We start from the raw sequence: 56310 nt of genomic DNA, 5'->3' as shown, positions 1-56310 counted from the left end.
TCCTCGACCTATGGCCTCCCCTCGCATTACCCCAGGTAGGCAGCCGCTAGCCAGTGGTGGTGTTAGCCATCTGCCATCCCGTTGCACTAAAAGGTTGGCGCTGCTGCCACAGCAGAGGCCGCCGGCACTGCTCAACAGCAGGGCATCGTGATATCCGGCTTGGTTTGCTTCCCTTTTGGCAAGGGCCATTTCCCCGTAGGCAAAGGTTTTGCAATGGCGCAATGAACTATCTGCCCAACGTTGCACGCGAGTGCTCACCATGGTGCTCTGTAGTTGAAAACTTGGTTCATGGGCATGCAATGTGGCCCAAAAACGCCCCGTTGCATCGTTCTCTGCTAAGCCCAAACCCCTGCCGCCGCCATCGCCTTGGCTCCAATTGAGCCGTAGGGCCCCAGCAACGATGCCGCTGCGCCTGATTGCTTCCGCAAGCCAGTTTGTGAGCCAGGCCCGATCAGGTGGTTGGGGTAGGCCGATTGTTTGGGCACCCCTGCGCCAACGCTCTAAATGTTGATCTAATAGTTGGGCTGTGCCTGCCTGAATCAGCAGCGTTTCAAATACTCCCTCAGCCAGCCGCAGGCCCCGATCACTCAGGCAGATGCCCAGGTTTTGGGGATCGCCCCATTGATTGTTTATCCAGGCGATGGCTTGCACTAGCTGAGGGCCGCCAGCAGTGGCTGTATTTTCCAACCCAGTTCAGCAGCCTCCTGCTCCGGATTGGAATCGGCCACGATGCCGCAACCGCCATGGATTCTTAAGCGTTTATCACGCAACATCACGCTACGGATTAATAGGTTGCTATCAAAACTGCCATCAACGTTAAACCGAAAAAAACTGCCGCAGTAGGGGCCCCTGGCTACCGGTTCCAATTGATTTAGGTGGCTGCAGGCACTGATTTTGGGTGCGCCAGTTATCGAACCACCTGGCCAGCAGGCCCGCAATAGGGCCACTGGGTTTTGATCAGGCCGCAGCTTGCCGCTCACCACCGAGGTGAGGTGATGCACCTGGGCATAGCTCTCCAAGCCCACCAGTTGCGGCACCTCAATGCTGCCCGTTGTGCATACCCGGCCGAGGTCGTTGCGCAACAGATCAACGATCATCACATTTTCGGCTCGGTCTTTAGGGCTGCTAACTAATTCAGCTGCTGCCGCTGCATCCAAATCGGGATCTTGGTGGCGGGGCCTGGTGCCTTTAATCGGCCTGGTTTCCACATTGCCAGCTGCATCACAACTGAGAAAACGTTCCGGTGAGGCACTTAATACCGCCTCAGCGTTGCTGGCCACCATCACCCCGCCAAAGGGGGCGGGACATCGGCGGCGTAAGCGTTGATATAGCTGGAGGGCACCGCTTTTAACGGTGAGGTTGTGCTCAGCGCAGGCGGTGAGATTTGCTTGAAATAAATCACCGGCACCGATCCAGGCCTGCACGGTTGCCACTTGACGCTCAAATTCGCTGATGGTTGTATGCCAATGCCATTGATCAATGGCAACCCCCATTTGAGCAACGGCAGCCTCCGATAGGTCAGGGCCGGAGCGAATTAAAGCCTCAAGGGCCTGGCGTTGGGGCCCTTCACCGCTTAGCCAGAGCTGTTGGTGTTGCAGATCAAGTTGCACCACAACGCCATAACAGCCGGCCCAAAGGGTTGCCATATCTGGCTTTTGCCAGTGGCGGCCAGGTTCCATCCAAGCGCCGGCTTCATAGGCAAGCCAGCCCAACCAGATGCCGTTTCGGTTTTGTTGGATTTCCTCAAGGGCTTCAAAGGGATCGGCACTGCCGGGCTGGCCTGGTAAACCACAACAGCGCAATTGCCTTTGCGGTGCCGCCGCCAACAGCGCCCGTTGGCCCAATTGGCTGCCATCACCATCAAGCCACACCAGGCCCTCCTCGCCAAAATGGCGGGCCATGGCGGTTGCAAGGCAACTGGGATCCCACCAGGGAAGTTGTGTCATCGACTTGCAAGATCGGGCCTGCCCGCATCCCTTAGGGCAGCATCGCGAATCCGGCAGCTGTCACACACACCACAGGGTTTAACGCCGCCGGCATAACAACTCCAGGTATCAGCGATAGGCACCTGAAGCCTTAGGGCTTCCGCCACGATTTCGGTTTTGCTCCATTGCACTAGGGGTGCCCAAAGTTGGGCGCCATGGCCCTCAAGGCCACTTTTACTGGCTAGATCAGCCAATTTTTGGAAGGCCGTTAGGTATTCGGGCCGACAATCGGGGTAGCCGGAATAGTCCACCGCATTCACGCCCAGCACCAGCCGCTCGGCGCCGCGGGCCTCGGCCAGGCTTAGGGCCATGGCAATAAACACCGTGTTTCTACCTGGCACATAGGTATTTGGAATAACGCCTGGCAGCACTCCAGCGCTGGGAATTGTTTGCTGTAGATCGGTTAGGGATGAGCCACCCCAGGCCGCCAGGTTTACGTTGATGGTGTGGTGCTCACTGAAGTTGAAATGGCGAGCTAACAGGGCTGCTGCTGCTAATTCCCGTTGATGGCGCTGGCCGTAGTTAAAAGACAAACCAATCAATCGATAGCCCGCTTCTATGGCAATGGCCGCTGCGGTGGCGGAATCAAGCCCCCCGGAAAGAAGGGCAACGGCAGTTGGTGGTGCAGGGTGCATGGGGGGGCCAGGATGGGTTGAGTTTAATCGAATAGCTGTGCGCAGTATTTCAGGGCTGATTTGTTCAGCGATTTTTTGTTCAGCAGTTGCTATGCCGGCAGGGGCAATTCCATTACTTGATCTGAAGCCCTATCCCGAAGCCGTGGCCGGTGAAAAGCGTTGGGTGATCCAGTTGAACCCCCTTTTAAAACCCCCTACTAACCCAAGTATTTCAAATAATCCAAGCGATTGGCGGGTGCAGTTGCTGGTGGGTAAGGAATTGGAACTGGATTGCAACCTGCATCGTTTTACCGGCAGGTTGCGTTCAGAAGTGCTGCCAGGTTTTGGCTACACCGTGTATCGCGCTGAACAATTGGGAGCGATGTTATCTACAAAAAAAGCCTGCCCCAGCCAAGGGCTTAGCAAGCAATTTGTACCCCTAGGAGGCAATCCATTCGTGTTGCCATTCAATGCAAGTGTGCCGATTGTGATTTATGCACCTGATGGTTTCCAGGTGCGTTATCGCCTCTGGAAAGCGGAAACAAACAGCCAGCCAGCCCAAATCCGTTAACGCACCCCTAGCCATTTGTGGGTTTGCAAGCTGAGGCGCCAGGCGGGATGGGCCATCACATAATTGATTGCGATGCTGCTGCCGGCTTTGCTATCAGCCCCCGGCTGCAGCATTAAAACCGGCTTGTTTTTGCCCCTGTTGGCTGCCGCAGCCATGGCTACTGCAAATTCAAGGTCTGCCGCTTCATGCACCACTACTTTCAATTCATTGCAGGCAGTTAGTAATGCTTGGCTTGGCGGGCGGTGGCGTTTTGGTGATAAACAAATCCAATCAAAGCAGCCGCTTAATTGATCCACACCGCTGGTTTCTAGATGAATGGGCAGTCCCACGGGTTTGAGGGAAGTGCATAAACAATCGAGGTTGTGATGCAGTGGTTCGCCACCGGTGATCACCACAAAGGCGGCGCCGGCTTGGGCGGCGCTCTGCGCCTCGGCCGCCAGGTGTTCTGCCGGGCGTTGGGGGTGCGCCTCGCTGGGCCAGGAGTGTTTGGTGTCGCACCAGCTGCAGGCCACGTTGCAACCAGCTAAACGGATGAAAAATGCACTGCGGCCCCCATGAATTCCCTCCCCCTGGAGGGAATGGAAGGTTTCCACCACTGGCAGCAGGCCAGGATTTGCAATCACTGGTGCTGGCTGATCGCTTCGCGGGGGCTTTGCGGTAGCCGCTCCCTGGCCGCTTCGATCAAACCGCGAAATAAGGGATGGGGTTTACCTGGCCGAGATAGGAATTCGGGATGATATTGACAAGCTAAAAAGAAGGGATGATTTTTTAATTCAATTAATTCCACCAGGCGACCATCGGGGGACATGCCGCTTATTTCATAGCCGGATTCCAAAAATAAACTGCGGTAGGCATTATTAAATTCATAGCGATGGCGATGGCGTTCATATACAACTTCCTCTCCATAAAGTTTGTGGCCCTTGCTGCCTGCCACCAGGCGGCAGGGATAAACCCCAAGCCGCATCGTGCCACCTAAATCCACCACATCTTGCTGCTCTGGCAATAGGTGAATTACTGGATGTGTGCTAGCCGGTTCCAATTCAGCACTGGTGGCATCCACTAAACCAGCGCTGTTGCGGGCCCATTCAATCACTGCCGTTTGCATGCCAAGGCATAGGCCAAGGAATGGCACCCGCTGTTCCCGCGCCCAACGAATAGAAGCGATCTTGCCATCAACGCCACGGTTGCCAAAACCGCCTGGCACCACCACTGCATCCATGCCGCGCAACAACTTTTCAGCCCCCTCTTGCTCAAGGCGTTCGGCATTAATCCAATTCAAATCAAGGCCGCAATCCGCATCTAAACAGGCGTGGCGCAGGGCTTCTACCACCGATAAATAAGCATCATTTAATTGCACGTATTTGCCCACAAGTGCCACCTTCACCGCAGGGCCTGGGTTGCGTAATTTACGCACTAATTCCTCCCAGTTAGCCATGTCACTTTCATGGTCTTGGAGGTTTAAAACTTCCAATACTTGGCGGCATAGACCCTCCTTCTCCAGGGCGATTGGCACCGCATAAATGCTATCCGCATCAAGGGATTGCACCACCGCTTTAGTTGACACACCACAAAAGCCACCGATTTTAGTTTTAAGTTCATTATTGATAGGCCGATCGCTGCGGCAAACCAACACATCCGGTTGGATGCCGATTGAGCGCAGTTCCTTAACAGAGTGCTGGGTGGGCTTTGTTTTTAATTCTCCAGAAACACCTATATAGGGCATTAAAGTAACATGAACATAGGCAAGATCGTGGCGGCCAACCTCACTGCGAAATTCACGTATTGCTTCTAAAAATGGTAGGGATTCAATGTCACCCACCGTGCCGCCAATTTCAGTGATCACCACATCGGCATTGCTATTTGCCGCCACTCGATGGATGCGTTCGCGGATCTCACCGGTGATATGCGGGATGACCTGAACGGTGCCGCCGTTATAATCACCCCGGCGTTCTTTATTGATTACAGCTTGATATATGGAGCCTGTGGTAACACTATTTAAACGCGACATTGCTGTGTCGGTGAAGCGTTCGTAGTGGCCTAAATCAAGATCTGTTTCAGCTCCATCTTCAGTAACAAATACCTCTCCGTGTTGATAGGGGCTCATCGTGCCCGGATCCACGTTTAGGTAGGGATCTAATTTGAGGATTGAAACGCTATAACCACGGCTTTTGAGCAGCCTGCCCAGGCTGGCTGCCACAATTCCTTTACCAATACTCGACACCACGCCGCCGGTTACAAATACAAATTTGGCCATAAAACCGGCGGTAACGTACGAATAAGTAAATCAGCCCTCGAGGATGCTGCGCAACATCCAGGCTGTTTTTTCGTGAATTTGGAGACGGGCATTGAGCAGATCGGCGGTGGGGCCGTCTTCCGCTGCTTCCGCCAGGGGTAAGAGGCCCCGGGCGGTGCGGGCTACCGCCTCATGGCCCTTCACCAATTCAGTAACCATCGCCAGGGCCTCGGGGGCCTGCTGGGTTTCTTCAATGCTGGAAAGCTCCGCGTAGCGGCGGCCGCCCATGGGTGCCAGATGGCCTAAGGCGCGGATTCGTTCAGCGATTTCATCAAGGGCAGTCCAGAGTTCGGTGTATTGCTCCATGAACATGGCGTGCAGCGAGCTGAACATTGGGCCGGTTACGTTCCAATGGAAGCCATGGGTTTTTAGGTAGAGCACATAGCTGTCGGCCAGCAGACGCCCAAGGCCTTCGGCGATTTCCTGGCGTTGGTTGGCGGGGATACCGATATCGATGGGGGGCGCTAGGTGGGCCATGGCTTTAGGCGGATGCACTTGCAATATTCATCATGAATCAAGCCAGGTCTTCTAGGTAGTCTTTTACCTTGAGGCGCGCCTCGGGCAGGCGCAGCTTATGCAGGGCAATCGTTTCGATTTGACGCACCCGTTCCCGCGATAGCTGCAGATTTTTGCCGATTTCAGCCAGGGTTTGGGGTGAATCGTTATCCAAGCCAAACCGCAAACGGATCACCCGCGCTTCCTTGCCGCTCAATTGATCTAGCAGTGCCTCCAGATCGTCGTGCAATTTTTCACGGCTTAGCAGCTGCTCTGGCGTGGGCATTGGATCCTCCAGCAGCTCCCCCAATTGCGTTTCTTGGCTGCCGCCCACGCGGCTATCGAGGGAAACGGCATGGGGCAGCTTCTGTAGCGTTTCGCGGATCACAGCCTCAGGCAGATTTAGCTCAAGGCTGAGATCCTTAAGGCTGGCGCTGCGGCCATGGCGCGCGGCGATCAGTTGTTGGGCTTTTTTGATCCGATTTAATTTTTCGGTGATGTGCACCGGCAAGCGAATCGTGCGGCTTTGGGTGGCAATCGCCCTGGTAATTCCCTGGCGAATCCACCAATACACATAGGTGCTAAAGCGAAAACCCCGGCTGGGATCAAATTTCTCCACCCCCCGCTCTAAACCCAGAGTTCCCTCCTGCACTAAATCCAGCAGTTCCATGCCGCGGTTTTGATATTTTTTGGCAACGGCTACCACCAAGCGCAAATTGGCTTGGATCATCCGTTCCTTTGCCCTGCGGCCGCGGTGGAGTTGCTGTTGCAATTCGCTGCTGCTGATGCCTAGCTGTTCCGCCCAGGCTTGATTGCCTTCCTGTAAGGCCTGGCGCAGGGCGGCCAGATTTAGCTGGCAGGCCTGCGCCCATTGCCCTTGGGAGGGTTGATGGCCCAGGCGTGACGCCTCCCTTTGGCGTTGTTCATCCAAATGATCAAGCCGGGCTAGGCGGGGGTTGCCACTGGCCAGCTGCTGGCGTTGGCGCAGCAGTAGTTCACGCCTTTGCACCAGTCGGGCCAGGGTGAGTTCCTCCTCCTGGCTAAGTAGATCCACCCGGCCAATGTCTTGCAGGTAGAGGCGCACCAAATCAGCCGTGGAACGGCGCGATCTGCTGTGTTGACGCTCTCGCTCTAGCAACCCTTCAACCATCGCCACTTTCAGCCTGAACAAATTCGGCGGCAGCGAAAAACTTTGCGTTAGTTATCTTCCGGTTCTACCCAGGTGCTGGCCACGTTCAATTCCGCTAATTGGGCCGTGCTGGCTGCACCTGGGGCGCCGGTGAGCAGGCAACGGGCCTGTTGGGTTTTTGGAAATGCAATCGTGTCGCGGATTGATTCTTCACCCGCCAACAGCATCACCATGCGGTCTACCCCAAAGGCGATGCCGCCATGGGGTGGTGCACCCAGCTCCAAGGCTTCAAGCAAAAAGCCAAATTGCTTTTCCGCTTCCTCAGGCTCGAGGCCAATGGTGTGGAGCACCTGCCTTTGCAATTCAGCTTTATGGATGCGCAGAGAGCCGCCACCCAATTCGAGGCCATTGAGCACTAGGTCGTAGGCCTGGGCCCTGGCGGTGGCCAGATCGTGGGCGTCCTCAGGGTTTGGCGCACAGAAGGGGTGATGGAGCGCCTCAAGCCGATTTTCTTCGCTGTTGCGCTCAAACATCGGGAAATCAACCACCCAAAGGAAATTCCAGGCCCCCTCGGGTATGAGCCCCAACTCCTTTGCCAGGTATTGGCGCACCCGATCCAGGGCTTTATTCACCGTTGCCGTGTCGCCGGCACCAAACAGCAAGAGGGTGCCAGGGGTGGCGCCAGTGCGCTTGAGCAGCTCCGCTTTGGCAGTTTCTGTGAGGTTGTCTTTGATCGCGCCGATCGTGTCGATTTCACCCCCTTCCCTAACGCGAATAAAGGCAAGGCCTCCGGCCCCTGCTTTTTGCGCCTCTGAAAACACATCACCACCGGGTTTGATCCGCACATTGCTCACCGCCTCATTGCCACCAGCAACGGCAATGCATTTCACGCTGCCCCCTGCAGCCACAGCACCGCTAAATACCTTGAAGCCCATGGTTGCCACCAGATCACTCACATTCACCAGCTCCATGCCGTAGCGGGTGTCGGGGCGGTCGCAGCCGTAGCGCTCCATCGCTTCATGCCAGGTGAGCCTCGGCAGTGGCAATGGCAAGGTCACCCCCTTCACCACCTGCCAAATCGCAGCGATCAAGCGTTCATTCAAATCAAGAATTTGCTCTTGACCCAGGAAGCTCATCTCCAGATCCAACTGGGTGAATTCCGGTTGACGGTCGGCCCTGAGATCTTCATCCCGAAAACAGCGGGCCACTTGGTAGTAGCGCTCGAGGCCACCCACCATCAGCAGTTGTTTAAACAGTTGCGGTGATTGGGGTAAAGCAAACCATTCCCCACCACATACCCGTGATGGCACTAGGTAATCGCGGGCACCCTCAGGGGTGGAACGGGTTAGCACCGGTGTTTCCACCTCGATAAAACCCTCAGCTTCCAGGAATTGACGGGCGGTTTGGATTGTTTTATGGCGCAGGGTGAGGTTGCGCCGCATCCTTTCGCGGCGCAGATCCAGGTAGCGATAACGCAGCCGTAGTTCCTCGCGGGTATTTTCTTCATCGTGCACCGACACTGGAAATGGCAGGGGCCGGCTGGGGGCGTTGAGCACCGTGAGCTGTTGGGCAAGCACTTCCACTGCCCCGGTAGCCAGCCGTTCATTCAAGGAAGCAGCTGGCCGAGCCCGCACGCAGCCCTCCACCTGCAATACGGTTTCAGAGCGCAGATGCTCTGCCACCGCAAATGCTTCTGGACCCAGATCGGGATCCACGGTGATCTGCACGGTGCCGCTGCGGTCGCGCAGGTCGATAAAGATCACCCCGCCATGGTCGCGGCGGCGATCAACCCAGCCGCAGAGCAGCACCTTGGTGTTGATGGCGTTGGTGCGCAGGTCGCCGCAGGAGTGGCTGCGCATGGCGGTTGTTCAGCGAATCGGATGATCCCATGCAGGCGGTTCAGCTGCGGCGATAGAAGGGGCGTTTCACCACCTGGGCCGGTTCCTGGCGGCCGCGGATATCAACGCTTAATTCAGTGCCCAGCTTGGCTAAGGCCGTTGGCACATAGGCCAGAGCTATCGGTAGCTCCAGGCTTGGTGCCCAGCTGCCGCTTGTGATTTCCCCCACCACCTCAGAGTTGTGCAGCACTGGATAGCCGTGGCGGGCGATGGCCCTGCCATTTAGTTGCAGCCCCACCAAGCGTTGCGCAACGCCTTGATTGGTTTGTTGCTCCAAAACTTCCCTACCGATGAAATCAATCGGCATCTCCAAATGCACCAACCAGCCAAGGCTGGCTTCAAGGGGGCTTGTGGTGCTGTTCATGTCACTGCCATAGAGATGCATGGCTGCCTCTAGGCGCAGGCTGTCGCGGGCACCAAGGCCGCAGGGGGTAACGCCAGCCTCCAGCAATTGTTGCCAGAGGGCTTGGCCCGCTGGGGCGCTCAGCAGCAGCTCAAAGCCATCCTCCCCGGTGTAGCCAGTGCGGCCTGCAAATACCGCTGAACCATTGATCTGCAATTGGCGATGGCCAAATCTGGGCAGCCCTGAGAGATCTTCACCCGAGAGCTGCTCCAGCCTTTCGGCGGCCTCAGGGCCCTGCAGGGCCAGCAAAATGCCACCAGCTTTGTGGTTGCTGATTTCGATGCCAGCAGCCAGCAGATGCTGCTCAAGCCAGGCCGTATCAGCATCGGCGCAGGCGGCATTAATTACGGCATAGAGCTGATCAACACCAGCCACCACACCGTTGTCGTAGATGATCAGGTCGTCGATGATGCCGCCCGCTTCATTTAGGAGAACGGTGTAGGCGGCTTCCCCAGGGCCAATCCGCTGCAGATCAGAGGGCACGAGCCCTTGCAATTTGTCTTTAGCGCCGGGCCCTTCGAGTTTTAAAAACCCCATGTGGGAGATATCAAACATGCCGCAGCTTTGGCGTACGGCCTTGTGTTCGGCGATTACCCCGCCAAATTGCACGGCCATCTCCCAGCCGGCAAAGGGCACCATTCGGCCGCCAGCAGCGCAACACAACTCATGGAGGGGGGTGCGATGCATCGGCTGGATTTAGTTGCATGGATTCTGCTGCCCTGGCCCCTGCAATTGCTGCGCTTTGATTCGCATTTCCGCAGGAAACCTGCAATTAAGTGCCCAAACTTTGCTACTGGATGCATCCTCCCTAGGTTGAACCGCCTAAATAGATGCCATGGCTGGCCGCAGCAGCTGCCGCAGTTGTAAACATTGCCAACCAGCTGGTGGGTTGTCTTGGTGTGCCCTGCGGCAGGTGCCGTTGCACCCTGAACTCACCGCCGACCTCAGCTGCCACCACTGGACTGCAAAAGCGCCGGAACTACCGCTTTTGCACCCAACCCACCGGGTGGGTGTTATCCCAAACGACAGCCACCAGCTGCCATTAGTTGAAATTAATTAGTAATTTCCGAGGCTTAATAACAAGCTGCGTACAACTTTTGCCGCTAGCACGCTGCTCACGCCACTGGGATCAAGCATCGGTGCCAGTTCCACCACGTCGGCGGCAACAAGGTTGTGCTGGCTTAGCTCAGTTATGAGCTCGGCAAAATGGTTCCACATAAATCCCCCCGGTTCAGGGGTACCGGTGCCGGGCAGCACCGCTGGATCAAACCAATCCAAATCCACGGTGAGGTAGATCGGCTTGCCCCTGAGGGGCTGCAGGGTTTGCACCAGCTGCTCGATTGCCACCAGTCGGCCCGTTGCACGCAGCTCGCTGAACTCCTCGCGGGTGCCACTGCGGATGGCGATCTGGAGCAATTGCTGGCTGGGCAGCACCTCCAGGCAGCGGCGCATGGCGCAGGCGTGGCTGTGCTTGGCGCCAAGCCATTCGTGGCGCAGGTCGGCATGGGCATCAAGCTGCACCAGCACCAGATCGGGGTGCTGCGCCGCCACCGCCGCCACGGCGCCAGAACTGATCGAATGTTCGCCGCCCAGCATTAGTGGTTTAAGCCCTAGGGCAAGCACCGCCTCCGTGGCCCGTTGCACCGCCATCACCACCGGCTCCGGTGCGCCGAAGGGGATATCCAGCGCGCCGAGATCGGCAAAGGCGAGATCCTCTAGATCCAGATCGAGCTGGGGGCAATAGCTTTCCAGGCCGCTGCTCACTTCGCGGATCGCCGCAGGCCCAAAGCGGGTGCCAGGGCGAAAGGAGGTGGTGCCGTCGTAGGGCACGCCAAATAGGCCCACGCGGCAGCCGGCTGGATCCCGCTGGCTGCCCATGTAGATAGCGCCATCGGTTTCAAATAATTCGTGGCTGAAGCTCGCGCTCATTGGTTTAAGGCCCTTTCCATGAAGGCTGGGATGGCATCAAAGGCGCCCCGCTGCCAGCGGGGGCTCCAGATTTCACAGCCGGCGGCAATGGCAGCAGCGCGATCGGCTTGAACTTGGCGGTAGCGGGCCCCATCGGTGGCGGCAAAGGTCCAACTCCACCAGCCACTTGGATACATCGGCACCCAGCCATACATGGGATCGGCATAACCAAATACCTCCCGCAGCAGTTTCACTGTGTCGATGTGCACCTGGCGGAAGGCTTCCGGTGATTCGCTTTGGGTGGCAAACACACCGCCTGGTTTGAGGATGCGGCGGCAATTTTCAAAAAAGGCGCGGTTGAAAAGGCCTTCGGCTGGGCCCGCTGGATCGGAACCATCAACGATCACCACGTTGTAGCTGGCATCAGCTGCAGCAGCGGCCCAGGCGATGCCATCACCAACGCTGAGCTGGAAGCGGGGATCTGTCCAACAACCTCCGCCAAGGCTGGGCAGGTGCTGCTTACTCCAATCCACCACCAAGCCATCGATTTCCACCATGTGCAGCTCCTGAACGCTTCCATGGCGCAGGCATTCCCTAGCGGTACCGCCATCACCGCCACCGATCACCAGCACCCGATCAATCGCTTCGGCGCCGCATAGGGCTGGATGCACAAGGGATTCGTGGTAGTGGCGTTCTTGACCTTCCGCTGTCATCCAGCAGCCATCAAGCAAGAGGCCCTTGCCATAGCGTTTGCTTTCAATGATCGACACCCGTTGAAAGGCGGATTGCTCCTCTGCCACCACCGTGCCCTCGAGGCCGTAGCGCACGCCATCAAATATTTCATCAATCCAGCCGGGTTCGGGCATGGGGGGATTGCATTGGTTACTAATACAGCTAAACCTTTGGCCAGGGCACTTGTCAGGTGAGCTATGGCACCAAGCCGCAGGGAACTATTGGAAAAGGCGGCCTTTTTAGGGGCGGCCTTGGGGTTTGGCCAGTGCTGGCCTGGGTTAGCCCAGGCGGCGGTTGTTGATGGTGACCTACGCGCTCAGCTTGAGGTGTGCAAACCAAGCTTGAAACCGCTGCAGCAATTAATTGCCGGCAACCAGCGATTTATGAAGGCTTGGGCGGCAGCGGGGGAAGCAGAGAGCCCAGATTTAAGGATGCAGGCCCTGCAGCTGGCCTATGGCGATGGCGGTTGCGAAATAAAACCCCAGGCATTAGCAAAAGGCCAAAGGCCATGGGCGGCGGTGCTCACCTGCGCCGATTCAAGGGTGCCGTTGGAATGGTTATTTAATACAGGTGATGGTGAATTATTCGGTGTGCGCAGCGCCGGTAATACCGCCTTTAATGAAGGTGTTGCTTCCTTGGAATATGCGGTGGCAAATCTGGATGTGCCATTGATTATGGTGCTGGGCCATAGCGGTTGTGGTGCCGTAACTGCCGCCATGGCAGATGCAATGCTAACGCCATTATTAGAGGATTTAGTTACACCGATACGGGCTTCATTTGTGCCCGGTAATAACCTCACTGAAGCGATAAAAAGCAACGCTTGTTATTCGGCAGCCCAGCTACCGAAACGCAGCGAATTGCTGCGCAAGGCGCAAACAAGTGGCAAGCTGAAAATCCAACCAGCTTACTTTGATATTGAATCAGGGCAAGTTAGTTTGCTTTTGGTATGAGTTTTGAAAATCATCCTGCAACACATAGGCAATGCCATCTGCTTTGAGTTTTGAATCTTTGTTTAGGATTTTAACTTGGTATTTCCAGCCTTGGGGAAGCTTTAAGCGATCGCCTAGGGAGTCTAGGTTGTTGATATTAAGGGAGGGATCTACGATCTGAGCATAGCTTTGCATCCGAAACACCTCTCCCGTTGGCGAGCTTAATTCATATACTTTTTTACCTTTTAAATAACCAAAAACAGTATTGCGCATAACGCTGTGGGCCTGGTATGGCTTTTGGAGGTTAATAATATCAACTAGGTTCAAGCTAATTGTTGCCCGCTCTCGCATTTGCAGGCCATTAAATTCCACTACCCTGCCGGATTCAGTTGTTTTTTCTGCCTTGATGAAATCCATTGTCCAATAGCGTGGACCATTTAATTTCACCATGAATGCATTGTATTTTTTGGCGATTTCTGTTGCATTTTGACGTGCCCATAGATCGGCGGGGCAATCATTAAGGCCAGCGGTATTAAAAACTGGAATTTGAAAATTTAGGCCGCGGCGAAAGATTGGAACAATTTCACAATATCTTGAATCCCGCAGGTTTTGGGCTGGCTTAAGAAATTGGGTTTGTTTAACGCTTGGTATTATTTGGCCAAGCAGCAGGGGCAACAGGACGGCAAGCACGCGGAATTACATCATCAAGCCCTAACATTAATTGATGCTCTACAAGATGCGGGCATGGAACTCGATCGCTTACGGCTCAGCCCGGATCTGGTGATTCCAGCGGCTGAACTCAGCTGGCGCTTTTCCAGGTCTTCGGGGCCCGGTGGCCAAAATGTAAATAAAATTGATTCCAGGGTGCAATTGAGCTTTGATCTTGCCCGTAGTGAAGCAATGCCAAGGCATTTAAAAGCAAGGGCAATGCAGCGCTTGGCCGTTGATTTGCTAGATGGGGTTGTGGTTATAACTGCTTCTGAATATCGCTCCCAATTGCGTAACCGTGAGGCAGCCATAGGGCGATTAGTTGAATTATTGCGGGCAGCAATTGCACCACCTCCACCACCAAGGCGTGCCACTCGCCCCAGCCGTGCTGCAGTGGAAAGGCGCCTGCGGGCAAAAAAGCAACGCAGTTTGATTAAAGATCAACGCTCTGCTTTGATTTGAGCTTTTGCCTGTTGCCATAGTTTTTCTAGTTCAGTGATTGAGCAGCCTTCAAGTTCACCAGCAAGGGCTGCTTCCACCCGGGAGAAACGATCAAGGAAGCGATGGTTAGTGCCACTTAAGCCAGCAGTTGGATCTAATTCACACCAGCGGGCCAGATTGATCAATGTGAAAAATACATCACCCAATTCCTCCTGGGCGTGGGCGCGATTGCCACTGGCAACAGCTTCTTTTAGCTCATCTAGTTCCTCTTCTACCTTTGCCCACACGCCATCGAGATCGGGCCATTCAAATCCGGCCGCGGCTGCTTTTTTAGAAATCAACATCGCAGCGGCCATCGCTGGCTGGCCGCGCACTTTGCGTTGTAGTTGAGCGCTTAAACCGCCATTGGTTTCACCGCGGGCTGCCCGTTCCTCTGCCTTGATTTCTTCCCAGCTGCGGGTCGGCCCCTCTGGGTTAAACACATGGGGATGGCGGCGCTGCATCTTGGCGCTGATGGTTTCAATCACCTGCCCTAAATCAAAGGCACCCCGCTCCTTAGCGATTTGGGCATGGAGCACCACCTGCAGCAATAGATCACCCAATTCATCCATCAAGGCGTTGTTATCACCGTGTTCGATCGCATCTGCCAGTTCATGGGCTTCCTCCAGGGCATAGGGCGCTAGGGAAGCATGGGTTTGTTTTAGATCCCAAGGGCAACCGCTTTCTGGATCCCGCAATTTCGCCACTACAGCAATTAATTCATCTAGGGCCATTTGTTTGGTTAGTTGGTGGAATTACCGGCGCCAGGGCAATGGATCACCATCTTGGATCAGGTGCAGCCAGGCACTTGCTTCTAGCCCCCCTAGGGCAGCAATGCACAGGCCCCGTTTAAGAAGCCAGCACTGTTGCAGTTTGATCGCTAAATGTTGTGGGGCTGGGGCACCTAAGGGCTGCAGCAACCAGCAGGCCAAAGCGATCATGCTGGCCAGGTAAAACAGCCGGCAGGCACTACCAAGAATTGGCGTGTGGGACAACCAACCTCGATGGCGCACCAGTTTTCTGTAGGGCGTCCATAGCCATGCCAGCGGTCCCCAACGGCGGCTTGGCCTGGAATTTGTATCAAGATCTGGCGATAACCAGAGGCCACCAAACCAAAAGGCAAAAGAACCCACTAAAAAACCAGCTAAACCCAGCCACAGCAAGCAGATCAAGCCATAGGGCAGGGCGAGATAATTGGTGAATTGATCGTGGCGGCGGCCTGTAGCCACATATCAAGGGGCACTTACCTCAGTGTTACGGGTCCCACGGTTTGGCACAATGGTTGGATCGCCCGGTTAGCTCAGCGGTAGAGCGCCTGCCTTACAAGCAGGATGTCGCTGGTTCGAAACCGGCACCGGGCATAAGTAGAAACATTGTTAGAAACTTGCTTCTACAGCTTCTAATCCCAATGAATTTATTGTGAGTAGCTGGCTAACTCGTCCACATGGGCAAGTAGTTCAGTGCAGAGTTGGTTCCAGGCAGTGCGATTGAGGTGTTCTAGCTCCGGGTCTTCGTCGTATCGCCACACCACAGCAAAGAGGGTGAAGCGGCTGAGTCCTAGGAATGGCTCAACAGCGGCATCCTGGTCGCGAAGCATCAAAAACAACAACCTGAGGTTGTGACTGAAAGGTGGTTGCTCAGGCGAGAGCACCAGGAGCCAGGCCTTCAAAGCTTTTTCTATTGCTTGTTGCAGATGAAAACCCCAGGTTGATTCTTCAAAAAGTGATGAATCTGCCATGGCCATTGCGGTACGCAGATCGCGGTGTGCAATGCGCAGAAAGCCGGTTGAGGTTTCAGCCGGGGCCATGCAGTGGCTCCGCCGGATCCAGCCGTCGCCCATAGCGGAAGGCCTCGGCGATCACATTGATCCCGCCATGACGACGATGCTCCACTTCGCTTGCGGAGTAAAGCAGTAGCTCGATCGGCAGGCGGTGATGGGCCAATTTCCAACCCAAGGCATCCGTTTCGTTTAAACGCGAATGGTTGGCCAACCAGGCATCCGGCACTGTTATCAGCAGATCTAGATCGGAATCGGGGCGGGCAGTGCCGCAGGCGCGGGAACCAAACAGGCGCACTTCAGCGCCGGGTATGGCTGCCTGGATCTCGGCCGCAATGGTGCGCAGCAGTGGCTCATCCACTCGGTAGTGATAGCTGTAATGGCGGGCTGAGGTGCTCATTAAAGTTAGGTTGGATTGCGCAAATGTTGAACTAGTTGTAGTTAGTTAGATTAAAGTTATCATATTCCGCGGCACCGGGCATTAATTAAAACATTGTGTCGATTGCCCTAGCAACGATAATGATAAAAATTGCGCTCATGCACAGGGTGTGAAATAAATGGGCCACCTTGAGGCGAGAACCCATTAGAGAATGCCCCTCTGCAATACCTAGGTTGATGCCTGCCACCATCGCCAAGAAAAAATAATCAAGCAGGCCAGGCTGCCAATTATTTACTGAAGATCCCATTTCTTCGGGGAAAGATATGCGATTAACCTTTGCCTGAAAATCTGTGGATAAACCTATGCTTCTGGAAGGGTAGTCGAAAAACCAATACCAAAATACAAATATAAATCCGATCATAAAATATAGCAATATACCCTCCATAAGCAAGTGATAAGACTTGATGCTTGTATTCATGGTGTCTATAAAAATAAGCAAAAGATTGTCAAGAAACTGAACGGTTGCGAGCAAACCAATTGTTCTTAATAACCTTCTGTTTAGGTTTGTGCGGCCGATGATTGCAGGAAGAATTTTTAATATGAAGTAAATCCAAAAGCCAGCGCCTGTAATCCATAGCATCCCTGAGAGAATACCCAGGTAGGGTGATACCGCACTAAAAGAAGCCTTGTGGGCAAGTTCCAGATCCACCAGGAAGCGATTATGCAGTCCAAATAAATCCAGACAAGCCGATAACATCAGCATGCCTATATATGGCGCTGTAGTGCGGATGGCTGGAACTGTGCTCATTGGTGTGTTGCCTTAGGCCTCTGAACCTGTTTCTCTCAAGAGCAGGGCACGATTTAAGGCCTGCCGAGCTGCTGCAATTACTGCCAAGCGCTAGGGAGGAGGCCCTATGGCTTGGCCAGCAAAAGGAATTTGAAGTTTTAGTGGGATCGTTAGAAACAACCCCCCAGAGTTAAAACTTTCCTTTAATCCTCAGGAAACAGCAGATCAGCTAGTTCTTCCGCATCCACTTCATAGGCGCGGGCGAGGGTGGTTTCCACCGCAGAGGTCACTTCCGATGGCAGGAAGCGCAGGGCGTTCATGGCGTCCTCGGCGATGTCTTCATTGTTGAGCTTGTCGCCCTCTGGGTTGAGCTTTTCGTCGTTTAAAACGGCTAGCACCCAGCTTTGGTATGCGTAAACCAGATCGGCAAACTCGAGATCTGGATCGTTGAGGTCTAGGGCCATTGGTGCACGGCTCGGCCTTCCTAGTGTGCCTGCAATAGGCCCATCTGTATGCCTGTAAGCACCGCATGCATGCGTCTGCTAACGCCAAGTTTCTGAAATAGCTGTTTTTGATAACCCTTGGCGGTGTTTGGGCTGATGCCTAAACGGTTTGCAATTCCTTTGGTATCAAAGCCGAGATGCAGTTCTTGCAGCACTTCTAGCTCCCTGGGCGAAAGCTTGTTCGGCTCAAACGCAGCCCTATCCCGCAGGCCTTTATCGATGTAGCAACTTCCCTGCTTAAGGCATTGCAGGGCCTGCAGCACCGTGCCTTGGCCGATGCGATCGGCGGCGCAAATTGCATCGGCGCCAGCGGCAAGGGCAAGCTGCAGCTGGAAATTACCTGGCTGGCACACCACCAGCAGGGTTTTTAGGCTGGGCTGGCTTGCTTTACAGCGTTTGATCAGTTCAATGCCATCACCTGGCAGCAATTTGTCGTGGCAAACCAAGAATTTCGGCCTGTGCAATTTCACCAAATGCACCGCTTCCGCTTCGGCGCTGCACAGCCCCTTGAGCAGTGCTTGATGGCTTGGGTTGAAGCTATGGCTGATCAATAAATTCTGATCGCCAAGGCAGAGCACCACCGACTCCCCTTTGATCAATTTAATAATTGCCTGATTGCGCTCCTGCAACAGCTCTAGGTGGGGTGTGAGATCCACTGCCAAAAAGGCGTATTTTTAACTGCTAAAAAGTGGAGATTATCAATTATTTAAGGCTGTGATTAAGGCTGGTTTCAGAAGCTGCGAACCTTGCTTTGCCACGATGGCCCCACCGCCATATTTATGCCGTGCTTGAGGACCAGTCGCCCGCTGAAGCTTTAGCCAAGATCTACGACCCGATCAGCACAGAAGCCCGTTGGCAGCAGGCCTGGGAGCAACAGGGTGCCTTCCACCCCGATCCCTTGGCCCCGGGCGAGCCCTTTGCTGTGGTGATCCCACCGCCAAACGTAACCGGCAGCCTGCACATGGGCCATGCCTTTAATACCGCCCTGATCGACACGATCGTGCGTTTTCAGCGCATGCAGGGTAAAAACGTGCTTTGCCTGCCCGGCACCGACCACGCATCAATTGCGGTGCAATCAATCCTCGAGAAGCAACTAAAAGAAGAAGGCAGCAGTAGGAAAGCGCTGGGGCGCGAGGCATTCCTCGGCCGGGCCTGGGCTTGGAAAGAGGAGAGTGGCGGCAGGATCGTTGCCCAGCTAAAGCGGCTTGGTTATTCCGTTGATTGGCAGCGCCAGCGGTTCACCCTGGATGCCCAGCTCAATCGCGCTGTTGTTGAAGCCTTTGTGCGTTTGCATCAGCAGGGTTTGATCTATCGGGGTGAATATCTGGTGAATTGGTGCCCGGCTTCCGGTTCGGCCGTTAGCGACCTAGAGGTGGAGATGAAGGAGGTGGATGGCTTCCTATGGCATTTCCGCTATCCACTCACCGGTGGCAATGGTTTCCTCGAGGTGGCCACCACCCGGCCTGAAACGCTCTTGGGTGACACGGGTGTGGCGGTGAATCCCGATGATTCCCGTTATGCCGCCCTAGTTGGCAAAACCCTCACGCTGCCCTTGGTGGGCCGGGAAATTCCAATCGTTGCCGATAGCCATGTGGATCCCGCCTTTGGCACCGGTTGCGTGAAGGTAACCCCCGCCCACGACCCCAACGACTTCGCCATCGGTAAACGCCATGGCCTGCCATTGATCACTGTGATGGCTAAAGATGGCTCCATGAATGCCGCCGCTGCTCAATTTGCGGGGCTAGATCGCTTTGAGGCCAGAAAGGCGGTGGTAGCTGCCATGGAAGCGGAGGGCTTCCTCGTGAAGGTGGAGCCCTATCGCCATGCGGTGCCCCATTCAGAGCGGGGCAAGGTGCCGGTGGAGCCGCTGCTTTCAACCCAATGGTTTGTTAAAACCGAACCATTGGCGGCCCGTTGCCGCGAGGCGTTAGCGCAAAGCAAACCCCAGTTTGTGCCGGAGCGGTGGAGCAAGGTTTACCTGGATTGGCTCACCGATATTCGCGATTGGTGCATCAGCCGCCAGCTCTGGTGGGGCCATCGCATCCCCGCCTGGTTTGTGATCAGTGAAACTGCCGGCCGGGTAAGCGATGCCACCCCCTATGTGGTGGCCCGTGATGAAACGGAGGCCCTGCAGCTGGCCATGGCTCAATACGGCGCCGATGTGCAAATCGAGCAGGATGAAGATGTGCTCGATACCTGGTTTTCCAGTGGGTTGTGGCCCTTTTCCACCCTTGGCTGGCCCGATGGCTCGGCAGCTGATTTAGCTAAGTGGTATCCCACCAGCGTGTTGGTAACCGGTTTCGACATCATCTTTTTCTGGGTGGCCCGCATGACGATGCTGGCCGCTGTTTTAAATCCCCGCGGCGCAGAAGAAGCCTGGATTCCCTTTGCTGATGTTTATATTCACGGCCTAGTGCGGGATGAACAAAACCGCAAGATGAGCAAATCAGCTGGTAATGGCATCGATCCATTGCTGTTGATTGATCGCTACGGCGCTGATGCCCTGCGTTTTGCTGTGGTGCGTGAAGTGGCGGGTGCCGGCCAAGATATCCGCCTTGATTACAACCGCAAAACCGACAGTTCCGCCACGGTGGAAGGGGCCCGTAATTTCGCCAATAAGTTGTGGAATGCCACGCGCTTTGCCCTGCTAAACCTCGGTGGTGAAACGCCGCAAAGCCTTGGTGTGCCTGATCCAGCCCAGCTGCAACTTGCCGATCGTTGGATCCTGGCGCGGCTAGCGCGGGTAAATCAAGAAACAGCCCAGCGCTATGGCAGCTACGCCCTCGGTGAAGCGGCCAAGGGTTTGTATGAATTCGCTTGGAATGAGGTGTGTGATTGGACGATCGAATTGCTTAAGAGGCGCCTGCAGGATCCAGCCCAGCAGCGCACTGCCCGCCAGGTGTTGGCAAAGGTATTAACTGAATTATTTGTTATGTTGCATCCATTAATGCCCCATCTCACAGAGGAATTGTGGCATGGATTAACTGGATTTCCAGAGCAAAAACTACTGGCTTTGGAGCCATGGCCAGCGCTTGATCTGCAGGCGATAGATCTTGAATTGGAAGATAATTTTGCTGAAATGATCGAATTAGTAAGAGTTGCTCGCAACCTAAGGGCCACAGGCGGAATGAAACCAGCGCAAAAAGTATCAAGGCTAGTAATAACTAGTGCTCGGCCTGAGTTGCTAAAAGTGCTTAAATTAGCAATACCAGATTTAGCTGTATTAATAAAAGTAGAATTGGTGGAAATCAGCACTGAAATGCCTGAAATGCCTCGTTCGTTAATGGGTATTAGTGGTACATCTCAGGTGCAGTTGCAATTGCCAGAGCAAGATCTTGATGCTTTACGCAGCCGCTTGGAGAAAGATTTAGCAAAAGCAGAAAAAGATATCGCCGGTTTAGCCAGCCGCCTTGCGAATCCAAATTTTGCTGATAAGGCACCAGCAGATGTGGTGCTTGAGTGCCGTGCAAACTTAAGGGAGGCAGAAGCCCAGGCTGATCTGGCGCGCAAAAGTTTAGGAGATTTGGGATAATTAGCTCTAGGATGTACTCATACATCCAAACGGCTTTTTGCGCGTTCAATGGCTATCACCAGGCTTTTCCGAAACGGTAATTCCCAGGCTGTGCGCATTCCGGCTGAGTATGCCTTTGCCCGCAGTGATTTGGAGCTGGAGATTGATCGAGTGGGAGATGAACTGCGCATTCGCCCAGCCGGCCGGCCAATTTGCGGTGCCCTAGCTGCGCTTGCCCAGTTTTCGCCTAATTTCATGGTTGCTGGCCGCGGTGAACAGGAGCAAGCTGATCGAGAGGTTTTTTAATTGCGGCCCAAATACCTTCTTGATACCAATATCTGTATCTATCTGATGAAGCATCAACCTCCTCAGGTACTTAATCGCTTTTCTCGTTGCCGTGTCGGGGAGCTGTTGATTTCAGCGATCACACTGGCGGAGCTGGAGTTTGGGGTAATCGCTTCTGGAACTGAGCGCGCCCGCAATCGGGAGGCACTAGACCTTTTTCTTGTGGATGTGCCTGTACGCGCGTTTGATGGATTAGCTGCCGCCGCTTATGCGCCAGTTCGATGGGAAACGCGGCTGCGCCGCCGTGATTTGCTCGATAAGTTAATAGCCGCGCATGCTATAGCGTTGGAGGTAATTCTTGTAACTAATAACCCTGGAGATTTTCAAGCCTATTCGCAATTGCAAATTGAAAATTGGGTTGCGTAATTTATATCAATTGGAATTAGCTATTTTGTTCTTCCTCCTGGCGCAAAAGCTATCAAAGTGCAGTAGGGTTTAAAAATGGCAAGTTTTATCGTCCCCCGGCAACAAGCGCCTTCAGTGGTAGATGTAACTGAGCTGCTGGCTAGGTAAAAGGTGCAGCTGTTCACTGAATTTGTAATCGCTATTAAGCTTGGTTGCCATTACATACTGTTCAAATACTTATTCAAAGGGTTCAAAGCCTTCGGCATTGCTAGCTGCTTTCTGCATGGTTGTTTATGGAATCAGTTCCCTACGCACCATGGCATAAACACCCCGATTGCGTATTGTTAATCATGGATGATTCATCTTCCTGGCTTAGCCAGGTGCTGCCCTTGCTGCAATCCCCCTTGGGAGCGGTTTTATTTATACCCCTTTATGCGGTTTGGGTAACGCTGTTGTTGCCTGGGGTGTGGGCTTCGATGTTGGCGGGTGCCCTTTATGGGCCATGGTGGGGCAGTTTGGTGGTGTTTATCGGTGCTTGCCTTGGGGCGGAGGCGGCCTTCCTGCTGGGGCGCCATTGGCTGCGGGATTGGGCCCGCCGCCGTTTAGCAGCAGTGCCTAAATTGCAATCGCTTGAACAAGCTGTAAGTAAAGAGGGTTTGAAATTAGTTTTATTAACTAGGTTGTCTCCTGCATTTCCATTCAGTTTACTTAATTTTGCCTATGGCTTAAGTGAGGTGAGCTTGAGGGATTACAGCATTGGTTTAATTGGTATTTTGCCAGGCACAATTTTATTTTGTGGCCTCGGCGCATTAGCCGGTGATGTGGCCCGTTTTGGTGAGGTGCTCTCCGGCAGGGCAGATCCACTCAGCTGGGCCGTGAGGATTATCGGTTTATTTGCAACCCTTGCAAGTGTTTGGTTTGTTGGCAAGGCTGCCCAAAGGGTATTAAATAACAATAATTCATAGCTGATCCTGAGTTAGGCGTAAGTCCCTTATCGCTGCAATCAACACAAACCAGCTAAGCCGCAAACGCGCAGCTATCCCTTTACGGCTAGCTAGTTCTATATATTTTGATCTGCCGCATTCGGTTTTAATCCAACTGAACACAATAGGTTCAATTTCTTTATGCATTAAGCAGTAGCCAGTTTAAAGTTGAAGCTTACAATCATATCATCATAGTCGAGGTCGAAACCGCCTTTAACGTCCTCCAGGCCAAAGGAATTGCTGCCAAGGGCTCGGAAATGGTTAATTCCGTCGCTATTAGCTTTGCCAAAGGCAAAGAAAGTTTCACCGATGTTAGCAACAGTTGCGTATGGAGCTAGTAAACCAGCATCACTGAATGTTGTGAGGTTTGTGGTGGTATTCCCACCATTTGCTGCGGTTAAGGAGCCAAAGTTACTGAAAATATTGTTTGAACTTAGCGCTGCAGTTCTATAATTAGCGTCTCCTGGCTGGAGTATTGCCCCAAGACTATCCCTTACTGCCCCGCCAGCATTCTCAATTTTGTAGAAGCCAATAGTTGAGTTATAACTTGCTTCTCGTGCCACGGTTACAGAACCTGTTAGAGAAGTGCCAGATAATGAACTGAAATCAAGAATAGGTGATTCTTGTACGTCTGTAGAAATCAAGTCGCCAATGGATAGAGAAGAATTAATTAAATCAATCTTGAGAGTATTTCCACCACTGGTTGCATTGGTGGTTGTAGCACTGCCGTTGAGTGTAAGTGTACGGAAATTAGTGCCAAATTCTCTAACACTAGAAGCTTGTCCCATTAGTTTGTCTAGGGTTGAATCAACCACTTCAAAGAACACAAGTTTCTGCCCGTTGATAATGCTTATGTCTCTACTTAAATTAATATTCGCCAGAGAAGGCACATCGCCAGATTCTAAATTAGCAAATAAAATATTAGCCCTATCTTTAAGAATGTTATATGTAATAGTTGTATCTTCAGAGTTGCTGAATGCAACATAGCCAAGTTGGTTAACGCTGTTTGCCCGGCTTGTGATTGATGATCTTAATACAACCGCGGCTGGAGAAACTTTGTCATTCGGATCCTCCACTGAGAGAATTGAGCCTTTGCTAGTTAGAATAGGTGCAAGCTCAACAACACCTGCAGTGGAGGGGTCTTCAATAATTCCAACTGCCGGATTCTTATCGCCATAACCATTATCTATGAATTTAAGGCGCACAGTTTCCGCACCATCTTTGCCATCAAGATCGAAGAATTGGGCACCTGCTTTTTTTATTGGATCATAGGTGAATGCTTTTGCAACAGGATCGGCACCTTCACCAGGGGTATCAAAAGTAAAGTATGCAAGGCGCTTATTAGTAGGAGTCATGCCATCAAGCATCGGTGCCAAATCCATTGCAACGACCGCAGTATTTTTGGAAGCACTGGATTCATTAGGTTTAATATCAAAATTGACACTTGTTTTGCCGATATCTAATTTTGCAGGTTTATCCGTGAATGTTGGGCTTATAGAGGCGCGAGCAATTTTTGGAACAGAATCTAGGTTGCCAGAACTTGCTCGCATTACCGGGTTAATTAGTTTACCTTCGGTTGTTATATATTCTATTGGAGTTGATTCTGATAAAGATAATTTAAATGTGAATGGATTTATTGATTTACCATCATAAACTGCGAGTTCAGTTTGCAGCTTATCTAAATCGCTTTGGGTAATCCCTGCTGGAGTGGCAAATGTGAGAATATTTCCTTTAACTGTTTACGGCTAAACCATCGATAAATGCCTGATCAGTTCCAAAACTAAAATCTGAGATAGTTACAGGGGGCTTTCCTTCTTGGAAAGAGGAGGAATCAATGTAGAACTTATCAGTTGTTATATCACTTAACGCAGTGTAAGGGTTGGTGCCATATTTTTCATGATTTCCAAATAAACTGCCGCCAATAATCCAATCGCTAGATTGTTTTAGGTAGAAGTTGTCAATACCTTTTCCACCTATAAGGGTGTTATTGCCAAGGCTGTCGGTGGTAAATAGCTCATCGTTTCCTTCGTGGGCATCTATCAATGAGCCGATGCCTGTAAAAATCCGATCCGCGCCCGTTGAGCCAACAACTGATACATCAGCAAGTTGAACGCCGCTGCGGGGGCTTGCGGCATAACTTGCAGGGTCGAGGAGGAATTGTGCTCCTTTTGAATCAACAGCAATGCCGTTAACTAAATCAAGTTCTTGCCAGGTAGGTAACCAGCTAATAGTTTTTGGCGCAGAATTTAAGGCAATATTTAGTTTGGCATCTGCTACAACAGTTTCTGTAGCCCCATCCGTGAATACGAATGTGCCAACTGCAGCAGCTGGGCTCACTGTGAGATCTAGGTAGCCCCTACGATTTAGATCGGCGTATTTCAAGCCGTTTACATAGCCTGTGAAAACACCATCTAAACCATCAACTGCAGGATACTTGGCCCTGATGTAAGCATCTGCTCCAGGTAGATATTTTTCAAGGCCAGGTGATGTAACACCCTGGGTGGCAAATTCAACACCAACTACTGTTCCTGCTGGTTTATTGCCAGAGGGTGCGGCTGTAAAAGTATCTAAAACGCCAGCCCAAGCATTATGGGTATCTCCTGCCAAGCTTATTAACTTTTTGCCGAGCGCAAGGGCACTTTGGAGAATTGTTTCCCTCTCAACTCCATAACCATCCCAAGCATCGAGGTTATAAGGAATCTTTGCCGCTTCTGCAAACAATGCTTGCTCAGCTGCGGGTAGGTTTGCAAAGGCTGTGCCAGTGGCAAGTTTTTGGAGCGGTGCTGCATATTTATCTAACAGGGCTGGATTTCCTGCATCAAGTAATAATTCTGCTGGTACGGCCATTGATTGCATTAGTACCTGCTGGCCAAGTATTTGCCAAGGAGCTTTTGAAGTTGCAAGTTGAGTTTGCAACCAGGCTAATTGTGTATCTCCAATTAAATCTCTCTCTGGATCACCTAATGCTTTCTGAACTGCAGCAAAAACTAGCTCTTGCGTAACAGGTTGCGCAAGAGCTGCGCCGAAGGTTGGAACATCTGCTGCAGATTTAGGAGCGGTTAATTTATAATTTGTTGCATAGGTTGCAGTGAGCGTTGGATCTGCGAGGATAGCTCCAATTCGGGCTTGTACAGCAGCAGCATCGGGATATTTAAGCTGTTCATCTCTTGCGGTAAGCCTTGTTTCAAGGATGTGTAAAGACAACACATCTCCAAAGTTAAAGCTCCGATAGCCTTGGCTAAGTGGTGATAGTGCAGTAGCTCCATCACTTGCCTGGCGTAAGCCAGGCTCGCGAATAGGTAACCATTCATGGTAGGCCTTGAGAGCAGCATCACGCCTGGTTTGCCATTCCCCTTCGGTTTCTGTTTGGTGATTTTGAGCTCCACCAGCCCAACTATCATTTGCGTTTTCGTGATCGTCCCAAATTGCAATTAATGGCGCAGAAGAACGCAATTTTTGTAGATTTAAATCACTGTGATATTGGGCATAACGTAAACGGTAATCTTCTAGGCTTACTATTTCCCGATTTGGTTCAAAACCACGGCTAGTTGCTGCGGATTCAGCTGCTCCATAACCGCCGGCACCGTATTCATAGATATAGTCGCCTAGATGTAAAAGGGCATCATAGGGAGTTTTTTCATGTTCAGAAGCTGCACGCCCGTATGCTGAGAATTGCTCAGCTGCGGTGAAATTTGCACATGAGAATACGGCTAATCTAACTGGATCGGAACCAACAGGTAGTGTTTTGGTTTTTCCAATTTCAGAGATTAAATCACCACTACGGAAGCGATAGAAATAATTGGTATCTGCGCTGAGGCCATCAGCCTCAACTTTCACTGTCCAATCGCGGGCGGCGCTTGTGCTGAATACTCCACTATCAACTATTGATCCAGCACTAAAGCTAGCTGATTTAGATATCTCCCACTGAACATCTATAAGGCCAGCGAAATCTTTGGCTGCTGAAATGCGGCTCCAAAGGATAACAGAATTGGTATATGGGTCGCCAGAAGCAACGCCGTGATTGAATTTGAGCCCTGTAGGTAAAGCGCGGCCCAGATCTAAATCCAGGATTACAGGATCATGATCTGAGGTGCGATAGGGATCAACCGCATAGAAATCGCGAACAGTTGCGTTGCCATTGCTGTTGGTATCTCGGTTGTAATCGCGGAAAGCACCCTCAGCTGAATTTATATTCCAATCATCTGCCTTGATTGCCTGTTTAACTAATGGAGCAGATATCATCATATGATCCAAGGCCCCACTCATATCAACAGGGTTATAAAAGGCGTAGCTTGAGGCGGGTTCAGCCGTAAATGATGGCAATGCATTTCGATAACCAGCTGCTTCAAAAACCTTGATTGGATCTTCTTTTGCATAGGCATTAATATCGCCCAGGATTATCCAATCAGCATCGCTATTACCCGTTGGTTTGGTGGAGATCCAATCAAGTAGTTTTTTGGCTGCAGCAGTGCGGGTTGCATTAAAGGCAGCTTGGCCATCTTTTTGATCCACATCAAGCCCCGTATCTCCCCCTGCACCTTTTGATTTGAGATGATTTACTACTACGTTAACAACTTCGCCAGTGGCTGTTTCGCTAAATGCTTGAGCTAGAGCTGGACGATTTTTAGATACGCCACTTGAGAGTGGATCAGTAAAGCTTGAATCGGATAAGATCGCTTTGCCATTTGTAGACGGTGTAACAACTTTATTGTTGTATACTATACCAACTTTTATTGCATCTGTTCCAATTGTTCCCGTGGGTATAAAGCTATAGTTGGCTGTGGATCCGCTGGCTTGGGACGCATTGAGGCGATCAACAATTGTTTTCAGGGTTTTATCATCTGAATCGTTTTCCAACTCCATTAAACCAATAATATCTGCTTTTAAGCCATTAAGTGCAACCGTAAGTTTGTTGAGTTGCCGTTCTAACTCTTCAGCTGTGTTTGCACCTCTAGGAGCTAGCCCCGTGTTCCCCACTAGGGCTCCGGTTGTATTTAGTGTGCTAAATGTATTTAATACATTAAAACTTGCGATCCTTACTTCTCCAGTTTTTGCTGCAATTGGAGCTGCTGGTCTTGGGTTTTCTGTTGTAAATGAAAGTGTTGTAGTTGGTTGCAGGCGGTACTTATCAAAACCGTAGCTAATGATTCCCTCTACGGCTTTAATACTATCTCCGCGTCGCAGTAATTGATCGCGTACTGGTGCGGCAGGTGTTGCTGCAGATGCGGCTCGATAGCTACTGTTGCTGCCATCATCTAAAACTAATTCAAGCTTAGCTGTAGCCAGCTCTGCTGCATAAGCAGCTGCACCAGGTGCCATCACATTAGTGGGTTGCTGGGGTAAACCACCAGCGCTTAATTCAATTTCGCCAAAACGGAATTGACCATATAAGCCATTAACAGTTAATTTCTCGGGAAAGCGTACCCACATGCCCTCGAAGGGCTCTAGATCAAGGCTATTATTGCGTTGAGCTAGTAGGTTGGGAACATCTACACGCTGTGTGTCAACTAAGCGCGCTTGGGAGTCTACTTTTAGAGCATTAACAGTGGTAATAGCGGTTTGATTAAAGAGTTCACCAACAGTTCCAGTGAGAATTACACGATCACCAATTACCACATTAGCGTTGGTGCCTGAGAGCGGGTAGGCTACATAAATACCTTCAGAAGTTAAGGAACTAGTATCCCAATCACTAATCTCTTCTTGAAGGAAGAAGCCACCTAGTTCGCTTGTTAATTGGAAATCACCAACTACTATAGCGCTAATTGTAACACTTTGATTCAGTAGTGGTGTAGCAGTTGAGTTGCCCTGAATTTCAGAAATCTTGCTAATTCTGTCGTTGTCAATGATTGCTACTGTTGCGTTGCCAGCTGTTTCTGAAATACTGTATGTGTTAGCAGCTTTAATTTCAACTATTAGATTTTCAGTGGCTTCACTGACGGCATCATCTAATGCTTCAATAGCTAAATCAATACTTGCTGCACCGGCAGGAATTGTTAGCGATGCGGGCAATGGAGTTTTTAGATCGGCATTTGTGGCTAGCGCATCTCCACCGCGCAAGCTCAATTGCACTTCTAATGCAGAGGTGGTTGAACCAGTGCGGCTGATTCGTAGGCTGGCGGCATCGCCAAATTCACCGGAAGAGGCATCAGTTGCAATTATTGAAATAACTGGAAGTGATGCGGGAGCATCGCTTAGTTGTAGGTCAAAAGAGTAGTCTGTAGATGCGCCAATTTGCTGTATCCATAAACTGTAATTGCCAGCAGTTAATGGTCCACCAAACTTCGAAATTAAATCCTCGCCAACTTTGGCAGTTGCTGCTTCCGAGGCAGTTCCGAAATGACTATAGCCCTTTAGTGGAGTTGCGTTTGATGCAGACGCTGTTATTTCTTTACCAGATTGTAGACCTATAAATGCTTTGCTATCTGTGGAAGTGTATGATGCTAATTTAATAGAAGACAGTATTTGGTTTGCGGGGACCTCAAAAGTTACATAGTCTGCTACGTCTGATGTGCCTGTAACGTTGTTTGAAATAGATGTTTTAAATGCTGCGGCTGACCCGTTGAGTGAAATTACGGTTGGCTTAAGTGGATCATTTGAATAATCCGCACTTGCAGGAGGTGTAGGCGTAGGAGTTGTTGAAGTTGTTATGCTTACATCGTCAATAGCTAAGCCGTGATCACTGCCGAAATCATTATTATCTATCCAGCGCAGCCAAAGGTTAGATCCTGGGGTCCAGGGGGTTGCTGTTAGATCGAGGTTACCACCAAGGCTTGATATTTTACCTGCATTATTGCCATCAACGGCCGCTGCTGCTGTGGTGGCAATGGGAGATGTGAAGTTTTTAAATGAACTTGCTGGTTTGTTCCAAGTTGTTACGTCACTAAAATTAGTGCCATAGCCATATTCCATCAACATACTTTGTGTTTCTGCGTTACCACCGTTTCGCCACTGTTCACCACTGAAGCCAATAGTTAGAGAACTGATATTGAAACTACTTTGATTTTTAAGTGAAAGAGCTATCCAGCCGGCTACCGCCGCTGATAATGGTCCACCAAAGTAAGTACCCCCTGAAGCTAAACCGCCTAAAGCACGTTCGCTACTGCCTGTTGACCCAAAGCTATAAAAACTTCCGCTGCTAATGGCACCTGTGTCGGCGTTATATGCAGTAATCGCAACGGGGGTGCTTGCTGGTTGACGAAATAAATGCCAACCAGGAATGGTTGTATCATTTTCCCATGCATTAAGTGTTCCACTTGCAGCCAAGCTATTGAAATCTTGGCTATAGCTGGTGCTAAACAGTGCAGGCATGGTTAAACTTGGTGATTGATGGTAAATTACTAAATTATAAAAATCCCCCCTGATAAGGGGGGAATATCAGCCAATTAATGGATGGTGCTTAATTAGAAGGCAAAGTTATTGGTGTTGTTCAGTGCGCTTGCACTGGTGTTGCTGAAATGTCCAACGGCGGTGCTGGCGATGGTTAGGAGGGTATCGCTGCCGGCTTGAGTGAAACTCAAATCAGCAAAGCTATATCCGCGCAGGCCAACTTTATCTTCGCCTGGGGTGAAATCCATCACGAATTGTTTGGCAGCGGGCAGGTCTTTAGAACCACTCACTAGCCAGAACTGATCAACGCCGGCACCACCATTGAGGTAGTTGGTGCCAGCTTCACCACCAACGTTGAAAACATCGTTGCCGTCGCCGCCTAGGGCACGATTGCCTGAGCTGCCAAGGTAGAAGTTGTCGTTTCCTGTGCCGCCGCTTAAGCGGTTTCCATTGCCACCATTGGCATAAAGTTCGTCGTTTCCACTGCCACCAGTGATTACGTCGCGTGTTCCGGCAAAAATAGTATCTACGCCAGAGCCAGAGAATATTTTATTTTCAAAACCACGGTTGGCTGCGATTTCAACCTCGTCGTTTCCTGCTCCTGTGATAATTGTATTCATTATCATTGCTGCACCTTTGCTTGCATCTGCTACCAGCAGTTTGTCGTCGCCTGTGGTCCCCAACACTGGTTTAGGAGCCACATTGGGAAGATCCAAACTGAATTGGAATATTTGACCGCCATAATCTGCCTTCTGTGCAGCTACTTGGCCACCTGATTCACCCGGTTGTTGAACTACACCAATGAATAGGTGTTCTGATAATGGGCGAGATTGTTCAACAATTTGAGCGCCTCCCCCTTTTAGTTCTTCAGTGGAATAAAAACTACCATTGTCTTTACGGGCAACAAGTGCAGTTACGTCCCATGAGCCAGAAAATTCAGCTCCTCTGGCGGATTGATAGGTTCCTTCCATTGCCGCAACTTTATCTGTTGCGCGAGGGTTTTTTGAGCCACCAGCTTGAGCGATAAAATAGCCAGTGCCATCAGGCGTAACATTTAACGTGGTGGGATTAACTACGAGGGCAATCTTTCTCTCTCCATAGGCATTTCCGGAATCTTCATCAAGAATTAGAACATCGCCATCTGATGATTTGGTCCAGAGTAATCCGTCTGGTGCTACCAATTGAGCTTTGTTTGCACCCACATGAATTGAAGCTGTTTTTGCTCCTGTTGGATTAACTGTTGCGTCAAAGTGAGCCACACCTTTGCCACCCACATCAACATTCAGGGCGCCATCAACTCCAGCGAGTGCACGAGTAACTTTGGCAGATAAATAGTCGGGTAACTTATTGTTGTCTTTGTCGTTATTAGTTAAGTTTAAATCTGCAAGGATTGAGCTTGTGAAATCAATTGCTAATAAACCACCCGTTGCGGTGTGATTTTGAAAGTAGCGTGATTTAGTGATATCTGGATCGGCCGCTGGATGCTCAACTTTCGTGTCGCTATTAAAATACGTATAACCAGTGGGCTGAAGATTTGCCTCGGCTGTTGTTCCACCAGTAGGGATATCCCCATCTTTCTGCCAAAGTAAAATTTCAGTGTCTTTTACAGCTTCTGGAGTGTCAAATCCATTCCAACGAAAGTTAGTTGGGTAGAAGCGGGCATCAAAATTTGCTGGTGCTGCTTTGTTGGTGAGATATGCATCAAGCATCTTGGCATCTGCATCAACAGTTGTGATGCCAAGTGTTTGATAGGTGACAGCGCTTGCTGCCATGCCATAAAGTTGCCCGTAAAGCAAACCATTATTAGCTAGAAATTTATCCCTTGGATTAGCAGAATCAGTAATTGCATTACCTGCTGCATCTAAACCCTTGCGGCCAACATAAACTTTAAGAGGAGCAACCTGCATATCGTGGTTGTATCCTGAGGCAACAATTACTACGAAATCTTTATTGCCAGGATTTATTGGCATTAATTTTTCATAGCCTGCTTGGCCTAGGGCCGGTGCCGTGTAGGCAACACCGTTTTTAACATCCACAACCATGGAAGCAAGGCCCATGGTGCCATTGGCTACGTCGGTACCAGTTAAGGGGCCAGTGCCATCAGGATCTGCAAACATACTTCTGCCGATATTCCATTCTTCTCCCATTAGCCAAATATCATCTTTGAAGCCAATTTCAGTGCCGTATTTATTAGCTGGTTCGTACCAAGATCCACAGAATGAATGGAAGAAGAAATCGCCTTCAGTTAGGCGCATGTCTTTAACAGCAGCCGTTGTGCCGCTTGCAGGGCTACCTGCAATAAATTCAACTAATGTGCCATCGGGATTGGTTTGGTTTCCCCATTTAGCAGCTAAATCAGTTTTGGTAGTATTTTTCTTGACAACTTCTTGGCCAAATACGTTATAAACTTTATTGAAAAGATTGCCCGATGTTTTAAACATTTCGCTCGCTGAGGAGCCGTTGTCTAGAAAATCTGCAAATTTTGCCCGATCGTAATCAATTGTATGAATATGTGATCCGGTAAATTTAACACCGTTGCTCATTTCCCAGCCATATGTTTGATTCGACATCGTTGCATATGATTCACTCTGATATGCAACACGAACTGTGTCGTTATCTTTTAGCCAGGCTGCATTGCCGTCTGGGTAGCCGGTTAAAGCTTTTTTAGTTACTGGATCAATTTCACCAACAGTAGCTAATGTTTTGAATTTTGCATAGGGAAACGCCGTATCGCCACTCTTGCCATCAATACGCTCAAAGGCATCATTGGCAGTGCTTGCCTCAGGAATTAGGGCTGTTACTTGACCGATTGTCTTTGGAGTGGTGCTCATGGGAAAGAAAGATGATGGATAAGAACTAGTTAAGTTTTAACCTCTCGATAAACAATCTGTTTATCTTACTAATATTAACTAGTTAAACTTAATTGCGGTGTTTTCTGCAATACATACAGAATCAATCCTAATTTTAGAAGGCAAAGTTATTGACGTTGTTCAGTGCACTAGCACTGGTGTTGCTGAAATGCCCAACGGCGGTGCTGGCGATGGTTAGGAGGGTATCGCTGCCGGCTTGAGTGAAACTCAAATCAGCAAAGGTGTACCCGCGCAGACCAACTTTATCTTCGCCTGGAGTGAAATCCATCACGAATTGTTTGGCAGCGGGCAGATCTTTAGAACCACTCACTAGCCAGAACTGATCAACGCCGGCACCACCATTGAGGTAGTTGGTGCCAGCTTCACCACCAACGTTGAAAACATCGTTGCCGTCGCCGCCTAGGGCACGATTGCCAGAGCTGCCAAGGTGGAAGTTGTCGTTTCCTGTGCCACCGCTAAGACGATTATTATCGCCATTGTATGCATAAAGTTCGTCATTACCGCTGCCGCCAGTAATAATATCTCTACTGCTGGCGAAAATAGTATCAACTCCTGATCCCGCGAATATTTTATTTTCGTATCCACTTGCTATGGCCGTGTCAACTGTGTCATTGCCAGCGCCTGTGAATAATTGATCTAGTTTTCCATTAAATCCAGCAATTGTTGTTTGGCCTGGAATTGCATTGTCGTCACCTGCTGTTCCAATTCTTACAGGATCAATTATCTCATCACTTCTTACTGCTAGATTTTGAATGCGTGTGTCTAATAAGTCTGTGGTTTCTGATTTATTAAAGGTCTTTTGAAGAGTTGGATAATTTGTTTTAAGGAATTCGGCTAAAGCATCTTGCTCTGATCCGTTGTCGGCAAAAGTGGCAGAACCAGTTTTTGGTGCTCCAGTTTTTAACAAATCAATTCTGTTTTCGCCTACATTATCTTTGGCAAAAGGATAACTATCGCCTCCACCTGCAAGGAAGTTTAATGTAACCATGCGGAAGGATCTGTTTGGATCACCAACTAGATTCCCCCCCAGAACCACCACATCAAGATCTCCACCCTCGCTATCTTCTATGGTGGCACTCACGATGCGGCTGCCAGCTGGTTTTGTTAGGTCGTAGCTGAAAGAAACGCCGCTAACTTGAGGAAATCTGCCTTGATTTGGTGTAGCTGCAACGCCATGCTCAAGTAATTCCTTTAATTTAGTAGCTGTTACTGTTACCAGCGAAAGTGAATTATTAAATCTAAGGGAGTTTTCAATGTCTAGGGTTGAAATTGCTCCTGCAACTTTGTTTGCAGTGGAATTTGCGGTAGTGGTTGTTTTTGATCCACTTACAACATCAATAGAACCAATTTGTGATCTAATACCACCCCCATTTTTCAAGGAGAGAACCACTGTTGGATCAACAGATTTGGCAAATGCAAGATTTGCATCTGCGCTAAGATTACCTAAATTTGTTTCCTGATTGCGAACAATATTGCGTTCGCCTTCAAGGTAAACATTGCTGTAACCCCAAATTTGTCCATCTTTTGAACTTATAACTGCTTGAACAGCATCAGTTAGATCTTGAACATTCTCTGCCTTGCTGTTTTCTGCAAAAGCAGTTGTTGTAAGTTCAGTTTCTGACACTCCCCATGCCTTCGCTGCATTTGCAGCAGTGGCAGCATAGGCACCGCTGATTAATGGATCTATGCTTGCTGGAATTATTTTGCCTTGGGAATCAAAATCAACAACTAATCTACCTAGATAGGTGTATTCATTATCGGTGTTAACAATAACTGTTGGTGCCCCGTCTGCGCCCGCCGTCACCAGCGGGTATTTATCAGCAAAATTTGCAGCATGGCCAGGGAACTCCACGGCAACGTCGTTGCTATCACCCAAGCGGGTATTAGATCCTGCTGCCAGGATAATATCTACACCTTTAAGAAGTGGTGCAAGGGTTTTTTCATTGTTAATTTGTTGTAGGTGAGCCATGAGGATCACCTTGTTTACGCCCTGATTTATTAGATCATCAATTACAGGTTGTAGTTGGCTTGCAAGCAAAACCATATTATCTTTCTCGCTGCCATCGCCTGCAAATCCCTTTACTTCTACACCGCCAGTTGATGAGATTTGCTCAATTACTTGAGTTGTTGCTCCAACTAAACCAATCTTCTCACCATTTTTTTCTATGATTGCTGATGGAACAATCTTGCCTTTCAGGCTGCTTGCAGTTTCTAGGCCAGCAGTGGCAACAGTGTCTGTAAAACTTGTTTTTAGATCAGCATCTGCATTGAAATCAAGATTAGCTGAAAGGTAAGGGAATTGTGCTCCCACCCACCCAGATCCTGCTGTAAAACTATCTTTAAAAACCCTTGAGCCTAGGTCGAACTCATGGTTGCCAATAGTTGAAGCTTCAACACCCAAGATATTGTGAATAGCTATATCCACTGCAAATGTTGGATGGTTAGTTGTTGCAGCTAAACTAATTGTTGAGCCCGTAGTTGCATTTAATTCATCACGTACGCTTATATCGGTTCCTCCATTGGCAAAGGGTCCGGGTATGAAGTTATCACCTCCAGCTAAAATTAGGTTATTTGAATAGGAGCTTTCAAAACCTTCCATTACAGCTGCAAGATAAGGTGCTGTTTGTGAGGCCAATAAACCGGCTTCACCATCTGCCAAATGAAGTAATTGCAGTTTGAAATTTGTTGGTAGACTTGTTTCTTGTACGGATACAACATCGTTATCTTCACTTGAAGCTATTACATAACGTTTGTCATTAGCAGTGAGAAATGTGAGCCCCTCAATTCGCTTTGCACCAGGAAATTGGATTGGGTCTATTGCTAGTGGCTTATATGGATTTGTTACATCAAATATTGCAGCAAGGCTTGTTGTAGTGCGCTCAAGTGCTACAAATGCATAGGTCCGTCCGTTAATAATCGCTACTTCAACCATTTCTGGTTCAACACCCTTTGCATCTTCACGATCATTAACTGGATACACTCCTTTGCTATTAGCTAAATCTTCAAGGGCAGATCCTGAATCAAATACAACGTTGCCTTTGGAATCAAATATTCTTAAGGATCTTGATCCGAGTGTGTAGGCTTGATCTATAAATCCATCAGCATCATAATCGCCAGCATTTTTAAGTATTGATAGCCTAGCCGAGTTTGTTGCTGTTAAACCCGCTTTTTGCGCGGTTGTGGCATTTGCAGTTGTTGCCGCCGTAAGTAATGCTGAAACTCTTTCTGTTTCGTCTGGATTGAGGAAATCATTGCGATCATCACCTTCTCCAGCAGCTAAAATATATGTTTGCCCTTTATAACTCATTGTTGCTAGGCCATCTGGCATTACTAGGCCATAAACATCATGGTTTTTGGCTGGAGTGTAGCCACCGCCTGCGTTATCTTCTGTATCTAATGCAGGGTCGCTGAAGTTAACAACTGTAAAGGCGTTTCCATTTGCCCCTTCAAGGCCGAAGTCGTTGTCGTAATTGATTACTAAGGAACCATCATCTCTTATGGTTAAGCCTTCGGGTTTATCGAAGCCAAGGCTGCCACCCACTGAAGGTAGGTTGAATAGCTCAACCTTGTTTGCAATTTTAATACCTGCTGCAGCTAGCAAATCAGCACTAGATGATTTATATACGCCGTCTACAAGTGTTAGTGTGTTATCTAGTAATTCGGGGCTAGCAACATTTATTTTCTTCAGCCAGCCATCAGTAGTTTGATTAGTTGCCGTGGTTATTGCTAAAGTATTAGTGGCGCCACGCATGTCTACTTCATATACATGTTTAAAGCCATCGATTAATCTTGAACTATCTCTTTCCATAACAAGGAACACATCGCGGCTGGCGTCGTAGGCAACATCACCAATTTTGTCCTGGTTTAAACGGCCGCTTAGAAAATAAAAGTGCTCCTTAACTGCTGCGCCCGTTGCAGGATTCACTGCAAGAATTCTGGTTAATTGAGATTTGCTTCGCTCAGCCACCACTCCATCATTATTGCTATCAACATCTAGGGGGCTTTGAATGAATGCATAAAGCAAACCATCTTTGCTGTTGTATGCCATTCCTTCAATTCCGCGATTACTCCATCGGTTGCCGTATATCGCAGGAAGACTATCAATTGTTTCAGCCCCAATTGGGGTTGCTCCACCCACATTGTGTTGTGTTTGTAGTAATGCTTTTTGTCCTGAGGGAATGTAGCGCTGGATCAGGTTACCTGTTGTGAAATCAAATATTGATATTTGGCCGCGATACTCGTCACCAATCGCAAATACTTTCTTATTTGCGCCTCCAATATTTGTTTCGAATATTGAAATTGTTTCTGAGTCAATGCCAAAGGGATCATAGGCAATGGCTGCATTGCTAGCGGTGATGGGGATGTCGTCTTTACCGGAAAGCTGAGGTAGTCCTGTTAAGGCCGTTCCATCTGCGCGTTTTAAACCTAATTTACTTAATTCGGTTACTGCACCCGTGGCACGATCCATGCCAAGTTTATAAATAGTAGGTTGAAATGTTGGATCTAGAAACTGGCGTTTGCCATCAACTATGGCTCCATTAGGCCCACGGTCTGTGATGGAATAGTAGATATCTAGGCTTTTACCTTCAATAGTTTCTGTTCCACTAAATGTTAAACCTGACAGGCCTCCAGCTTGAACGCCTGTTGGCAGATTTGTATTTCCTCTTGCATAGGAAAGCGTATAGCTATAATTTTTAGCTGTGGCTGAGCCCCGATCCCAATCCTGAATGCCGGCTGAAAAGAATGAAGTTATTTTAGGTGTGGTAGTGCTGATATCAAGAACTGCAATTGCATTGTTTTCTTGCAGTGAAATGTAAGCTGTTTTACCATCTGCTGCTATTGCAATTGCTTCCGGCTCAATATCTTGGGCAAGATTTGTTGTTACGCCTGTTTTTCCAGTTATTCTTATGCCGCGGTTTATAAGCTCTTCCTTGCGATTGTTCCAGGCACTAAAATCTACCGTTGCTACATTGCTTTGAGCGGGTGCAATCGGTGATGTACCGCTGTATTTGCTTGTATCGATTAAAGAGATTGAGCCAATTGGATCAATAGTATAATCACTATTGGGTTCTCCTTCATTGGTTACAATAAGTTTAGTTCCATCTGCATTAAATTTAACCATATCTGGCAGTGCACCAACTGTAACCGTGCTCACATGCACTGGCAGGGCTGGATCACTTAGGTTGTAGAATTGAACAAAACCTGACTCTGTTTTGACAGTATTTTGTACTGCTACTGCCAGCAGATTTCCAAATACTGCTGCACTTTGAAGGGTTTGACCAGTTACTGTCGGGGCGGCTTTTGCAACCGCTTTTGCTTTAGATGGATCCCTTAAATCTAATACTATTATCGCTCCGGAACCACCACCAACCGTGTAGCCATATCCTGTTTTGCTATTAAAAGCTGTTATCTCAGCGTTAGCACCAAGTGCTGATAAATTTATTACACCGTTAACCGCTTCAGTTGCAGGACTCAAGCCAACGAAAGTTAAGCTCACAAAAAATCTTATAACTTTTATGATGATGCATTGCTTTGGTTAAGAACTATTGTGCAATTCGTTGTGGACAGGTTATGAAACGCTTTTGCTTTGGTTATGCAGCATTTCTTTTAGGCTCTCCTCGCTCAGCACTTGCACCCCGAGTGCGGTTGCTTTATCTAGTTTGCTGCCCGCTTCCTCGCCTGCCACCAGGTAGTTGGTTTTTTTGCTAACGGCACTTGTTACCTTGCCGCCTGCTGCTTCGATCAACTCCTGGGCTTCACTGCGCCCCATGCTTGGCAATGTTCCAGTGATCACAAAGGTTTTACCCGCCAATGGCGCCGCTTCGTTTGATCCCGTCTCTGTTGTATCCCAAAGGCTAAAACCGATAGAACGCAACTGCTCAATTAATTCAATGTTGGCATTGGTGCCAAACCATTGCTGCAGGCTTTGGCTGATTTCAGCGCCAATGCCAAAAACTGCCGTGATCAATTCCGGCGTTTCGCTTGCAGCAGTTGCCAGGGCATCAACAGATCTAAAAGTTTTAGCTAAGGCTTTTGCGTTCACGTCGCCCACATGGTGGATGCCAAGCCCATAAAGCTGCCGATGCCAGGGCTTTTGTTTTGATGCCTGCAAAGCGGCCACCAGGTTTTCTGCGCTCTTTAGGCCCATGCGCTCCAAGCTGGCCAGCAGGGCTCCATCAAGCCGGTAGAGATCAGCGATCGATCGCACCAGGCTCTGTTCCACTAATTGTTCAATCAGTTTTGAACCGAGGCCATCCACATCCATCGCCGCTTTGCTTACCCAATGGCGCAGGGTTCCCCGCAATATCGCCGGGCAACTGTTGTTAATGCAGCGGGTTGCGGCCTCATCCGCCTCGCGCATCAGCTCAGAGCCGCATTCGGGGCAGTTGTGGGGCAAGGCCAAGGCCATGGCAGCAGCGGGCCTTAGTTCGATCAGCACCCGCACCACCTCGGGGATGATCTCCCCCGCTTTGCGCACCACGATCGTGTCGCCGGCATGCAGATCAAGTTCGGCTAGGCGGTTGGCGTTATGCAAGGTGGCGCGGCTCACCATGGTGCCGGCAAGGGCTACCGGTTCAAATTCAGCCACCGGTGTTATCACCCCCGTGCGACCCACCTGGCAGCTGAGCCGTAGCAAACGGCTTGGCGCCTCTTCAGCTGGATATTTCAGGGCGATCGCCCAGCGCGGTGCTTTTTGGGTGAAGCCTGCCTCTGCCTGCAGCTGCAATTCGTTTAATTTCAACACCACCCCATCGGTGGCATAGGCGAGTTGCTGGCGCTTCAACTCCCAATCGCTACAAAATTGTTCAGCCGCTTGCAAATTGGCGAGTAGTGCGGTGTTTGGATTCACCTTGAAGCCGGCTTTTTTTAGCCACTGCAGTGCTTCCCATTGGCTGCTGGGGTTATCACTGCCGTTTGGTAAGTGCAGGGTGTAGGCAAAGAAATCCAGTTTCCGTGCGGCTACCACCTGGGGATTTAATTGCCGCAAGGTGCCGGCGCAGGCATTGCGGGGGTTGGCAAATAGGGCTTCATTGCGGCCAGCCCGTTCGGCATTGATTGCAGCAAAGGTGCAATCAGGAATAAACGCCTCCCCCCGCACCTCCACCCAAGCCGGTGGATTATCCAGGTGAAGCCTGAGGGGCACGCTTTGAATTGTGCGGCCATTGGGGGTGATGTCTTCCCCGCTTTCGCCATCGCCGCGGGTGGCGGCACGCACCAATACCCCCGCTTCGTAGCTAAGGGCTAGGGCATTGCCATCGATCTTCAGTTCCCCCACCAGCGCTAATTCAGTGCTCGGTTCAAGTTCGAGCACCCGCAACAATTTGGCGTACCAGTTGGTTAATTCAGTTGCGTTGAAGGCGTTATCAAGGCTCAGCAGGCCAATGCGATGGGCCACGCTTTGGAAGCCCGCAGCGGGGGAGCCCCCCACCCGTTGGCTTGGGCTATCGGCGCTTATTAGCCCTGGGTTTGCTGCTTCTAGCTCTAATAATTCTCGATAAAGCCTGTCGTAAACCGCATCTTCCATGGCTGGAGAATCCAGCACGTAGTAGGCATGGGCGGCAGCGATCAACAAGCGCCGCAACTCTTCATACCTAGCGGTGGCAGCAGCGGAAGCCATCAATAAAGCTCTGCTTAGGAATCCAAGCGGTTGATCCGCTCCACCCGCCAGTTGTCTTCAAGTTTTACAAAGGTGAAATCAAGCGGTAGTTCTTCTTTGGCATCACTTTTTAACTTCACCGTGAGCATGATTTGGCCTTCTTGAATTCTGGGGCGCCCTGATTTCAAATTGCGATATTTATTCAGCTGTAAACCAGCCAGAAAACGGATGAACTGCTGCCTATTTACATGTTGCCGATAGCTTTTGGTGGTTAGGAGATAGGCGGCATCCACCCGGCCAGAGGCAATTTGATTAAAGAACTGCTTTAGCAAGGGATTGATGCCCCGGGCACTGATCACCAGCTTCACGGCGCTGATGGTCCAATACAGCAGTAAGGCGCCAGCACCGGCCAGCAGCAACTTGCTGCTTAAGCCTCGAACAACAGACCAATCCAGATCCACGGGTGGGCGAGTTGAAGTGGTGTGAGTCTGAAGGACGGCGTTCCATTGCGTTGGCCTTTTGCTGGCGTCAAAATCAAGCCATGCCCCTAGAACCATTACTACCACTGTTTCATCGCTTAGATCGGCAATATTTCGATGCTTCCCTAGCCGCCTTAATTAACCCCCCTTTGCTGTTGCGTTGGAGTGATGGCCGCCTCAGCCGCACCGCTGGCTTCTACCGCTTTGGCCCAGGGATTAGTGAAATTGTGCTGTCGCGGGTGGTGCTCGTGCCCCTGCCGCCAGAGGCCACTTTGAGCACCCTTTGCCATGAAATGATCCACGCCTGGGTGGATCGGGTGTTGGGCTTGAAAGAGGTGCATGGGCCCCAATTCAAGGCGCGCATGGCCCACATAAATCAGGCCCAGCCAGGCTTCCAGGTGAGTTTGCGCCATAGCTACCCCCTGCCGGTGCAGGCTGCCGCCTGGTGGGCCAGTTGTTCTAACTGCGGCAAAAAAATTGCCTACCGCCGCCGCCGTAAGGGCCTGGCCTGCCGAAGTTGTTGCGAACGCCACAACGCTGGGGTGTGGGATGCCCGTTTTGCCCTTAAGTTCAGCCCTAATACCGTTAAGCAACTTGGCTGAATTTCTGGGCGGAATATTGGTGAGTGGCTGGGTGATCAGCGCCATTGGCCTATGGCGGGAAAGCCAATTGCGCCGCAGCAGCATTAATGTGCAAGCAAGGCCCTGATGGCAGATGGCAGAACGTTTTTTTGATGCTGGTTTAGAAGAACGGCTTGAGGGCTGGCTAGACCGTGGCCGGGAGTTTGTTGATGGGGTTGCCGGTGCTCGCCCCGGTTCACGCCGTCCATCCAAACGCCCCTTAGATGCCATTTCACGCCGTTCGCCAGCCCAGGAAAGCTGGCCCAACAACGATATTTTCACAACACCCCATTGGCAACGCCCTGAGCCCAAACCAGCGGTGGAACCAACTCCAGATCCAGCACCCAGCTCAAGGCCAATGCCCCGTTCCCATCGGCGCCGTAACACTTAGGTGGGTTATTTCACCTGGGCCTGCTAAGCATTAGGCAGCTTTTATCAGCACCCATGGGTCAGTTGATTGTTCTTGGCTTTGATAGCGCCGCAGAAGCCCAAGATGTGCGTAAGGAATTGGTTGCTCTGCAGCAAGACCATCTGATCGCCCTTGAGGATGCGGTGGTGGTGGAATGCAATAGCGAAGGCAAAGTTGAACTGCATCAGGCCCTAAATCTCACCACCGCAGGCGCTGTGAGTGGTGGTTTTTGGGGCAGCTTGGTGGGTTTGATTTTCCTTAATCCCCTGCTTGGTGCTGCCGTTGGTGCTGGTGTAGGCGCTGCCTCCGGTGCCCTCACCGACCTGGGCATAAATGATGGCTTTTTGCGGGAGGTGGGCGACACCCTTAGGCCAAATACAGCTGCCCTCTGCTTGATGGTGAAAGAGGCAACAGTTGATCGGGTGATCGAGAAACTACGCAGCCATGCTCCCCATGCCCATCTGCTGCAAACCAACCTCAGCCACACGGATGAGGCTCACCTGCAGGAAATGCTCGATCAAGCCACTAAAAAACTGGGCTAGGCCCTAACCCAACAGGGGCGCGCCATCATTGCGGCGAATCACCACCACCCCAGGGCGGGGCCAGGCATCACTGCTTCCCTGGGGCCAATTGGAGCCAAGGGGTACCCAGCGCAATTGCTTAAAGCTTTTGCCTGCATTGTTTTGCAGTTCAAAGCCACGGGCTTCCTTTGCTCCCCGTTGCCGCCTTCCGTTTAATTCGCCTGGATGTTGCACGGCGAGTAGAAGGCTGCGGCCATCAGCGCTGGGGCACGGACCGGTGAGTTCCGATTCCATCGGGCCGATCGCAAAGCAAAAAGCCTTGCCCGCTTGGCTGCCGCCAGTGGGCAGTACCCAGCAGGCATTGTTGCCATATTCACCACCGCTGCGGTAGTCGTTTTGCTCTTTGGTGCCGATGTCGGTAACCATCCAAAGGGCACCGCTGGGATCGAATGCAAGGTTGTCGGGATTGGCAAAGCCAAGACCCCCTTCTTGGGGTGTGCCGCCAGTTGCCACCATGCTCCATTTGAATTTGCCGCCAGCGCTTTCCCGCAGCCGCATAATCCAACCGCCATTCCAGGGGGTTTGACCCTTAGGCCCCTTAAAGATGCTTTGGTCGGGCACCCCTTCATCACCGGGCAGACCGGAGGTGAAGGCAATTAATAAATCGCCATTGCGGGGATCAATATCAGTGTCTTCTGGCCTGGCGGTGCCTGTGATGCCAGCCGCATTGGCGGCAAGGTGGGCATCGATCAAGATCGCGCCCAATTCGCTGTATAGATCGCCGAGATTGCGGTATTGGTTGCTATAGGCGCTGATTTCGCTGCTTTGTTTGAGAAGTTGGGCGCCCCCTTGTTTGCGGTTGGCATGGGGCACTAGCACCGGTGCAGCGATCGGAGCTACAGCTGTTGTGGGCAGTAGGGGCCGCCATTCACCGCTGCCATTGGGATTGAAAACAGCGCCATGGAGCACGCCGGCATGAAACAGCTCGCTATTGGCTGGATCTTTAGGGTTTTGCACCAGCCCATTGCTCACAAACTTATAGATATGGCCGCCGCGGCGATCGCAACCGGAATAAACCTCTAAGGGCTTTCCGGCATCTGCCCTGATGGCTACCGCCTCATGGCGAAAGCGACCCAAAGCTGTGTGTTTTGTGCCGGGGTCGTTTGGGTTGGCCGGATCTAGCTCCACCATCCAGCCATATTTATTACCAGCTAAACCAAAGGGATTGCCGAGGCCATAAAGCGATTGTTGCGTGCATTGGAATGGTTTGGCACTGGGGGGAAAGGAGCTGCCGTCGGCATAAACAGCCTCCGGCACCTGGGATTGAAAGTTTTCCTCTGCACTCAACACCGTCCCCCAGGGGGTGGTGCCCCCGGCGCAATTAGCAAAAGTGCCGATAATTGCCTCCCCAAGGCCATCGTTAAAACCCTGGCGCTTGCTGCTTTTAAACACTGCAACGGCAGGGCCAGTGCTGCGCAGCAGTTGGCTTGGCTCCTTAAGGCCCGCCAGGCCAGTTATGCGGCGATCGAGGCGGCCAGGGTTGCGGCGCCAACCGCCATTGCTCAAGCGTTGCAGTTGGATTACGCCTAAACCTTGATCGATTAATGCCTGTTGCGCCAGCTTTTCGATCTCAAGCCGCAATGGATCTGCTGCCGGCAAGCCCCAGGCATTGATTTTGCCGCCATGGGGTTCAAGCCCAGCCACCACGCTGCTGTAGGGCAGCTTTTCAGCTAACACCTCAGTGAATGCCTGGCGCCAGGGCAGGGGGCTGATGTATTCGAAATTCACCGTGAGCAGTGCCTGCTCCGGGCTTAGGGGGGTGAGGGCCAAGTAGTCGTTGTTGTAGCCAAATCGACTATTGCCAACCGGATCTCCCCAGCTGGCTAATAACTCTTGGCTATAGCCCTCAGGGATTTCGAGGCGATCGTTGATAGTTACAACTCGATATTGCAATAACTGCTCAGCGGCACTGAGGCCGTCGGTGGGCAATGGCAATGGAGTGCGTAGTGGTTTAAAAGCAAGCGGTTTATTAGCTACTGCCGCTACTGCAGGTTTAGCGATTCCGGCTTGGTTGAAGGCAAGGCCAGCGGCAGTGCCGCCAAGCAACAATAAAAACTCTCGCCGGGCAAGATTCATAAACGAAGCGTTTACTTCTTGTTGCCAGCGGCTACGGCTTCACGGCCACTTACTTGGAAGGAACTGCCAAGCAGTTGGAGCCGTTGGTTCACAGCAGGCACCAAATGACCGGGTAGATCCTCGGCCATTTGAGCAGGGGAAGCATCGATGGAAGGGGAGCCCTCATCTAGGGCGGCGAGCAAGTCGGCCCATTGCAATACCAGTTGTTGTTCATCCATGGGTTGTAAACCTTTTTCTAAGAGCAATTCGGAGCAACGTTGTTGGTGCCAAAGGATTGAGCGATTGGCGTTGTGTTCAGGCCTGCGGAAGGCGTAGCCGCCATCAAGGGCTGCATCATTTGGCATGCCGTCTGGGTCGCGCAGGCCAGCTTCACTCAGTAATTTGCCGCAGAACACGGCTGAGATACCAAATAAGCGACCAAGGTCGGTGAGGGTTAACCAGGGTTGGTTGGGATCCATTTGGAATTCCCATAGTGTGAACATCCTGCCGAGAGAGCAGAAAAACGCAACCTGTCAAGCCGCTTTGGCAGCATCCCCACACACGTTTAACAAAAATTCATTATTTTTTGCTGCGCAGGCGGGGCCCAGCAACCCTTCCAGTGCAGGCGAAAACACCTCTCTGATCACCGTGAGGGTTGTCCCCTGCCGGAAAAAGCGGTAATGCCTACTCCAAAAAGGTCCTGGCCTCTGGAAGCGTTCCTGCAGCCATGGGGCTTGCACCACAGCGAGGCCATCCACCTCACGAAATAGTTCGCTGCGGTTGCTGGTGAGGCTGCGCCAAATCGGTTGATGGCGCTCCTTCAGATTTTGAGCCGCCTGGCTTTGGTTCCACCAGCTTTCAGCCCAAGCCATGGTTTCACCGCCACAGATCAGCCACACCTGGCGCCTTAATAGCGGTGCCTGTAGTTCCTGCACCTCCTGTGGCGCGGCGCCCAGTTGCTGATCTGCTGCCATTGCTGCCACCTCCACCTCCACGGCGTGGCCGGTTAGCAGTTGCAAATGACGGGTGGGGCTGCCATCCCCAAGCAGCAGCAATTGCCAGGGGCCACTGAGCGGTTCACCATCGAGGTTGGGGGCCGTCCAGAGCGCTGGCGGTGAGGGTTGCAGCGTTTGATCCATCTCAGCGGCTGCTCAAGCTGAGCTGGTGGATTACCCCCTGGCGGCTGATTTGGGCTTGATCATTGCTGGCACTTTGCAAGCGCCAGCCGCTGTTGCCTATGGCATCACCAATGGCCGCTGTTACTGAACCGTTGCTGGTGTTGAAGATGGCTGTGCTGCCCCGGCCAGGCACCTGCACCACCCCAAGCAGTTCAGGTAGGGGTGGTGTTGCCGTATTTGATGTGCCGGCTGCTGCTGGCTTGGTTGGAATCGGCACGCGAATTGGCTCTGGAGTGCGCTCAGCTGTTTCAAACGAGCCGGCATCCAGTTCCGGCAGGTTGGCTTCACTGGGCGGCAGCAATTGAGGAGGCAATGGAGGCGGCAGTTGAATCAGGGTTGGATTGGGGGGGCTGATGGGACCGAGTTCCCGCAATCTCTCCAGCACCAAGAGTTGACGTTCCTGGTGCAGGTCTTGCCGGGCCTGCATCCAGCTGCGCCATAGCAGCATTGAAAACATGGCTGCCACCGCACTGGCCAAGGTGAGGCCAATTAACAGAGCCGTTGGTGTGGTGAGCTGCCAGCGCTTAGCTGCTGGCTTACTGGGAATTGATGGCGTAAGTGTTGGTGTAACGATCGTTTTTTGGCGCGCAGGGCTTCCCTCCAGGGGTTCAAATACTCGGTCCATGATCTGTTCTGCCCGCAATTCCCAATAGGAACGGTTGCGACGCACTTGATCGAGATGGCGCAGGTTGGTGGTCAGGGAGGGCGCCGCGAACGAGCCAACCTATCGATCTTTGGGGTTACTGGCGAGGGCTAATTGTTTTGCTTGCCGTTCTTGCAATTCCAAATGCAGCAATAGGGCGGTGATATCGGCGGCGCTAACGCCAGGAATACGGGCCGCTTGGCCAAGGCTTAGGGGTTGCACAGCAGCTAATTTTTCACGCGCTTCCCTCGAAAGGGTGTTGATATCGGCGTAGGCCATCGCCATGGGGATAGCCCTTTTGCCCTGCTCCTGTACCCGTTGGATTTGCTGTTCTTGGCGGGCTAAATAGCCGCTGTATTTCACATCAATTTCCGCCCCCTCCTGAACAGCTGCAGGCAGGTTGGCAGCTGCTAGGCCATGGCGAACTAAATCAGCGCTATGGAATCCAGGGCGCCGCAATAAATCGGCAAGGGTGATCGAACCGCGAATCGGAGCGCCGGTTTCAGCGATTACAGCCTCTGCTGCAGGATCATTTAGCCGCAGCCGTTGTTGTTCTAAACGTTGAATTTCAGCTGTTATGGCAACTTGTTTTTGTTCAAATAATTGCCAGCGACGGTTATCGATCAAACCCAACTCTCGGCCCAATGGAGTGAGGCGCCGATCGGCATTATCACCGCGCAATATCAAGCGATATTCACTGCGGCTAGTGAGTACCCGGTAGGGTTCCCGCAGATCTTTATTGATCAAATCATCAACCATCGTGCCGATATAACTGCCCTCCCTTGGAAAATGAACCGCTGGCTTTTGCCTCAGCATTCGTGCAGCATTTAGCCCTGCCACTAAGCCTTGGGCAGCGGCCTCCTCATAGCCGGTGGTGCCATTCAATTGGCCTGCGGAGAAGAGCCCCGCCAGCCGTTTGGTTTCAAGAGATGGTTTTAGTTGGGTGGCGGGGAGATAGTCGTAATCAACGGCGTAGGCCGGCCGCAACATCACGCACTGCTCAAGGCCCGGCAGGGTGCGTAGCAATTCGAGTTGCAACCGCTCTGGTAGCCCGGTGGAAAAGCCTTGCACATAGATCTCTGGTGTATGGCGCCCCTCCGGCTCCAGGAAGATCTGGTGACTTTCCTTTTCAGCAAACCGGACAATTTTATCTTCAATTGAGGGGCAATAGCGGGGCCCTTTGCTATCGATAAAGCCGCCATAGATAGGCGTTAGGTGCAGGTTGTTTTTGATTAGTTGATGGGTGGCTGCAGTGGTGCGGGTGATGTGGCAACTGATCTGCTCGCCGCTTACCCAGGCGGCTGGATCAAAGGAAAAGAAGCGATCGGCCGCATCACTTGGTTGTTCCTCAAGCCCAGAAAAATCAATGCTGCGGCGATCCACCCGGGCTGGGGTGCCGGTTTTTAGCCTTCCCATCTGAAAGCCCAAGGCCTTGAGTGCTTCGCTTAGCCCAACAGCTGCCTGCTCCCCTGCCCTGCCAGCACTCATCGATTGGTTGCCCACCCAGATGGTGCCAGCCAAAAATGTGCCGGTGGTGAGCACTACGGCGTCTGCACCATAAACACTGCCGAAATAGGTGTTGATGCCACGGATGCGGCCATTTTCGCCTGGTTTCCCTTCCACCTCGAGGCCGGTAACCATCGCCTCCCGCAGGGAGAGGTTTGGGGTGTTTTGCAGCAACTGCAGCATCTGTTGGGCATAGGCCCGCTTATCGGTTTGGGCCCGCAAGGCCCAAACCGCAGGGCCGCGGCTGGCGTTAAGCACCCGTTTTTGCAAAGCGGTGGCATCAGCAAGGCGGCCGATCACACCACCAAGGGCATCCACCTCATGCACCAGCTGGCTTTTAGCGGGTCCGCCCACAGCTGGATTACAGGGCTGCCAGGCGATCCGATCTAAATTGAGGGTAAAAAGGGCAGTGTTGATCCCCAGCCGGGCAGCGGTGAGGGCCGCCTCACAGCCGGCATGGCCGCCACCAACCACAATTAGCTCGAAGCTTTCAGTTGCTGCAGTGGAGAGGGTCATATTTATAAATTATGTTGCTGTTGTTTGGTTTTGAATTAAAAGCCGCTTGGTGCCGCCAGGTTGCGGAAGCGGGTGAATTGCGGTTCAAATAACAACTTGGCGGTGCCCACGGGGCCGTTGCGATGTTTGGTGATGATTACTTCGGTGATGCCCCGGTCGGGGGTTTCCGGGTTGTAATACTCATCCCTGTAAATCATCATTACGATATCGGCATCTTGCTCGATTGAACCCGATTCGCGCAGGTCGCTGAGCATTGGCCTTTTGTTAGTGCGTGCTTCTACGCCACGGCTCAACTGGGATAGGGCAATCACAGGCACATTTAATTCCCGTGCCATACCTTTTAAACCCCGCGTAATTCTTGATAGCTCCTGCACCCGATTTTCAGAACCTGAACCCTCCATTAATTGAAGATAGTCGATCACAATTAAGCCCAATTCACGGCCATGTTCTGCCATTAATCTCCGGCATAAAGAGCGCATTTCTAATACGCTAGTATTTGGTTTGTCGTCTATAAATAATGGCAATCTGCCAAGGTTGCTAATGCCTTGCCCCAGCAATGGCCATTCATCTTGATGGAGCCTGCCCGTGCGTAGGCGGCCGCTTTCAATGCCCACCTCCATCGATAACAACCTATAGGTGAGTTGTTCTTTGCTCATCTCTAGGCTGAATACACACACAGGTAAGTTGTGGAGCTGGGCCACATTTTTGGCCATGTTTAACACAATTGATGTTTTACCCATGGCCGGCCTGCCAGCAACAATTATCAAATCGCTGCGTTGTAAGCCTTGGGTCATGGCATCGAGGTCGTAGAAATTAACCGGGATCCCAGCTACGGCTGTGCCTAGGGAACGGGTTTCGATTTCTTCAAATGTGCGGGTGAGGATTTCAGCGGTGGGGGTGAGGCCAATACTTGGTTTTGCTTGGCTGATGGCAAATATTTCCTGCTCCGCTTCATCCAGCACCTGTTCCATCGGTTTGCTTTGATCAAACCCCAAGCGAATCACCTGGTTGCCAGAGCGAATCAATTGACGCCTCAGGTATTTATCCATCACCAACTTCGCCACCTCATCGATTGAGGCGGTGCTGAGGGTGCGTTCAACCAGTTCGCTTAAACGGCTGGTGCCGCCTACTTTTTCCAATTGACCGGTGTCGGCCAGCCAGGCACCCATCGCCGTGAGGTCGGTGGGTTTGCCCTGGCTGTGCAGCATCAGGGCGGTGCGATAGATCTCTCGATGGGCTCCCAGGTAAAAAGCTTCCGGTTGCAACACATCAGCCACCCGGCCGATGGCATCGGGATCTAGCAATATGCCGCCAAGAATTACCTCTTCCGCCTCCAGGTTTTGGGGCGGCAATTGATCTGGTGTGGCTTCAAACAGCTCCACACCAGTGCGTTTGGGTCGTTCCCGTTCGGGTTCGTTTATGGGAACAGAAACCATTTGCTATTTAGTGGCTCACCACCTCCAAATTGATCTCAGCTGTTACCTCGGGGTGGAGCTTCACCTGCACTTTGTAGCTGCCGGTGCGATGCACTTCAGGCACATTGATATGACGCTTATCAACCGCCTGCTTGGTGGCTGCTTCAATCGCCTCGGCCACATCCACGTTGGTAACGGTGCCAAACAGCACATCATCACCACCGGTTTGTTTCTTCACGGTGAAACGACCAATCGTGTCTAGGGCGGTGCGGAAGGCCACGGCCTCAGCCTTCAAGGCCGCTTGCCGTTCGGCTTCCTTAGCGCGGCGGTGCTCCACCTGGCGCAGCACCGCTGGGGTAACGGCAAGGGCCTTGCCGGTGGGCAAAAGGTAATTACGGGCATAGCCGGGGGCCACATCCACCAGGTCGCCGTTTTTTCCAAGGGTATAGATGTCTTCGCTGAGAACCACCGAAACGCGCTTAGCCATGGGATTTAATTGAGAGTTGTGCTACTGCTGGGTCGATCCATCAGCCTACGGCACCAGCTGGTAAGCGCACCTTTGTGGCAAGGCCTAGGGCCTTTAAAAGGCGGATGTGTTGCCAGGTGAGGTCGATTTGACCCGGTTGCAAACCGTGCTTAGCGGAGTGGGGGAAGGCGTGGTGGTTGTTATGCCAGCCTTCACCAAAGGTGAGTGCAGCCACCCAGGGGTTGTTGCGGGAGCCATCACCACTGGGATAAGCAATGCTGCCCCAGCAGTGGGTGGCGGAATTCACAAGCCAAGTGATATGATACACAAGTACTAAGCGCAGGGGGATGCCCCAGAGCACCAGGGCCCAGCCGCCGGCGCCGGTTACGCTGCCGATCCAAAAAAGCAAGCCGGCAAGGGGTAACTGCAAAACCAGAAACCACTTGTTCAACCAGCGGTAGTAGGGATCTTTGGCCAGATCACCAGTGAGCCTGGGCACGGAGGCCATGGCGGGGATTTCCTGGAACATCCAGCCCATGTGGCTCCACCAAAAGCCCCGGTGGCTGTTGTGGTGATCAGCATCCGTATCGGAGAACTTATGGTGATGACGGTGCAGGCCTGCCCAATCGATTGGTCCGTGTTGGGCGCTGAGGGCGCCGCAGGTGGCAAAGAAGCGCTCTAGCCATTGGGGGAGGCGAAAGGCCCGGTGGCTTAGCAGGCGGTGATAGCCAATCGTTACGCCGAGGCAGGCCGTGAGCCAATAGAGCACCAGCAGAGAAGCCAGGGCCGGCAAACTCCAAAATTGGGGCAGCAGGGCATAGGCCGCCAACAGATGAATTGCCAGCATGAAACCGAGGGTGGCCCAGCGGGCGCCCTTTGGCACCGTGCCCGCTTGCTCGCCTTTGCGGGGGTTGCCCAGGCTGGGGGAGCGCCTGGGGGGGGAAATGCTGGCGAATGCTGCGCTGGTCATTCAGATCGAATTCGTATTGATCATCAAATCATAGCAATACGTATTCGGATTAAGCAGGGACTTGGGTGTGGAGGAGCATTAAGCTGAGCTGCATACGAATTCCCATCGCTAACCATTGGTGGATTATCGCCAGCGCTTGGAGCATGGCCACGGCGCTTTTGCTGCCCTTTTGAGGGCCTGGCATGAACGCAATGGCTGGTCCCACAGGGTGCTGCCAGCCCTGGCGGAGCGCCTAGATCTTGGCAGGTTGCACAGCTCCCAGCTCTCAAATCTGCGCAATCGCAAGTTGGCTTCCCCTGGCCCAGAGGTGTTCCTTGCCCTCGGCTGCTGCAACAAGTGGTTAGCGCAAACGCCGATCCCCCTCGCCGAAATTGCCGATCAGCAGGAACTAAGCGATGGCATCGGGGCAGCTCCCCATGCCCTAATCGATGCCGCTGGCCTGGTGTTAGGCGCTGGTGAATTGCTGGAAATCTTTGTTGGTTTAAGGCCCCTTCCCCCTGGTTTTGATCTGCGCATCAGCGAAGCGGAATCCCCAGCCCTAAGCGCTGCCTTGGCTGATCTGCTCGCGGCTGGCCAGCCCTGGCGTAAGTGCAGCGGCCGGGTAATGGCGGCCTATGGCGTTGAAAAGCGGCAGCGCCGCGAAAAATTTGCCGCTGTGATGGCTGGCCTCCAGGATTACAACGCCAGTGAACTGGATCTGGAATTACCAGAACTGCTAACAGCGCTTAATGCGTTGGAGATTAACTTTCCCAGCGTGGATAAGTTATTGGATCGTTTGCGTCAACCGGGATAGCGGGCAAGGCGCAACTTGCGGGCAAGGCCAAGGCGCCGCAGCACTTTGATGTGTTGCCAAGTGATATCAAATTCAAACCAACGCAAGCCGTGGCGGGCGGAATGGGGGAAGGCGTGGTGGTTGTTGTGCCAGCCCTCACCAAAGCTCAAAAGCGCCACCCACCAGCAGTTGGTTGAGCGATCTGGGCAGGCGAAATTGCGATAGCCAAATACGTGGGTGGCTGAATTAACAAGCCAGGTAACGTGATAAACAACGGTGAGCCTTAGGGGTATCGCCCAAAGCACTAGGCCTAAACCACCGCCGTGGATTTGATTTGCTTCGCCAAACCAATAGAGCAGCCCACCAAGGGGTAACTGCAGCAATAAAAACCAACGATCCAACCAGTTGTAGAAGGGATCGCGGCGCAGGTCGCCGGTGAATTTATCTACATGTTCCAGGGCAGGGATGTTGTGCAACATCCATTCGCTATGGGCCCACCACAAACCCCTGCCGGCATCATGGTGGTCGTTTTCTTGGTCGGAAAATTTGTGGTGGTGACGATGCAAACCCACCCATTCCACCGGCCCACCTTGGGCACCCAAGGTGCCCATCAACACCAGCAGGCGCTCCAACCATTGGGGCGTTTCAAAGCTGCGGTGGGCCACCAATCGGTGTAAGCCAAGGGTTACGCCAAGCACTGTTACCCAATAGAGGCTTGCAAAAGCCAGTAGTCCCCACCAACTCCAAAACATCGGCAGCAGTGCCGCCACGGCCCCCACATGGTTGGCCAGCATGAACAAGAAGGTGCCTTTTTTTAGCTTTCTTTGTTTTGGCGGCAACGGGTTGCGCTTGGCATACAGCCTTTCCTGCAGTTCTTGCTCACTTAATGCGGCGGTACTCAAAGAGGTGTTAGGGGAAGGCTGGGCAGCGGCAACCAATTGAATCTCCAGAAAAAGCCCAGTTGTTGCAACCGGGGAAACCAGCTTGTTTTGTTTAAAACAACTGAAGGTTCAAATTTAACGGTATCGAGGGTGCCACCGCTGCAGGAATGTGGTTAGTGGTTAGCAATTTTTTGTTTTGTACTCCTATCCCACCTGGCCCGAGGCAAGCCCCGCCGCCTGGGATGCCGTTGCGGCCGCCCAAGCCCAGCTGGAAGCTGCTGCAAAGCAGCGCACCGCAGCGGTGCAACCCCAATTAGCCAAGGTGTTGGCTGCTTTCCAAGCCGAAAAACTTGGCAGCCATCACTTTGCTTCGGTGAATGGCTACGGCCACAACGACCAGGGCCGCGACACCCTTGATCGGGTATTTGCCAGGGTGCTGGGGGCGGAGCGGGCCGCAGTGCGTTTGCAATTTGTGAGCGGCACCCATGCGATTGCCGCTGCCCTGTTTGGGGTGTTGCGCCCTGGTGATCGGCTCCTATCGATCACAGGCCGCCCCTACGACACCCTGGAGGAGGTGATCGGCATCCGCGGCAGCGGCCAGGGCTCCCTGGCGGAATTTGGGATCCAATACAGCGAATTAGCGCTCACTGGCGAGGGCCATGTGGATGAGCTGGGCCTTAGCGATGCCCTCAGCCAGCCAACCCGCATGGTGTTGATCCAGCGCAGTTGCGGCTACAGCTGGCGCCCTTCGCTTTCAGTGGCTCAGATCGGCCGGCTGGTGGAGCAGCTGAAAACAATCCAGCCAGGTGTGTTGGTGTTTGTTGATAACTGCTATGGCGAATTGGTGGAATTTGAGGAACCCACCGCTGTGGGGGCCGATCTAATCGCTGGTTCCCTGATCAAAAACCTCGGTGGCACCATTGTTCCCAGTGGTGCCTATGTGGCTGGCGTGGCTGAATTAGTGGAGCAGGCTTGCTGCCGCCTCACGGCCCCTGGGATCGGTTCAGCCGGCGGCAGTGGTTTTGATTTACATCGCCTTTTATTTCAGGGTTTATTTCTCGCTCCCCAAATGGTGGCGGAAGCTTTGATCAATGCTGATCTAATCGCCCAGGTATTCAGCAATCAAGCTTTAGAGGTGCAACCCCTAGCGGGGGCAGCCCGCAGCGATGTGATTCAAGCGGTGAAATTTGGCGATCCCAGGGCGTTACAGGTGGTTTGCAATGCTTTCCAAAGCTGCTCTCCCGTTGAGAGTTACCTAAAGCCTGTGCCCGCGCCCATGCCTGGATATGCAAGCGAATTGCTGATGGCAGGCGGCAGTTTTGTCGATGGCAGCACCAGTGAATTTTCCGCCGATGCCCCCCTGCGGGAACCCTATGTGTTGTTTAGCCAAGGGGGCACCCATCGCAGCCATGGGGCCCTAGCCCTTGCCGCTGCCCTCACAAGCTGGTGGGCCCTTGCTCCAAACTGAGGGAGCTTTCCAGCCCATGGCGATGGCCCTCTCCTTTCCCGCTGATCTGCGTTATGCAGATAGCCATGAATATGTAGCTCCCAATGCAGCCCCCATGCGGGTGGGCATCAGTGCTTTTGCGGTGCAGCAACTGGGCGACATCGTTTTTGTTGAACTGCCCAGCCCTGGCACTGCTTTAGAGCAGGGCAAAAGCTTTGGCACCGTTGAATCCGTTAAGGCGGTGGAGGAGATGTATGCCCCCATTGCAGGTCGGGTGCTGGCCTGCAACCAGGCGGTGATCGATCAGCCTGAGTTGCTCCAAAGCGATCCCTATGGGGCCGGCTGGTTGCTGGAGCTGGAAGCCACAGATGCGGCACAGCTTGCTGCCCTCATGGACGCTGATGCCTATGGCGCCAAGGTGGAGGGCAGTAGCAAGTGAATCAAACCGATGGTTTTGTGCAGCGCCACCTCGGCCCTTCCCCTTTTGATCAAGCATTAATGCTGGAGCGGCTTGGCTGCCAAAACCTGGAGGAGTTGCTGCAGCAATGCGTTCCTGCGGCGATCCTGCTGAGCCCTGAGGAGGCCCTTGGCGGTTTACCCGAGGGTTGCCCTGAAGGTGAGGCCCTGGCCGATCTGCAAAAACTGGCCAGTGAAAATAAGTTGCTGCGCAGTTTGATCGGCCTCGGCTACTACAGCTGCCCCACCCCGGCCCTGTTGCAGCGCCATGTGTTTGAAAATCCGGCCTGGTATACGGCCTACACCCCATATCAAGCGGAAATTGCCCAGGGGCGCCTCGAGGCCCTACTCAATTTCCAAACCTTGATCAGTGAGCTCACCGGCTTACCGATCGCCAATGCCTCCTTACTGGATGAGGCCACCGCAGCTGCGGAAGCGATGGCCCTAGCTCGGGGAGTGAGCAACCGGCCGGAGTCAAAGCGTTTCCATGTGCAAGCGGATCTGTTTCCCCAAACCCTGGCGGTGCTGCAAACCCGCGCTGAACCCCTAGCCATTGAGTTGGTGCTGGAGGATCCGGCCGAGATGAAATTCAGCAGCGATAGCTTTGGTTTATTACTGCAGCTGCCAGGGGCCAGTGGTGCTTGCCCCAACCCTGGGGCGGTAATCGCTCGGGCAAAAGCAGCTGGGGCCCTGGTTATTGCCGTGGTGGATCCCCTGGCCCAGGTGTTGATGGAACCAGTGGCAAATTTAGGGGTAGATATTGCCGTTGGTAGCGCCCAAAGGTTTGGCGTACCACTGGGCTTTGGTGGACCCCACGCCGCTTTTTTTGCCTGCAGCGAAACCTATAAAAGACAAATCCCCGGCCGTTTGGTTGGGGTATCCAAAGACAAAGAAGGCAATCCAGCCCTGCGGCTTGCTTTGCAAACCAGGGAGCAGCACATCCGCCGCGATAAAGCCACCAGCAATATCTGCACGGCCCAGGTGCTGCTGGCGGTGTTAGCTGGCTTCTATGCAGTGCACCACGGCCCCGCTGGTTTGCGGGCCCAAGCCCAACAGGTGCAGCGTTTAACGGCAGCTTTGGCCAAGGGTTTAAGTCAGCTGGGTTTTGAGTTGGTAGCCGAGCCCAGTTTCGATACCTTGCGGCTGGTTGTGGCGGATCCCGCCAGCTGGATTGCCAGGGCTGAAGCGGCGGGTTTCAACTTTTTAGAGCTGGCTAATGGGCTGGGCATCAGCCTTGATGCCTGCAGCGATGAAAAGGAGCTGGAGCAGCTCTTGAACCTATTTGCCGCTGGCTTAGGGCTAGCTGCACCGCCCCTAGCAAGCTTGTTTGAGGCTTGTCCCCCTGGGG

At 52.0% G+C, this 56310-nt stretch carries 49 protein-coding genes, 1 tRNA gene and 1 pseudogene; 17 read left to right on the top strand and 34 right to left on the bottom strand.

The window, feature by feature from the left end; genetic code table 11:
• The 3 genes from C7K08_RS05735 to queC all read right to left on the bottom strand — a co-directional run.
• A partial coding sequence (locus tag C7K08_RS05735) for an aminotransferase class IV (protein ID WP_241537081.1) occupies positions 1–687 on the bottom strand: 687 nt, incomplete at its 3' end.
• Positions 651–1946 (bottom strand): anthranilate synthase component I family protein, encoded by a 1296-nt coding sequence (locus tag C7K08_RS05730; protein ID WP_106499681.1) that lies wholly within the window; start codon positions 1944–1946, stop codon positions 651–653. The genes C7K08_RS05730 and C7K08_RS05735, both read right to left, overlap by 37 nt.
• Positions 1943–2620, bottom strand: a complete 678-nt coding sequence (queC, locus tag C7K08_RS05725; protein WP_106499680.1) for a 7-cyano-7-deazaguanine synthase QueC — start codon at positions 2618–2620, stop codon at positions 1943–1945. Before queC ends, C7K08_RS05730 begins: the two co-directional genes overlap by 4 nt.
• Before the next feature lie 91 nt (positions 2621–2711).
• Between queC and C7K08_RS05720 the strand changes: the two genes are divergently transcribed.
• On the top strand, positions 2712–3170 hold the full coding sequence (locus C7K08_RS05720; protein WP_161955822.1) for an ecotin family protein: 459 nt from the start codon (positions 2712–2714) through the stop codon (positions 3168–3170).
• Here C7K08_RS05720 and C7K08_RS05715 read toward each other — a convergent pair.
• The 6 genes from C7K08_RS05715 to gcvT are packed head-to-tail and all read right to left on the bottom strand — an operon-like array spanning position 3167 to position 10075.
• Complete coding sequence (locus C7K08_RS05715; RefSeq protein WP_423218683.1) at positions 3167–3793, bottom strand: 7-carboxy-7-deazaguanine synthase QueE; 627 nt, start codon at positions 3791–3793, stop codon at positions 3167–3169. The genes C7K08_RS05720 and C7K08_RS05715 overlap by 4 nt on opposite strands.
• Complete coding sequence (locus C7K08_RS05710) at positions 3790–5424, bottom strand: CTP synthase (RefSeq protein ID WP_106499678.1); 1635 nt, start codon at positions 5422–5424, stop codon at positions 3790–3792. Before C7K08_RS05710 ends, C7K08_RS05715 begins: the two co-directional genes overlap by 4 nt.
• A 30-nt stretch (positions 5425–5454) precedes the next feature.
• The gene (locus C7K08_RS05705) at positions 5455–5940 is read right to left on the bottom strand and encodes a Dps family protein (protein WP_106499706.1); all 486 of its coding nucleotides are present in this window, start codon (positions 5938–5940) and stop codon (positions 5455–5457) included.
• 37 nt (positions 5941–5977) lie between these two features.
• Positions 5978–7108, bottom strand: a complete 1131-nt coding sequence (locus tag C7K08_RS05700; protein WP_106499677.1) for a sigma-70 family RNA polymerase sigma factor — start codon at positions 7106–7108, stop codon at positions 5978–5980.
• 47 nt (positions 7109–7155) lie between these two features.
• A complete protein-coding gene (gene aspS, locus C7K08_RS05695) occupies positions 7156–8946 on the bottom strand; it encodes an aspartate--tRNA ligase (RefSeq protein WP_106499676.1) in 1791 nt (596 codons plus the stop codon).
• A gap of 40 nt (positions 8947–8986) precedes the next feature.
• A complete protein-coding gene (gene gcvT / locus C7K08_RS05690; RefSeq protein WP_106499675.1) occupies positions 8987–10075 on the bottom strand; it encodes a glycine cleavage system aminomethyltransferase GcvT in 1089 nt (362 codons plus the stop codon).
• Between the two features lie 148 nt (positions 10076–10223).
• Here gcvT and C7K08_RS15860 point away from each other — a divergent pair, with 148 nt between their 5' ends.
• Entirely contained in the window at positions 10224–10448 is a 225-nt protein-coding gene (locus C7K08_RS15860) for a hypothetical protein (RefSeq protein ID WP_106499674.1), read from the top strand.
• On the opposite strand, the gene speB is transcribed toward C7K08_RS15860, so the two are convergent.
• Both speB and speE read right to left on the bottom strand, forming a co-directional pair.
• On the bottom strand, positions 10445–11317 hold the full coding sequence (gene speB / locus C7K08_RS05680) for an agmatinase (RefSeq protein WP_106499673.1): 873 nt from the start codon (positions 11315–11317) through the stop codon (positions 10445–10447). The genes C7K08_RS15860 and speB overlap by 4 nt on opposite strands.
• Positions 11314–12162, bottom strand: coding sequence for a polyamine aminopropyltransferase (gene speE / locus C7K08_RS05675; RefSeq protein ID WP_106499672.1), 849 nt, complete (start codon positions 12160–12162; stop codon positions 11314–11316). Before speE ends, speB begins: the two co-directional genes overlap by 4 nt.
• Positions 12163–12225: 63 nt before the next feature.
• Here speE and C7K08_RS05670 point away from each other — a divergent pair, with 63 nt between their 5' ends.
• Positions 12226–12978: a carbonic anhydrase gene (locus C7K08_RS05670; protein ID WP_106499671.1), complete on the top strand. Its 753-nt coding sequence runs from the start codon at positions 12226–12228 to the stop codon at positions 12976–12978.
• On the opposite strand, the gene C7K08_RS05665 is transcribed toward C7K08_RS05670, so the two are convergent.
• Positions 12949–13647, bottom strand: coding sequence for a hypothetical protein (locus tag C7K08_RS05665; RefSeq protein WP_133165162.1), 699 nt, complete (start codon positions 13645–13647; stop codon positions 12949–12951). The two genes, C7K08_RS05670 and C7K08_RS05665, sit on opposite strands and share 30 nt — an antisense overlap.
• A 54-nt stretch (positions 13648–13701) precedes the next feature.
• Here C7K08_RS05665 and arfB point away from each other — a divergent pair, with 54 nt between their 5' ends.
• Positions 13702–14127 (top strand): alternative ribosome rescue aminoacyl-tRNA hydrolase ArfB, encoded by a 426-nt coding sequence (gene arfB, locus C7K08_RS05660; protein ID WP_106499669.1) that lies wholly within the window; start codon positions 13702–13704, stop codon positions 14125–14127.
• Here arfB and mazG read toward each other — a convergent pair.
• Both mazG and C7K08_RS05650 read right to left on the bottom strand, forming a co-directional pair.
• Entirely contained in the window at positions 14106–14879 is a 774-nt protein-coding gene (mazG, locus tag C7K08_RS05655; protein WP_106499668.1) for a nucleoside triphosphate pyrophosphohydrolase, read from the bottom strand. The genes arfB and mazG overlap by 22 nt on opposite strands.
• A 21-nt stretch (positions 14880–14900) precedes the next feature.
• Entirely contained in the window at positions 14901–15374 is a 474-nt protein-coding gene (locus C7K08_RS05650) for a metal-binding protein (RefSeq protein WP_106499667.1), read from the bottom strand.
• Positions 15375–15434: 60 nt separating this feature from the next.
• On the opposite strand from C7K08_RS05650, the gene C7K08_RS05645 reads away from it, so the two are divergent.
• Positions 15435–15506, top strand: a tRNA-Val gene (locus C7K08_RS05645).
• A 53-nt stretch (positions 15507–15559) separates the two neighbouring features.
• Here C7K08_RS05645 and C7K08_RS05640 read toward each other — a convergent pair.
• The 5 genes from C7K08_RS05640 to C7K08_RS05620 form a co-directional block, all read right to left on the bottom strand.
• Positions 15560–15952 (bottom strand): HEPN domain-containing protein, encoded by a 393-nt coding sequence (locus C7K08_RS05640; RefSeq protein WP_241537080.1) that lies wholly within the window; start codon positions 15950–15952, stop codon positions 15560–15562.
• A complete protein-coding gene (locus tag C7K08_RS05635; RefSeq protein ID WP_106499665.1) occupies positions 15939–16322 on the bottom strand; it encodes a nucleotidyltransferase domain-containing protein in 384 nt (127 codons plus the stop codon). Before C7K08_RS05635 ends, C7K08_RS05640 begins: the two co-directional genes overlap by 14 nt.
• An 85-nt stretch (positions 16323–16407) precedes the next feature.
• Positions 16408–17109 (bottom strand): hypothetical protein, encoded by a 702-nt coding sequence (locus C7K08_RS05630; protein ID WP_106499664.1) that lies wholly within the window; start codon positions 17107–17109, stop codon positions 16408–16410.
• A 182-nt stretch (positions 17110–17291) separates the two neighbouring features.
• A complete protein-coding gene (locus tag C7K08_RS05625; protein WP_106499663.1) occupies positions 17292–17552 on the bottom strand; it encodes a hypothetical protein in 261 nt (86 codons plus the stop codon).
• Between the two features lie 20 nt (positions 17553–17572).
• Entirely contained in the window at positions 17573–18247 is a 675-nt protein-coding gene (locus C7K08_RS05620) for a response regulator transcription factor (protein WP_206603816.1), read from the bottom strand.
• Positions 18248–18375: 128 nt separating this feature from the next.
• Between C7K08_RS05620 and C7K08_RS05615 the strand changes: the two genes are divergently transcribed.
• From C7K08_RS05615 to C7K08_RS05600, 4 genes are all read left to right on the top strand, one after another.
• Complete coding sequence (locus C7K08_RS05615; RefSeq protein WP_106499661.1) at positions 18376–21123, top strand: valine--tRNA ligase; 2748 nt, start codon at positions 18376–18378, stop codon at positions 21121–21123.
• Positions 21124–21171: 48 nt separating this feature from the next.
• Complete coding sequence (locus tag C7K08_RS05610) at positions 21172–21408, top strand: antitoxin (protein ID WP_106499660.1); 237 nt, start codon at positions 21172–21174, stop codon at positions 21406–21408.
• On the top strand, positions 21409–21813 hold the full coding sequence (locus tag C7K08_RS05605; RefSeq protein ID WP_106499659.1) for a type II toxin-antitoxin system VapC family toxin: 405 nt from the start codon (positions 21409–21411) through the stop codon (positions 21811–21813).
• Between the two features lie 329 nt (positions 21814–22142).
• Complete coding sequence (locus C7K08_RS05600; protein ID WP_106499705.1) at positions 22143–22757, top strand: TVP38/TMEM64 family protein; 615 nt, start codon at positions 22143–22145, stop codon at positions 22755–22757.
• 164 nt (positions 22758–22921) lie between these two features.
• Here C7K08_RS05600 and C7K08_RS05595 read toward each other — a convergent pair whose 3' ends face one another.
• Positions 22922–24157 (bottom strand): hypothetical protein, encoded by a 1236-nt coding sequence (locus tag C7K08_RS05595; RefSeq protein WP_133165161.1) that lies wholly within the window; start codon positions 24155–24157, stop codon positions 22922–22924.
• Between C7K08_RS05595 and C7K08_RS16135 the strand changes: the two genes are divergently transcribed.
• Positions 24129–24428, top strand: a complete 300-nt coding sequence (locus C7K08_RS16135; protein ID WP_106499657.1) for a hypothetical protein — start codon at positions 24129–24131, stop codon at positions 24426–24428. The genes C7K08_RS05595 and C7K08_RS16135 overlap by 29 nt on opposite strands.
• 78 nt (positions 24429–24506) lie before the next feature.
• Here the strand turns inward: C7K08_RS16135 and C7K08_RS05585 are convergent, their stop codons facing one another.
• The 5 genes from C7K08_RS05585 to C7K08_RS05565 all read right to left on the bottom strand — a co-directional run bounded on the left by C7K08_RS05585 (position 24507) and on the right by C7K08_RS05565 (position 41023).
• Positions 24507–30083: an ExeM/NucH family extracellular endonuclease gene (locus C7K08_RS05585; protein WP_106499656.1), complete on the bottom strand. Its 5577-nt coding sequence runs from the start codon at positions 30081–30083 to the stop codon at positions 24507–24509.
• Between the two features lie 92 nt (positions 30084–30175).
• Entirely contained in the window at positions 30176–32932 is a 2757-nt protein-coding gene (locus C7K08_RS05580) for a calcium-binding protein (protein WP_193464813.1), read from the bottom strand.
• 133 nt (positions 32933–33065) lie between these two features.
• Entirely contained in the window at positions 33066–38447 is a 5382-nt protein-coding gene (locus tag C7K08_RS05575) for a choice-of-anchor I domain-containing protein (protein WP_133165160.1), read from the bottom strand.
• A gap of 93 nt (positions 38448–38540) precedes the next feature.
• Positions 38541–40589 (bottom strand): NAD-dependent DNA ligase LigA, encoded by a 2049-nt coding sequence (gene ligA, locus C7K08_RS05570; protein WP_106499654.1) that lies wholly within the window; start codon positions 40587–40589, stop codon positions 38541–38543.
• 14 nt (positions 40590–40603) lie between these two features.
• Positions 40604–41023, bottom strand: coding sequence for a hypothetical protein (locus C7K08_RS05565; RefSeq protein WP_106499704.1), 420 nt, complete (start codon positions 41021–41023; stop codon positions 40604–40606).
• An 86-nt stretch (positions 41024–41109) separates the two neighbouring features.
• On the opposite strand from C7K08_RS05565, the gene C7K08_RS05560 reads away from it, so the two are divergent.
• From C7K08_RS05560 to C7K08_RS05550, 3 genes are all read left to right on the top strand, one after another.
• On the top strand, positions 41110–41649 hold the full coding sequence (locus C7K08_RS05560; protein WP_106499703.1) for a SprT family zinc-dependent metalloprotease: 540 nt from the start codon (positions 41110–41112) through the stop codon (positions 41647–41649).
• Between the two features lie 112 nt (positions 41650–41761).
• Positions 41762–42058 (top strand): hypothetical protein, encoded by a 297-nt coding sequence (locus C7K08_RS05555; protein WP_106499653.1) that lies wholly within the window; start codon positions 41762–41764, stop codon positions 42056–42058.
• Positions 42059–42111: 53 nt separating this feature from the next.
• Positions 42112–42618, top strand: a complete 507-nt coding sequence (locus C7K08_RS05550) for a DUF1269 domain-containing protein (protein ID WP_106499652.1) — start codon at positions 42112–42114, stop codon at positions 42616–42618.
• Positions 42619–42621: 3 nt separating this feature from the next.
• On the opposite strand, the gene C7K08_RS05545 is transcribed toward C7K08_RS05550, so the two are convergent.
• The 8 genes from C7K08_RS05545 to C7K08_RS05505 are packed head-to-tail and all read right to left on the bottom strand — an operon-like array spanning position 42622 to position 51406.
• A complete protein-coding gene (locus tag C7K08_RS05545) occupies positions 42622–44733 on the bottom strand; it encodes a PhoX family protein (protein ID WP_106499651.1) in 2112 nt (703 codons plus the stop codon).
• Between the two features lie 11 nt (positions 44734–44744).
• Positions 44745–45215 (bottom strand): hypothetical protein, encoded by a 471-nt coding sequence (locus C7K08_RS05540; RefSeq protein WP_193464812.1) that lies wholly within the window; start codon positions 45213–45215, stop codon positions 44745–44747.
• Between the two features lie 30 nt (positions 45216–45245).
• Positions 45246–45851, bottom strand: a complete 606-nt coding sequence (locus tag C7K08_RS05535) for a chorismate lyase (protein ID WP_106499650.1) — start codon at positions 45849–45851, stop codon at positions 45246–45248.
• Position 45852: 1 nt separating this feature from the next.
• Positions 45853–46560: a hypothetical protein gene (locus C7K08_RS05530; protein ID WP_133165159.1), complete on the bottom strand. Its 708-nt coding sequence runs from the start codon at positions 46558–46560 to the stop codon at positions 45853–45855.
• A gap of 54 nt (positions 46561–46614) precedes the next feature.
• Positions 46615–48555 (bottom strand): tRNA uridine-5-carboxymethylaminomethyl(34) synthesis enzyme MnmG, encoded by a 1941-nt coding sequence (gene mnmG, locus C7K08_RS05520; RefSeq protein ID WP_106499647.1) that lies wholly within the window; start codon positions 48553–48555, stop codon positions 46615–46617.
• 35 nt (positions 48556–48590) lie between these two features.
• Positions 48591–49991: a replicative DNA helicase gene (gene dnaB, locus C7K08_RS05515; RefSeq protein WP_106499646.1), complete on the bottom strand. Its 1401-nt coding sequence runs from the start codon at positions 49989–49991 to the stop codon at positions 48591–48593.
• Between the two features lie 7 nt (positions 49992–49998).
• Positions 49999–50457: a 50S ribosomal protein L9 gene (rplI, locus tag C7K08_RS05510; RefSeq protein ID WP_106499645.1), complete on the bottom strand. Its 459-nt coding sequence runs from the start codon at positions 50455–50457 to the stop codon at positions 49999–50001.
• 40 nt (positions 50458–50497) lie between these two features.
• Positions 50498–51406 carry an acyl-CoA desaturase gene (locus C7K08_RS05505; protein WP_106499644.1) on the bottom strand — a complete coding sequence of 303 codons (909 nt, stop codon included), beginning with the start codon at positions 51404–51406 and terminating at the stop codon, positions 50498–50500.
• A gap of 118 nt (positions 51407–51524) precedes the next feature.
• Here C7K08_RS05505 and C7K08_RS05500 point away from each other — a divergent pair, with 118 nt between their 5' ends.
• On the top strand, positions 51525–52199 hold the full coding sequence (locus C7K08_RS05500; RefSeq protein ID WP_106499702.1) for a hypothetical protein: 675 nt from the start codon (positions 51525–51527) through the stop codon (positions 52197–52199).
• On the opposite strand, the gene C7K08_RS05495 is transcribed toward C7K08_RS05500, so the two are convergent.
• Positions 52187–53080 (bottom strand): acyl-CoA desaturase, encoded by an 894-nt coding sequence (locus C7K08_RS05495; protein WP_106499701.1) that lies wholly within the window; start codon positions 53078–53080, stop codon positions 52187–52189. The two genes, C7K08_RS05500 and C7K08_RS05495, sit on opposite strands and share 13 nt — an antisense overlap.
• Positions 53081–53255: 175 nt before the next feature.
• On the opposite strand from C7K08_RS05495, the gene C7K08_RS05490 reads away from it, so the two are divergent.
• The 3 genes and pseudogenes from C7K08_RS05490 to C7K08_RS05480 form a co-directional block, all read left to right on the top strand.
• Positions 53256–54527, top strand: a complete 1272-nt coding sequence (locus C7K08_RS05490; RefSeq protein WP_106499643.1) for a methionine gamma-lyase family protein — start codon at positions 53256–53258, stop codon at positions 54525–54527.
• Between the two features lie 22 nt (positions 54528–54549).
• The gene (gene gcvH / locus C7K08_RS05485; RefSeq protein ID WP_106499700.1) at positions 54550–54945 is read left to right on the top strand and encodes a glycine cleavage system protein GcvH; all 396 of its coding nucleotides are present in this window, start codon (positions 54550–54552) and stop codon (positions 54943–54945) included.
• A 59-nt stretch (positions 54946–55004) separates the two neighbouring features.
• Positions 55005–56310: pseudogene (locus tag C7K08_RS05480) on the top strand (glycine dehydrogenase); the annotation flags it as partial.

This window comes from Synechococcus lacustris str. Tous, from assembly GCF_003011125.1.
GTDB lineage: Bacteria > Cyanobacteriota > Cyanobacteriia > PCC-6307 > Cyanobiaceae > Synechococcus_D > Synechococcus_D lacustris.
Note: the sequence above shows the minus strand (reverse complement) of the source record. Positions and strands in the feature narration are given on the sequence as shown.

Coding starts and splice junctions, on each gene's coding strand:
- C7K08_RS05585 (WP_106499656.1), bottom strand. CDS start 30,083: ATGCCTGCACTGTTTAGCACCAGCTATAGCCAAGATTTCAATAGCTTG.
- C7K08_RS05635 (WP_106499665.1), bottom strand. CDS start 16,322: ATGAGCACCTCAGCCCGCCATTACAGCTATCACTACCGAGTGGATGAG.
- C7K08_RS05670 (WP_106499671.1), top strand. CDS start 12,226: ATGGCACCAAGCCGCAGGGAACTATTGGAAAAGGCGGCCTTTTTAGGG.
- C7K08_RS05555 (WP_106499653.1), top strand. CDS start 41,762: ATGGCAGAACGTTTTTTTGATGCTGGTTTAGAAGAACGGCTTGAGGGC.
- C7K08_RS05710 (WP_106499678.1), bottom strand. CDS start 5,424: ATGGCCAAATTTGTATTTGTAACCGGCGGCGTGGTGTCGAGTATTGGT.
- C7K08_RS05610 (WP_106499660.1), top strand. CDS start 21,172: ATGGCTATCACCAGGCTTTTCCGAAACGGTAATTCCCAGGCTGTGCGC.
- C7K08_RS05505 (WP_106499644.1), bottom strand. CDS start 51,406: ATGACCAGCGCAGCATTCGCCAGCATTTCCCCCCCCAGGCGCTCCCCC.
- C7K08_RS05595 (WP_133165161.1), bottom strand. CDS start 24,157: ATGGATTTGGCACCGATGCTTGATGGCATGACTCCTACTAATAAGCGC.
- C7K08_RS05560 (WP_106499703.1), top strand. CDS start 41,110: ATGCCCCTAGAACCATTACTACCACTGTTTCATCGCTTAGATCGGCAA.
- C7K08_RS05700 (WP_106499677.1), bottom strand. CDS start 7,108: ATGGTTGAAGGGTTGCTAGAGCGAGAGCGTCAACACAGCAGATCGCGC.
- dnaB (WP_106499646.1), bottom strand. CDS start 49,991: ATGGTTTCTGTTCCCATAAACGAACCCGAACGGGAACGACCCAAACGC.
- mazG (WP_106499668.1), bottom strand. CDS start 14,879: ATGGCCCTAGATGAATTAATTGCTGTAGTGGCGAAATTGCGGGATCCA.
- C7K08_RS05600 (WP_106499705.1), top strand. CDS start 22,143: ATGGATGATTCATCTTCCTGGCTTAGCCAGGTGCTGCCCTTGCTGCAA.
- C7K08_RS05720 (WP_161955822.1), top strand. CDS start 2,712: ATGCCGGCAGGGGCAATTCCATTACTTGATCTGAAGCCCTATCCCGAA.
- queC (WP_106499680.1), bottom strand. CDS start 2,620: ATGCACCCTGCACCACCAACTGCCGTTGCCCTTCTTTCCGGGGGGCTT.
- C7K08_RS05640 (WP_241537080.1), bottom strand. CDS start 15,952: ATGGCCCCGGCTGAAACCTCAACCGGCTTTCTGCGCATTGCACACCGC.
- arfB (WP_106499669.1), top strand. CDS start 13,702: ATGGAACTCGATCGCTTACGGCTCAGCCCGGATCTGGTGATTCCAGCG.
- speB (WP_106499673.1), bottom strand. CDS start 11,317: ATGAGCGCGAGCTTCAGCCACGAATTATTTGAAACCGATGGCGCTATC.
- C7K08_RS05630 (WP_106499664.1), bottom strand. CDS start 17,109: ATGAGCACAGTTCCAGCCATCCGCACTACAGCGCCATATATAGGCATG.
- C7K08_RS05705 (WP_106499706.1), bottom strand. CDS start 5,940: ATGGCCCACCTAGCGCCCCCCATCGATATCGGTATCCCCGCCAACCAA.
- C7K08_RS05625 (WP_106499663.1), bottom strand. CDS start 17,552: ATGGCCCTAGACCTCAACGATCCAGATCTCGAGTTTGCCGATCTGGTT.
- C7K08_RS05535 (WP_106499650.1), bottom strand. CDS start 45,851: ATGGATCAAACGCTGCAACCCTCACCGCCAGCGCTCTGGACGGCCCCC.
- gcvH (WP_106499700.1), top strand. CDS start 54,550: ATGGCCCTCTCCTTTCCCGCTGATCTGCGTTATGCAGATAGCCATGAA.
- gcvT (WP_106499675.1), bottom strand. CDS start 10,075: ATGCATCGCACCCCCCTCCATGAGTTGTGTTGCGCTGCTGGCGGCCGA.
- rplI (WP_106499645.1), bottom strand. CDS start 50,457: ATGGCTAAGCGCGTTTCGGTGGTTCTCAGCGAAGACATCTATACCCTT.
- C7K08_RS05545 (WP_106499651.1), bottom strand. CDS start 44,733: ATGAATCTTGCCCGGCGAGAGTTTTTATTGTTGCTTGGCGGCACTGCC.
- C7K08_RS05730 (WP_106499681.1), bottom strand. CDS start 1,946: ATGACACAACTTCCCTGGTGGGATCCCAGTTGCCTTGCAACCGCCATG.
- C7K08_RS05580 (WP_193464813.1), bottom strand. CDS start 32,932: ATGAGCACCACTCCAAAGACAATCGGTCAAGTAACAGCCCTAATTCCT.
- speE (WP_106499672.1), bottom strand. CDS start 12,162: ATGCCCGAACCCGGCTGGATTGATGAAATATTTGATGGCGTGCGCTAC.
- aspS (WP_106499676.1), bottom strand. CDS start 8,946: ATGCGCAGCCACTCCTGCGGCGACCTGCGCACCAACGCCATCAACACC.
- C7K08_RS05540 (WP_193464812.1), bottom strand. CDS start 45,215: ATGTTCACACTATGGGAATTCCAAATGGATCCCAACCAACCCTGGTTA.
- mnmG (WP_106499647.1), bottom strand. CDS start 48,555: ATGACCCTCTCCACTGCAGCAACTGAAAGCTTCGAGCTAATTGTGGTT.
- C7K08_RS05550 (WP_106499652.1), top strand. CDS start 42,112: ATGGGTCAGTTGATTGTTCTTGGCTTTGATAGCGCCGCAGAAGCCCAA.
- ligA (WP_106499654.1), bottom strand. CDS start 40,589: ATGGCTTCCGCTGCTGCCACCGCTAGGTATGAAGAGTTGCGGCGCTTG.
- C7K08_RS16135 (WP_106499657.1), top strand. CDS start 24,129: ATGCCATCAAGCATCGGTGCCAAATCCATTGCAACGACCGCAGTATTT.
- C7K08_RS15860 (WP_106499674.1), top strand. CDS start 10,224: ATGGCTGGCCGCAGCAGCTGCCGCAGTTGTAAACATTGCCAACCAGCT.